This window comes from Paraburkholderia terricola (genome assembly GCF_900142195.1).
GTDB lineage: Bacteria > Pseudomonadota > Gammaproteobacteria > Burkholderiales > Burkholderiaceae > Paraburkholderia > Paraburkholderia terricola.
The window spans coordinates 1-57,671 of sequence record NZ_FRAB01000001.1; the positions used below are offsets into that span (position 1 = coordinate 1).

Annotated in this window: 46 protein-coding genes and 1 pseudogene (1 of these 47 running past the window's edge); 16 read left to right on the forward strand and 31 right to left on the reverse strand. The window is 65.0% G+C overall.

Features of this window, described 5'->3' with window-relative positions; all coding sequences use genetic code 11:
- A pseudogene (locus BUE39_RS00005) lies at nt 1-258 on the reverse strand (nitrite reductase (NAD(P)H)); the annotation flags it as partial.
- A 722-nt stretch (nt 259-980) separates the two neighbouring features.
- On the opposite strand from BUE39_RS00005, the gene cobA reads away from it, so the two are divergent.
- Both cobA and BUE39_RS00020 read left to right on the forward strand, forming a co-directional pair.
- Nucleotides 981-1,796 carry a uroporphyrinogen-III C-methyltransferase gene (gene cobA / locus BUE39_RS00015; protein ID WP_073426620.1) on the forward strand — a complete coding sequence of 272 codons (816 nt, stop codon included), beginning with the start codon at nt 981-983 and terminating at the stop codon, nt 1,794-1,796.
- A gap of 275 nt (nt 1,797-2,071) precedes the next feature.
- Nucleotides 2,072-2,458: a response regulator gene (locus BUE39_RS00020; protein ID WP_073426621.1), complete on the forward strand. Its 387-nt coding sequence runs from the start codon at nt 2,072-2,074 to the stop codon at nt 2,456-2,458.
- A gap of 89 nt (nt 2,459-2,547) precedes the next feature.
- Here the strand turns inward: BUE39_RS00020 and BUE39_RS00025 are convergent, their stop codons facing one another.
- Both BUE39_RS00025 and glcC read right to left on the reverse strand, forming a co-directional pair.
- Entirely contained in the window at nt 2,548-3,432 is an 885-nt protein-coding gene (locus BUE39_RS00025; RefSeq protein ID WP_073426622.1) for an MOSC domain-containing protein, read from the reverse strand.
- A 484-nt stretch (nt 3,433-3,916) separates the two neighbouring features.
- Nucleotides 3,917-4,684 carry a transcriptional regulator GlcC gene (gene glcC / locus BUE39_RS00035; protein WP_073426624.1) on the reverse strand — a complete coding sequence of 256 codons (768 nt, stop codon included), beginning with the start codon at nt 4,682-4,684 and terminating at the stop codon, nt 3,917-3,919.
- A gap of 253 nt (nt 4,685-4,937) precedes the next feature.
- On the opposite strand from glcC, the gene glcD reads away from it, so the two are divergent.
- The 5 genes from glcD (at nt 4,938) to BUE39_RS00060 (ending at nt 11,505) form a co-directional block, all read left to right on the forward strand.
- Nucleotides 4,938-6,437 carry a glycolate oxidase subunit GlcD gene (gene glcD / locus BUE39_RS00040; protein WP_073426625.1) on the forward strand — a complete coding sequence of 500 codons (1,500 nt, stop codon included), beginning with the start codon at nt 4,938-4,940 and terminating at the stop codon, nt 6,435-6,437.
- Complete coding sequence (glcE, locus tag BUE39_RS00045) at nt 6,437-7,501, forward strand: glycolate oxidase subunit GlcE (RefSeq protein WP_073426626.1); 1,065 nt, start codon at nt 6,437-6,439, stop codon at nt 7,499-7,501. Before glcD ends, glcE begins: the two co-directional genes overlap by 1 nt.
- 56 nt (nt 7,502-7,557) lie before the next feature.
- Nucleotides 7,558-8,826 (forward strand): glycolate oxidase subunit GlcF, encoded by a 1,269-nt coding sequence (gene glcF / locus BUE39_RS00050; RefSeq protein WP_073426627.1) that lies wholly within the window; start codon nt 7,558-7,560, stop codon nt 8,824-8,826.
- A gap of 19 nt (nt 8,827-8,845) precedes the next feature.
- Complete coding sequence (locus tag BUE39_RS00055) at nt 8,846-9,250, forward strand: heme-binding protein (protein WP_073426628.1); 405 nt, start codon at nt 8,846-8,848, stop codon at nt 9,248-9,250.
- Between the two features lie 83 nt (nt 9,251-9,333).
- On the forward strand, nt 9,334-11,505 hold the full coding sequence (locus BUE39_RS00060; RefSeq protein WP_073426629.1) for a malate synthase G: 2,172 nt from the start codon (nt 9,334-9,336) through the stop codon (nt 11,503-11,505).
- A 177-nt stretch (nt 11,506-11,682) separates the two neighbouring features.
- Here the strand turns inward: BUE39_RS00060 and galU are convergent, their stop codons facing one another.
- Both galU and BUE39_RS35070 read right to left on the reverse strand, forming a co-directional pair.
- Nucleotides 11,683-12,588 carry a UTP--glucose-1-phosphate uridylyltransferase GalU gene (gene galU, locus BUE39_RS00065; RefSeq protein ID WP_073426630.1) on the reverse strand — a complete coding sequence of 302 codons (906 nt, stop codon included), beginning with the start codon at nt 12,586-12,588 and terminating at the stop codon, nt 11,683-11,685.
- A 329-nt stretch (nt 12,589-12,917) separates the two neighbouring features.
- On the reverse strand, nt 12,918-13,061 hold the full coding sequence (locus BUE39_RS35070; protein ID WP_167363261.1) for a hypothetical protein: 144 nt from the start codon (nt 13,059-13,061) through the stop codon (nt 12,918-12,920).
- Between the two features lie 255 nt (nt 13,062-13,316).
- Between BUE39_RS35070 and BUE39_RS00070 the strand changes: the two genes are divergently transcribed.
- Nucleotides 13,317-14,519, forward strand: a complete 1,203-nt coding sequence (locus tag BUE39_RS00070; RefSeq protein WP_073426631.1) for an acyltransferase family protein — start codon at nt 13,317-13,319, stop codon at nt 14,517-14,519.
- 145 nt (nt 14,520-14,664) lie between these two features.
- On the opposite strand, the gene BUE39_RS00075 is transcribed toward BUE39_RS00070, so the two are convergent.
- The 3 genes from BUE39_RS00075 to BUE39_RS00085 are packed head-to-tail and all read right to left on the reverse strand — an operon-like array spanning nt 14,665 to nt 20,829.
- Nucleotides 14,665-17,112 carry a glycosyltransferase family 4 protein gene (locus BUE39_RS00075; protein WP_073426632.1) on the reverse strand — a complete coding sequence of 816 codons (2,448 nt, stop codon included), beginning with the start codon at nt 17,110-17,112 and terminating at the stop codon, nt 14,665-14,667.
- Entirely contained in the window at nt 17,109-18,575 is a 1,467-nt protein-coding gene (locus tag BUE39_RS00080; RefSeq protein WP_073426633.1) for a flippase, read from the reverse strand. The genes BUE39_RS00075 and BUE39_RS00080 overlap by 4 nt, the downstream gene beginning before the upstream one ends.
- 52 nt (nt 18,576-18,627) lie before the next feature.
- A complete protein-coding gene (locus BUE39_RS00085) occupies nt 18,628-20,829 on the reverse strand; it encodes an NHL repeat-containing protein (RefSeq protein WP_073426634.1) in 2,202 nt (733 codons plus the stop codon).
- A 690-nt stretch (nt 20,830-21,519) separates the two neighbouring features.
- On the opposite strand from BUE39_RS00085, the gene BUE39_RS00090 reads away from it, so the two are divergent.
- From BUE39_RS00090 to gmd, 3 genes are all read left to right on the forward strand, one after another.
- The gene (locus tag BUE39_RS00090) at nt 21,520-22,653 is read left to right on the forward strand and encodes an acyltransferase family protein (protein ID WP_073426635.1); all 1,134 of its coding nucleotides are present in this window, start codon (nt 21,520-21,522) and stop codon (nt 22,651-22,653) included.
- A 26-nt stretch (nt 22,654-22,679) separates the two neighbouring features.
- The gene (locus BUE39_RS00095; RefSeq protein WP_090518679.1) at nt 22,680-23,501 is read left to right on the forward strand and encodes an SGNH/GDSL hydrolase family protein; all 822 of its coding nucleotides are present in this window, start codon (nt 22,680-22,682) and stop codon (nt 23,499-23,501) included.
- Between the two features lie 226 nt (nt 23,502-23,727).
- Entirely contained in the window at nt 23,728-24,771 is a 1,044-nt protein-coding gene (gmd, locus tag BUE39_RS00100) for a GDP-mannose 4,6-dehydratase (RefSeq protein ID WP_073426636.1), read from the forward strand.
- 271 nt (nt 24,772-25,042) lie between these two features.
- Here gmd and BUE39_RS00105 read toward each other — a convergent pair whose 3' ends face one another.
- From BUE39_RS00105 to BUE39_RS00150, 10 genes are all read right to left on the reverse strand, one after another.
- Nucleotides 25,043-26,209 carry a glycosyltransferase family 4 protein gene (locus BUE39_RS00105; RefSeq protein WP_073426637.1) on the reverse strand — a complete coding sequence of 389 codons (1,167 nt, stop codon included), beginning with the start codon at nt 26,207-26,209 and terminating at the stop codon, nt 25,043-25,045.
- 79 nt (nt 26,210-26,288) lie between these two features.
- Nucleotides 26,289-27,518, reverse strand: coding sequence for a glycosyltransferase family 4 protein (locus BUE39_RS00110; protein ID WP_073426638.1), 1,230 nt, complete (start codon nt 27,516-27,518; stop codon nt 26,289-26,291).
- Nucleotides 27,515-28,978 carry a glucose-6-phosphate isomerase gene (locus BUE39_RS00115; protein WP_073426639.1) on the reverse strand — a complete coding sequence of 488 codons (1,464 nt, stop codon included), beginning with the start codon at nt 28,976-28,978 and terminating at the stop codon, nt 27,515-27,517. Before BUE39_RS00115 ends, BUE39_RS00110 begins: the two co-directional genes overlap by 4 nt.
- Nucleotides 28,979-28,981: 3 nt before the next feature.
- Nucleotides 28,982-30,157 carry a glycosyltransferase gene (locus BUE39_RS00120; RefSeq protein ID WP_073426640.1) on the reverse strand — a complete coding sequence of 392 codons (1,176 nt, stop codon included), beginning with the start codon at nt 30,155-30,157 and terminating at the stop codon, nt 28,982-28,984.
- Between the two features lie 97 nt (nt 30,158-30,254).
- Nucleotides 30,255-31,187 (reverse strand): glycosyltransferase family 2 protein, encoded by a 933-nt coding sequence (locus BUE39_RS00125; RefSeq protein WP_073426928.1) that lies wholly within the window; start codon nt 31,185-31,187, stop codon nt 30,255-30,257.
- Nucleotides 31,188-31,265: 78 nt separating this feature from the next.
- Nucleotides 31,266-33,464 (reverse strand): polysaccharide biosynthesis tyrosine autokinase, encoded by a 2,199-nt coding sequence (locus tag BUE39_RS00130; protein WP_073426641.1) that lies wholly within the window; start codon nt 33,462-33,464, stop codon nt 31,266-31,268.
- 167 nt (nt 33,465-33,631) lie between these two features.
- Nucleotides 33,632-34,876 carry a polysaccharide biosynthesis/export family protein gene (locus BUE39_RS00135; RefSeq protein WP_374709878.1) on the reverse strand — a complete coding sequence of 415 codons (1,245 nt, stop codon included), beginning with the start codon at nt 34,874-34,876 and terminating at the stop codon, nt 33,632-33,634.
- On the reverse strand, nt 34,870-35,325 hold the full coding sequence (locus BUE39_RS00140) for an arsenate reductase/protein-tyrosine-phosphatase family protein (RefSeq protein WP_073426642.1): 456 nt from the start codon (nt 35,323-35,325) through the stop codon (nt 34,870-34,872). The genes BUE39_RS00135 and BUE39_RS00140 overlap by 7 nt, the downstream gene beginning before the upstream one ends.
- A gap of 53 nt (nt 35,326-35,378) precedes the next feature.
- A complete protein-coding gene (locus BUE39_RS00145) occupies nt 35,379-36,821 on the reverse strand; it encodes a UDP-glucose dehydrogenase family protein (RefSeq protein WP_073426643.1) in 1,443 nt (480 codons plus the stop codon).
- A 147-nt stretch (nt 36,822-36,968) separates the two neighbouring features.
- The gene (locus BUE39_RS00150) at nt 36,969-38,366 is read right to left on the reverse strand and encodes an undecaprenyl-phosphate glucose phosphotransferase (protein WP_073426644.1); all 1,398 of its coding nucleotides are present in this window, start codon (nt 38,364-38,366) and stop codon (nt 36,969-36,971) included.
- Between the two features lie 649 nt (nt 38,367-39,015).
- Here BUE39_RS00150 and BUE39_RS00155 point away from each other — a divergent pair.
- On the forward strand, nt 39,016-40,563 hold the full coding sequence (locus BUE39_RS00155) for a mannose-1-phosphate guanylyltransferase/mannose-6-phosphate isomerase (protein ID WP_073426645.1): 1,548 nt from the start codon (nt 39,016-39,018) through the stop codon (nt 40,561-40,563).
- A gap of 104 nt (nt 40,564-40,667) precedes the next feature.
- Here the strand turns inward: BUE39_RS00155 and BUE39_RS00160 are convergent, their stop codons facing one another.
- Both BUE39_RS00160 and BUE39_RS00165 read right to left on the reverse strand, forming a co-directional pair.
- Nucleotides 40,668-41,912 (reverse strand): DUF6566 family protein, encoded by a 1,245-nt coding sequence (locus tag BUE39_RS00160; RefSeq protein ID WP_073426646.1) that lies wholly within the window; start codon nt 41,910-41,912, stop codon nt 40,668-40,670.
- Between the two features lie 577 nt (nt 41,913-42,489).
- Nucleotides 42,490-42,786, reverse strand: a complete 297-nt coding sequence (locus tag BUE39_RS00165; protein ID WP_073426647.1) for a YciI-like protein — start codon at nt 42,784-42,786, stop codon at nt 42,490-42,492.
- Between the two features lie 454 nt (nt 42,787-43,240).
- Here BUE39_RS00165 and BUE39_RS00170 point away from each other — a divergent pair, with 454 nt between their 5' ends.
- The 3 genes from BUE39_RS00170 to BUE39_RS00180 all read left to right on the forward strand — a co-directional run bounded on the left by BUE39_RS00170 (nt 43,241) and on the right by BUE39_RS00180 (nt 45,319).
- Nucleotides 43,241-43,546 carry a PsiF family protein gene (locus BUE39_RS00170; protein WP_073426648.1) on the forward strand — a complete coding sequence of 102 codons (306 nt, stop codon included), beginning with the start codon at nt 43,241-43,243 and terminating at the stop codon, nt 43,544-43,546.
- Between the two features lie 298 nt (nt 43,547-43,844).
- Entirely contained in the window at nt 43,845-44,294 is a 450-nt protein-coding gene (locus BUE39_RS00175; RefSeq protein WP_073426649.1) for a hypothetical protein, read from the forward strand.
- Between the two features lie 434 nt (nt 44,295-44,728).
- Nucleotides 44,729-45,319, forward strand: a complete 591-nt coding sequence (locus BUE39_RS00180; RefSeq protein WP_073426650.1) for a BPSL1445 family SYLF domain-containing lipoprotein — start codon at nt 44,729-44,731, stop codon at nt 45,317-45,319.
- A gap of 309 nt (nt 45,320-45,628) precedes the next feature.
- On the opposite strand, the gene BUE39_RS00185 is transcribed toward BUE39_RS00180, so the two are convergent.
- The 11 genes from BUE39_RS00185 to mltG all read right to left on the reverse strand — a co-directional run bounded on the left by BUE39_RS00185 (nt 45,629) and on the right by mltG (nt 56,851).
- Nucleotides 45,629-46,696 (reverse strand): glycosyltransferase family 4 protein, encoded by a 1,068-nt coding sequence (locus BUE39_RS00185; RefSeq protein WP_073426651.1) that lies wholly within the window; start codon nt 46,694-46,696, stop codon nt 45,629-45,631.
- Nucleotides 46,697-46,947: 251 nt separating this feature from the next.
- Nucleotides 46,948-48,114 (reverse strand): AAA family ATPase, encoded by a 1,167-nt coding sequence (locus BUE39_RS00190; RefSeq protein ID WP_073426652.1) that lies wholly within the window; start codon nt 48,112-48,114, stop codon nt 46,948-46,950.
- 67 nt (nt 48,115-48,181) lie between these two features.
- Nucleotides 48,182-49,594, reverse strand: a complete 1,413-nt coding sequence (gene otsA, locus BUE39_RS00195; RefSeq protein WP_073426653.1) for an alpha,alpha-trehalose-phosphate synthase (UDP-forming) — start codon at nt 49,592-49,594, stop codon at nt 48,182-48,184.
- A 177-nt stretch (nt 49,595-49,771) separates the two neighbouring features.
- Nucleotides 49,772-51,004, reverse strand: coding sequence for a mechanosensitive ion channel family protein (locus tag BUE39_RS00200; protein ID WP_176035733.1), 1,233 nt, complete (start codon nt 51,002-51,004; stop codon nt 49,772-49,774).
- Nucleotides 51,005-51,257: 253 nt separating this feature from the next.
- Nucleotides 51,258-51,614 (reverse strand): Rap1a/Tai family immunity protein, encoded by a 357-nt coding sequence (locus BUE39_RS00205; protein WP_073426654.1) that lies wholly within the window; start codon nt 51,612-51,614, stop codon nt 51,258-51,260.
- Between the two features lie 221 nt (nt 51,615-51,835).
- On the reverse strand, nt 51,836-52,561 hold the full coding sequence (locus tag BUE39_RS00210) for an ankyrin repeat domain-containing protein (protein ID WP_235004778.1): 726 nt from the start codon (nt 52,559-52,561) through the stop codon (nt 51,836-51,838).
- A gap of 66 nt (nt 52,562-52,627) precedes the next feature.
- Nucleotides 52,628-53,419 carry a TatD family hydrolase gene (locus BUE39_RS00215; protein WP_073426656.1) on the reverse strand — a complete coding sequence of 264 codons (792 nt, stop codon included), beginning with the start codon at nt 53,417-53,419 and terminating at the stop codon, nt 52,628-52,630.
- A 70-nt stretch (nt 53,420-53,489) separates the two neighbouring features.
- Nucleotides 53,490-54,011, reverse strand: a complete 522-nt coding sequence (locus BUE39_RS00220) for a GNAT family N-acetyltransferase (RefSeq protein WP_073426657.1) — start codon at nt 54,009-54,011, stop codon at nt 53,490-53,492.
- Nucleotides 54,012-54,091: 80 nt separating this feature from the next.
- Nucleotides 54,092-55,126 carry a DNA polymerase III subunit delta' gene (locus tag BUE39_RS00225; RefSeq protein WP_073426658.1) on the reverse strand — a complete coding sequence of 345 codons (1,035 nt, stop codon included), beginning with the start codon at nt 55,124-55,126 and terminating at the stop codon, nt 54,092-54,094.
- Nucleotides 55,127-55,220: 94 nt separating this feature from the next.
- Nucleotides 55,221-55,841, reverse strand: coding sequence for a dTMP kinase (tmk, locus tag BUE39_RS00230; protein WP_073426659.1), 621 nt, complete (start codon nt 55,839-55,841; stop codon nt 55,221-55,223).
- A complete protein-coding gene (gene mltG / locus BUE39_RS00235; RefSeq protein ID WP_073426931.1) occupies nt 55,841-56,851 on the reverse strand; it encodes an endolytic transglycosylase MltG in 1,011 nt (336 codons plus the stop codon). Before mltG ends, tmk begins: the two co-directional genes overlap by 1 nt.
- Nucleotides 56,852-56,929: 78 nt before the next feature.
- On the opposite strand from mltG, the gene ygfZ reads away from it, so the two are divergent.
- Nucleotides 56,930-57,671, forward strand: partial view of a CAF17-like 4Fe-4S cluster assembly/insertion protein YgfZ gene (ygfZ, locus tag BUE39_RS00240; protein WP_073426660.1) — the 5' portion only. Its footprint extends 359 nt past the window's final position; 742 of the gene's 1,101 nt are visible here — the first part of the coding sequence; its start codon is at nt 56,930-56,932; its stop codon lies beyond the right edge, outside the window.

The following is a 57,671-nucleotide window of genomic DNA, read 5'->3' on the forward strand; positions in this document are numbered from 1 at the left end:
GCGCGCGGCGCGGTCGATCGAGACGGCCTTCGCGTTCAGCTTCAGCAGCACGTTCTGGCGCTCGAAGAAACCGGGCTCGACCAGCGACAGGTCGTCCGCGCTCTTGCCCGAGAAGAATTCGGACAGATGCACGCGGTCGTAGGCGGGACGCGGTTCCTCGCACAGCACCGTGATGTCGAGGCCGTGCGCCGCGTCCTGCGCGAGGCATTCGACCAGTTTGTGACCGACCATCCCGTGACCGATAACGATGATTTTCATGACCGCGCTTTCCTCAATGTGCTGGGCTGGGTTCGCCGCCGCGTGGCAGATGGCGAAAGTGATTCGGAAAATAAAAAAGCGTCCCGCGAACCCAGTCGATGACTGAATTCGGGGGACGCCGTTGTCCTGACCTGTACTGCGGCGAGCGCCTTGTTGTTGCGCTCGCGCCGGACCCTCGTTGGTCCGATGGCAGGGCTTAATGCAAAGGCTGTGCCAATTGCGTGGAAAGGCCGCGCGAGCGCTGTGCGGCGGGACTTGGCGGCGAATCGCACAGACGTGCGGCGCAGCGGTCTGACGATTGGTTTTGAGGCAGGCAAGCACACGCTTGGTGCGACGCAGCACCCGGCGCGTGCGGGAAGCGGGCACGCATGGGGGCGCGGCGGGTGGGTGGACGGCGTGTTTTCCGGCCCTGCGGCCACGGCGCGGCAAGCGCTCGGCAAACAGCGCGGCAAGCCAGGCCGCGCGGGTGGCGTGGTATTTGCATGAGCGAATGCCGGCGTCATCGGCAACGCAGCCGATGACGGAGCGAACGCGGCCCACACGGTCGACAGGCGAGACACAGCGCAGTGCCTCGCCCCGCTCCGCAGGAATACCGCAAGCAGCAGGAACACGGACAACGGCGTCCCCTCGTGACCAGTCACGGGCGGACGCCGTTTTTTTATTCGACGCCGACGCGACGGCTGCCGTCGGCAAGGACAGACACACAGGCTAAGGACACCGCGATGAACACCCAACCCGGCAAGGTCACGTTATTGAGCGCCGGCCCAGGCGATCTCGACCTTCTCACCCTCAAGGCCGCGAAAGCGCTGGCGGCCGCCGACGTCGTGCTGCTCGACGACCTCGCCAATCCCGAGATCGTGACGCTCGCGCCGCAAGCGCGCGTGATTCGCGTCGGCAAGCGCGGCGGCTGCCGCTCCACGCCGCAAGCGTTCATCGAACGGCTGATGCAGCGTTATGCGCTCAAGGGCTTGCACGTGGTCCGCGTGAAAGGCGGCGAGGCGCTGCTGTTCGGACGCGCCGGCGAGGAACTCGCGGCGTTGCGCGGCGCGGGCATCACGGTGGAGATCGTCAACGGCATCTCGTCGGGCTTCGCCGCCGCGGCGGGGCTCGGCGTCTCGCTGACGCACCGGCGCCATTGCCACGGCGTGAGCTTCGTCACCGCCCACACCGAGGACCACGGCGAGCCGGACTGGGCCGCGCTCGCCGCGACCCGCACCACGCTGGCGATCTACATGGGGATGCGGCGCATCGAGAGCCTCGCCGGCGTGCTGCTCGCGAGCCTGCCGGCCGACACGCCGGCCGCCGTCGTGCAGTGGGCGGGCGGGGCCGACGAGCGGCGTCTGCTCACGCGCCTCGACCGGCTGGCCGCCGACGCCGCGAGCGCGGGCTTCGGCAGTCCGGCGGTGATTCTGGTGGGGGATGCGATCGGCGAGAGCGTCGAACCGAGGGCGCAGGACGCCGACGCGTCGCGCGAGGGCGTCACCGCCGCGGATGCGGGCGAGTCGCGTGGGCGGGAGGCGACCGCGAGGGCCGCCTGACGCGGGACGAACCCCGCCAGGCGCACGAGCGGCACGAGGCGCACCTGCCACATGAGCCACAAGAGGCGCACAAGCAGCACAAGCCGCATGAGGCACGAGAGCCGCACGATGCAACCATATGGCCGTCTTTCATCGCCAATGGCAATTTCTTCACCGGGCGGTGGCCGCTGCCTCGCGAAAGCCGCGTCAATGCGCGGCCCCGGCGACGCCTGAATCGGGACTTCAAATTGCTCGCTCTGTTGTTCTACACAGGGAATGCAATCCGAGGAAGCCCGATGTCGAGTCACTTAGCTTCGAGTCCCCTGGCTGCGCGGCTGCTGATCGCGGACGACGATGCGAACCTGCTGGCCGCCTACGCCCTTTTCTTCGTCGCTCATGGTTTCGACGTTCGGACCGCGGAGAACGGGCTCGACGCGCTCGCGCAGTATTGCGCGTGGCACCCGGCCGCCGCCTTGCTCGACGTGGAGATGCCGCGCCTCGACGGACGCTCGGTGGCGCGGTGCATCCGCAACGTGGGCGACACGCCCGCGCCGACGCTGGTGGCCGTGACCGGCCTCGCTTGTCCCGACGACAGGAACGACTCGCTGCGCTCGGGCTTCGATCACCATTTCGTCAAGCCGACGCCGATGCCGGTCATCCTCGCCGCGCTGACGGGCACATGAACGGCACATGATTGGCGCATGACGCCGCCGGCTGATCCGGCGGCCTGCTTCGACTCCCGGTCCCCACGCCCGATCTGTCGCCTGATCGGCTAATCGCCGAAACCGATTTCCGCTTCCACCGCCTGGCCGACCCGCAGCCACGCGCCGGCGCCGCGCGCGACGAGCGCATTGTTGCCGAACGTCACCTTGCCGCCGCGCTGCGGGTTCGCCCGGTAGACGCTCAGCGTGTCGGTCGGCTCGTTCGGCCAATCGGGATCGGGCGCGCCCTTCGCCTGGTCGATGGTCGGCATCGGACAGCGCGCGCACAGCTTGACCAGTTGCAATTGCACGCCCTGCTCCTGCTGCCCTTCGGCATGCTCGATGCTCAGGCTTTCGACGTAATCCTCCTCGTACGCATCCAGTCCGGTCAGCACGATGTTGGGACGGAACCGGCTCATCGGAATCGACGGCGCGCCCTTGCTGTTCAGACGCACGTTCAGATCGTCGAGCGAAGCCTGACCGATCAACAGCAGCGGAAAGCCGTCGGCGAAATGCGTGGTCGCGCCGCCGGTGCTGCCGGTGTACTCGGGATCGACGGTGCGTTCGCGCTCGGGATCGAAGCGTAACAGTCGCGCCGGCAAGCCGAGAAAGTTCGAGAACCACGCGGCGCTCGCGGCGCCTGTGTCGAGTCCGTAGGCCGCGTCGCGCCACACGACGGTTTGCACTTTTTGCGGCGCATGCAATTGCGCGGCGTCGAGCGGCGTGCGCAGTTCGCTCATGCCGGGCGCGCGGATCACCAGTTCCCGTTCGCCGAACTCCACCTTGATCAGCGCCATGCGCGGATACGCGCGCTGCGTGAGCATCGCGCCGCTCGCGTCGACCACCATCCAGCCGCGGTCGTATTCGAGGCCGGTGGCGTGAAGGCGCGCTTCATTCAACGCAATGCCCGCGCAGGATTTGATCGGATAGACGAAAAGCTCGCTGATGGTCGGCATGATGTGGGGGGCGTGCGGGACACGCGATTTTTTTGTCGAGGCTCGATTGTAAAGTGCCTACGCGCTTTGTCGTAGCGTCTCGCGGAGGTGTATGGACGGGGCCGCCCGCATTCGAGTCGAAGCGAAGGTGACGCCGCTTGCGCTTCGATCCTGCCGCGCCTGTGCCACCTTCGTGCCTCATCGTGCGGCGCTTGCGCTGCATTCGCGCCGCGCTTGCGCTGCCCTTGTACCGCGAACGTGCTCTTCGTGCCATGCTTGCGCCGCATTCGTGCCGTGCTTGTGCCGTGCTTGTGCCGTGCTTGCGCCGCGCTTGCGCTGCCCTTGTGCCGCGAACGTGTCATCTTCGTGCCGCGCTTGCGCCGCGCCTGTGCTGCCCTCGCGCCGCGAACGTGCCATCTTCGTGCCGCGCCTGTGCTGCCCTTGTGCCGCGAACGTGCCATCTTCGTGCTACCCCCGTGCCGCTAGCGCGCCATCTTCGCGCCGCTCACTCCCACCCTTCCAGCCGCAACGTGGCGCGCACGAGCCGCTGTTCCTCCTGCTCGATTTCACGCAGATTCGCGCACACGCTCTTGATGTGATCGGCCGCGGCCCGGCGCGCCTGTTCCGGCAGCTTGCCGGTCACGGCGTTATAGAGCCGCGCATGCTGCCGGTCGATCACGCGCTTGTGCGGCTCGCGATGATAGAGATTGTTCACCGATGCGAACACCGAGCTCAGCAGCAAGTCGGTCAGCGAACTCAAGGTATGCACCAGCACCGGGTTATGCGAGGCCTCGCAGATCGCGAGATGAAACGCGTGATCGAGCCGCGCGTGCGTGGAGGCGCTCGTCTCCTTGCCGTGCGCCGCGAGCATTTCCTCATAGCGGCGCGTGATCAGCACGAAGTCGGCGGGCGTGCCGCGCAGCGCCGCGAGCCGCGCGGACTCCGCCTCGAGCATGCCGCGCACCTCGAACAGATCGTAGAGCGTGCGCGGCTGCGAGCCGAGCAGATGCATCATCGGCGTGAGCGCGGGCTGCGCGGTGAGACTCGCGACGAACGAACCCCTGCCGTGCGAAGTCTCGATGATGCCGCGCGCCCGCAGCAGCTTGAGCCCTTCGCGCAGCGCCGTGCGCGAGACGCCCAGCTTGTCGGTCAAGCGCCGTTCGGAGGGCAGCGCCTGCCCGGTTTTCAGCACGCCGTCGACGATCAGGCGTTCGATACGCTCGGCCACCACGTCCGCCACTTGCCTTGCGCTCTCAAGATCCGCTGTCTGCATGGTTTCAATCTCACTGGTACGACCAATTTCAAATGCTAGCACGCGATGTGTGCATATCCTCTCGCAAGCGCCTCAATTCAGGCACTTTAAGGAGAAATGCCCGCCAAACGCCCAATCAAAAACTGGTACGACCACTTCGGCGCCCCATCGACACAGGCCGGCATAGCCGCAACAATCCCGCCAGAGACACGTTCGCGCGCCGTTGCCCACGGGCATTCCGCCAGCTTGAAGCGCCGCGCCAGGAGACCCCCACATGAGCTATCACTACGACGAGCGCGTCGACGGCCCGCTTGCGACGCACGACAAAGCCACCGTCGTCGCGCGGCTGCACGCGCTGATTCCCGGCATGGAACTGCTGCACGAGCAGGAAGACCTGCGGCCGTTCGAATGCGACGGCCTCGCCGCCTATCGCGCGACGCCGATGCTGGTCGCGTTGCCCGACAAGGTGGAACACGTCGAGGCGCTGCTGAAATTCGCCAGCGAGCATGAGATTCCGGTGGTCGCGCGCGGCGCCGGCACCGGCTTGTCGGGCGGCGCATTGCCGCTGGACAAAGGCATTCTGCTGGTGATGGCGCGCTTTAATCGCATTCTCGAAGTCGATCCCGACGCATGCGTGGCCCGCGTGCAACCCGGCGTGCGCAATCTCGCGATCTCGCAGGCCGCCGCGCCGCATGGCCTCTACTACGCGCCGGACCCGTCGTCGCAGATCGCCTGTTCGATCGGCGGCAATGTCGCGGAGAACGCGGGCGGCGTGCACTGCCTGAAATACGGGCTGACGGTGAACAACATCCTCAAGCTGGAGATTCTCACCATCGACGGCGAGCGCATCACGCTCGGCTCCGAAGCGCTCGACGCCCCCGGCTTCGACTACCTCGCACTCTTCACCGGCTCGGAAGGCATGCTCGGCATCGTCACGGAAGTGACCGTGAAGCTGCTCACCAGGCCGCAAAGCGCGAAAGTGCTGCTCGCGAGTTTCGACGACGTGGAAAAGGCCGGCGCGGCGGTCGCGCGGATCATCGGCGCGGGCGTGATTCCGGGCGGCCTCGAAATGATGGACAACCTCGCGATCCGCGCGGCGGAAGATTTCATCCACGCGGGCTATCCAGTCGATGCCGAAGCGATCCTGCTGTGCGAAGTCGACGGCGTGGAAAGCGACGTGCAGGAAGACGTGGCATGCGTGGAAGCGCTGCTGCGCGCGGCGGGCGCGACGGATATCCGCGTCGCCAAAGACGAAGCCGAGCGCCAGCGTTTCTGGGCGGGCCGCAAGAATGCGTTCCCCGCCGTGGGCCGCATCTCGCCCGACTACTACTGCATGGACGGCACGATCCCGCGCCGCGAATTGCCGCGCGTGCTCAAGGGCATCGAAGATCTGTCGACGCAATACGGTCTGCGCGTTGCCAACGTGTTCCATGCCGGCGACGGCAACATGCATCCGCTGATCCTGTTCGATGCGAACGCGCCCGGCGAAACCGAACGCGCCGAAGCGCTCGGCGCGAAGATCCTCGAACTGTGCGTGGCGGTAGGCGGCAGCATCACCGGCGAGCATGGCGTGGGCCGCGAAAAAATCAACCAGATGTGCGCGCAGTTCAACAGCGACGAACTGTCGTTCTTCCACGCGCTGAAAGCCGCATTCGACCCGAGCGGCCTGCTGAACCCCGGCAAGAACGTACCGACGCTGCACCGCTGCGCCGAATTCGGCTCGATGCACGTGCATCACGGCGCACTGCCCTTTCCCGAACTGGAGCGTTTCTGATGCTGATCGAAGCAGTCTCGATGGACGATAGCGAACGGCTCGTCGCCGAAGTCGCGCAAGCGTTCGAACGCGGCACGCCGCTGGCGATTCGCGGCGGCAACAGCAAGGCGCTGCTCGGCCGGCCCGTCGAAGGCACGCCGATCGACACGCGCCCGCATCGCGGCGTGGTCGGCTACGACCCGACCGAACTCGTCATCATCGCGCGCGCCGGCACGCCGCTCGCGGAGTTGAACGCCGCGCTCGACGCCGCCGGCCAGATGCTGCCGTGCGAGCCGCCCGCATTCGGCGCGGCCACCGTCGGCGGGATGGTGGCCGCGGGTCTTGCCGGGCCGCGCCGTCCGTGGTCGGGCTCGGTGCGCGATTTCGTGCTGGGCTGCCGCGTGATCACCGGTCACGCGAAGCATCTGCGCTTCGGCGGCGAAGTCATGAAGAACGTGGCGGGCTATGACGTGTCGCGGCTGCTGGCCGGCAGCTTCGGCTGTCTTGGCCTCATCACCGAAGTCTCGCTGAAGGTGCTGCCGAAACCGCGCGCATCCGGCAGCCTCACGCTCGATCTCGACGCGGGCGAAGCGCTGCGCGAGCTGTCGGCATGGCGCCGCGCGGCGTTGCCGGTAAGCGGCGCATGTCACGTCGACGGCCGCTTGCATGTGCGGCTCGAAGGCGGTGCGGGGTCGGTGGCGTCGGCAAGAGATCGCATCGGCGGCGACGAACTCGATCCACGCTTCTGGGACGCATTGCGCGAGCATCGTCTGGGTTTTTTCGACGACCCGCGTCCGCTGTGGCGCCTCTCATTGCCGAACGCGTCGCCGCTCGTGCCGCTGCCGGGCGACACATTGCTCGACTGGGCCGGCGCGCAACGCTGGCTGAAAAGCGATGCGCCGGCCGCAACGATCCGCCAGATCGCGCATGCCGCCGGCGGTCATGCCACCTGCTTCACACCGCACGCGCACGCCGAACCGTTCGCGCCGCTGCCCGCGGCGCTGCTGCGTTTTCATCGGCAACTCAAACAGCAACTCGACCCGCGCGGCCTGTTCAATCCGGGCCGTCTGTATGCCGGCCTGTGACCATGCGCGCCGCTCGATGAGCGCGGCTCTGTGAATACCGAAGGCGAACCCACACCATGCAAACCAATCTCAGCGACGCCGCCCAAACCCTGGCGCGCGCGGACGAAGCCGAACAGATTCTGCGCTCCTGCGTGCATTGCGGCTTCTGCAACGCGACCTGCCCGACCTATCAGCTACTCGGCAACGAACTCGACGGCCCGCGCGGACGCATCTATCTGATCAAACAGATGCTCGAAGGCGAGCCGGTCACGCGCAAAACCCAGTTGCACCTCGACCGCTGCCTGACTTGCCGCAACTGCGAAACCACCTGCCCGTCGGGCGTCACGTATCACGCGCTGCTCGATATCGGCCGCGCGGAACTGGAACGGCGGATTCGCCGGCCCGCGTCCGAACGCCTGCTGCGCGAGGGTTTGCGCCGCGTGATCCCGCATCCGGCGGTGTTCGACGCGCTGCTCAGGACCGGCCGCACGCTGCGGCCATTTCTTCCCGCTGCGCTTGGACGTAAAATCCCCAGGCGTGGCGCGCGGGCCAAGACGAGGCCCGCGCCGCGGCATCCGCGCAACATGCTGATGCTGGAAGGCTGCGTGCAACCCGCGCTGTCGCCGAACACCAACGCGGCCGCCGCCCGCGTGCTCGACCGGCTCGGCATCGGCATCGTGAATGCCGGGCGGGCCGGCTGCTGCGGGGCGACCGATTATCATCTGAATGCGCAAGAGGCCGGGCTTGCGCGGGCGCGGCGCAATATCGACGCGTGGTGGCCCGCCATCGAAGCCGGCGCCGAGGCGATCGTGCAAACCGCGAGCGGCTGCGGCGCGTTCGTCAAGGAATACGGGAAGCTGCTGCGCGACGACCCGCGCTATGCGTCAAAAGCGCAGCGGGTCAGCGAACTGGCGCGGGACCTCGTCGAGATCCTGGCGGAGGAACCGCTCGAGCGCTTGCAGGCGGAACCCTCGCAGGCGACGCTGCAAGCGGCGTTGCCGGCAACGTCGCCCGGACACGCGCAGCGGAAGATCGCGTTTCACTGCCCCTGCACGTTGCAGCATGCGCAAAAGCTGGGCGGCGCGGTGGAGTCGGTCCTGCAACGGCTCGGCTTCGATCTCGCCGCGGTGCCCGACGCGCATCTGTGCTGCGGTTCGGCGGGCACGTATTCGATCACCCAGCCCGAGCTGGCCGAGCGCTTGCGCGACAACCGGCTCGACGCGCTGGAAAGCGGCCGGCCGGCGCTGATCGTCACGGCCAACATCGGCTGCCAGGCGCACCTGGACGGCGCGGGGCGCACGCCGGTGCGTCATTGGATAGAACTTGTAGAAGCCTCCTTACCTTAAACGAAACAGGACATCGATCATGCTGAGCAAACCCGTGTTGACCGTCGCCGAAACGACCCAGATCCTCGAAGCCGCGCGCGCGGAAGCCGAGAAGAACAAGTGGGCCGTCGCGATCGTGGTGGTCGACGACGGCGGCCACCCGCTCGGAATGCTGCGTCTGGACGGCAGCGCGCCGTCCAGCTCGTACATCGCGACGGAAAAGGCCCGTACTTCGGCGATCGGCCGCCGTGAAACCAAGGTATACGAAGACATGATCAACAACGGCCGCACCGCATTCCTGAGCGCGCCGCTGCAAGGCACGCTGGAAGGCGGCGTGCCGGTGATCGTCGAGGGCCAGGTGGTCGGCGCGGTCGGCGTGTCGGGCGTGAAGTCGGACCAGGACGCGCAGATCGCCCGCGCGGGCATTGCGGCGATCGCCGCCTGAGTCGCGGCAAGCGGAAGAACGCAGCACAACGCGGGCCGATGCCCCCACATCGGCCCCATTCATTCAGATAGATGGAGCAGTCGATGACTCAGATGAACCCGCGCGGCGGACTGCAAGTCGCCGCCAATCTCGACCAGTTCGTCGAAACCGAAGCCCTGCCCGGCACCGGAATCGACAGCGCCGCGTTCTGGTCCGGCTTCGACGCCCTCGTGCACGAGCTGGCGCCCAAAAACCGCGCGCTGCTCGCCGAGCGCGACCGTCTGCAAACCGAACTGGACAACTGGCATCGCGCCAATCCGGGCCCGGTGCGCGATCCGCGCGCCTTTCGCGCGTTTCTCGAAGACATCGGCTACATCGTGCCGGCGCCAGCCGCCGTCAAGGCCACGACCGACCACGTGGACACCGAAATCGCCGAGCAGGCCGGCCCGCAACTGGTCGTGCCGCTGTCGAATCAGCGCTATGCGCTGAACGCGGCGAACGCGCGCTGGGGCAGCCTGTACGACGCGCTGTACGGCACCGACGCGATTCCCGAGAGCAACGGCGCCGACCGGCAGAAAACCTTCAACCCGGTGCGCGGCGCGGCGGTGATCGCGTATGCGCGCAAGTTTCTCGATCAGGCCGCGCCGCTCGCGAACGGCTCGCACGCGGACGCGACGGCTTATAAGGTGGAAGGCGGCAAGCTGCTCGTCACGCTGAAGAGCGGCGCGAGCGAACTCAAGACGCCCGCGCAGTTCATCGGCTATCAGGGCGAAGCGGGTGCGCCGTCGGCGGTGCTGCTCAAGCACAACGGCCTGCACCTCGAAATCCAGATCGACGCGAACGATCCGATCGGCAAGACCGACGCGGCTCACGTGAAGGACGTGGTGGTCGAGGCGGCGGTGAGCACGATCATCGACTGCGAGGACTCGGTGGCCGCCGTCGACGCCGACGACAAGGTCCAGCTCTATCGCAACTGGCTCGGCCTGATGAACGGCGATCTGACCGAACAGGTCACGAAGGGCGGCAAGACCTTTACGCGCCGTCTGAATGCCGATCGCGACTACACCGGCGCGGACGGCAAGACGCCGGTGAAGCTGCACGGCCGCTCGCTGCTTTTCATCCGCAACGTCGGCCATTTGATGACCAACCCGGCGGTGCTGACTCAAGACGGCCACGAGATTCCCGAAGGCATTCTCGACGCGGTGATCACCTCGCTGTGCGCGCTGCACGACCGCAAGCACAAGCTGAATTCGCGCACCGGCTCGATCTATATCGTGAAGCCGAAAATGCACGGCCCGGCCGAAGTCGCGTTCGCGAGCGAACTGTTCGCGCGCGTCGAAGTTTTACTGAAGCTGCCGCGCAACACGATCAAGATGGGCATCATGGACGAGGAGCGCCGCACCAGCGTCAACCTGCTCGCCTGCATCGGCGAGGCGTCCGAGCGCGTCGCGTTCATCAACACGGGCTTTCTCGACCGCACCGGCGACGAAATGCACACGGCGATGGAAGCCGGCCCGATGATGCGCAAGGGCGACATGAAGTCGAGCACGTGGATTGCCGCCTACGAGCGCAGCAACGTGCTGGTCGGTCTGAGCGCGGGCCTGCGCGGCCGCTCGCAGATCGGCAAGGGCATGTGGGCGATGCCCGATCTGATGCACGCGATGCTCGAACAGAAGATCGCGCATCCGAAGGCCGGCGCGAATACCGCCTGGGTGCCCTCGCCCACCGCCGCGACGCTGCACGCGCTGCACTATCACCAGATCGACGTGCAAGCGGTTCAGCAGGAACTGGAGCGCACCGACTTTGCGAAGGTGCGTGACGAACTGCTCGACGGTCTGTTGACGATTCCGGTCGTCGAATCGGCGCAGTGGAGCGCGGACGAGATTCGCAGCGAAATCGACAACAACGTGCAGGGCATTCTCGGCTACGTGGTGCGCTGGATCGACCAGGGCGTCGGCTGCTCGAAGGTGCCCGACATTCATAACGTCGGCCTCATGGAAGACCGCGCGACGCTGCGCATTTCCAGCCAGCACATCGCCAACTGGCTGCGTCACGGCGTGGTGACGCGCGAGCTGGTCGAAGAGACGTTCAAGCGCATGGCGAAGGTGGTGGACGAACAGAACGCGGGCGACCCGTTCTACAAGCCGATGGCGCCGGGCTTCGACACGGTGGCGTTCAAGGCCGCGCAGGCGCTGGTGTTCGAAGGGCGCGAGCAGCCGAGCGGCTACACCGAACCGCTGCTGCACAAGTTCCGGCTTGAAATGAAGCAAGGCTGAGGGTGATACGCCGCGGCTCGAATACGTTTTGAGCGCGGCAGAAAAAAAGGACGGGCGCCGCGTGATGCGGCGCCCGTTTTAATGTGCGCGGTGCTGCTGCGCGTTGCTTCTGCGTGATGCGTTGCGGGCTCGGCCCTAAAGGACGGCGTTATGGACGTTAGGGACGGCCCTTGAACTTTAAGCCGCTTCAGCCGTGTATTGCGCCGGCATGTTGGCCTGCATGAACGTTTGCAGATACGCCTCGAATTCCGCCTTCACTTCCGGATGGCGCAGCGCGAATTCCACTGTCGCCTTCAAATAGCCGAGCTTGCTGCCGCAATCGAAGCGCGTGCCGAAGTAGCGATACGCGAGCACCTGCTCTTCCGTCAGCAGCGACTGCACCGCGTCGGTCAATTGCAGTTCGCCGCCCGCGCCGGGCTTGATCGAGCGAATATGCTTGAAGATGGTCGGCATCAGCACATAGCGGCCGACCACGCCGAGATTCGACGGCGCCTTGTCCGGGGCCGGCTTTTCGACGATGCCCGACAGCTTGATCACGTTGTCTTCCCACTCGCGGCCGTCCACCACGCCATACGAGCGGCTGTCTTCACGGTCGATGGTTTCGACGCCGATCACCGAGCTGTGATAGTGATTGAAGGTGTCCACCAGTTGGCTCATCACCGGCTTCGAGCTATGCAGCAAGTCGTCGGCGAGTATCACGGCGAACGGGCTGTCGCCCACCAGTTTCTCGGCGCACAGCACCGCATGGCCCAGACCGAGCGCCTCGGCCTGGCGCACGTAAAAACAGTCGACGTTGGCCGGTTTGATGCTGCGCACGAGGTCGAGCAGCTTCTGCTTGTTGCGCGCTTCGAGCTCGGCCTCGATTTCATACGATTTATCGAAGTGGTCTTCGATGGCGCGCTTGCTGCGGCCCGTCACGAAGATCATTTCGGTGATGCCGGCGGCGATCGCTTCCTCAACCGCGTATTGAATCAGCGGCTTGTCGACGATCGGCAGCATTTCCTTGGGACTTGCTTTGGTAGCCGGCAGGAATCGTGTCCCGAGGCCCGCTACGGGAAACACGGCTTTGGTGACTTTCAGCATGGTAGGCATTCCCACATCGGTTAGAGATTAGTGTGTTCGCGGACCTTTCGGCCAATCGATGTCGTCGAAAAGACTAACAAAAAAATTAACTCAGTTCACGCGTGAATTTTTCCATCCGGAATATTTAATTCAATTCGCTTTCGCTATATCGCATCGTGACAAGGAACAGGAAACAATTACGTGGCGAGAGCGAATTGTTTTCGGAAATGCCGAAAATTTTACGTATCCGGCCAAACGGAGTTGCGGTGGACGGTACGCGCCCCGACGAACGGAGGTCGCGGGCGCGTCATTGCTTTTGCTGCGGCTAGCCGCGCGCGTTATTCGGCGCGTTATTCGTTCTCGTCGATCTGCGGGAGCTTGCCCGAATTCATCCGGAAGCGGCGGATCGGCTCATTGCGCAGCGCCTCCCGGTAAGCGGAGGCGGCGACGAGGATCAGCAGCACGGCGATGCCGGCGAGTAGATGCAGGTTCATGACTTCACCTCTGGTCAGTAGAATCCCCAAGTCAAAAATTAACACGACAAAAGCGGTAAATAATTCGCCGCCGCATTTGATAAGACTTAATTACAATTCGTCACAAAATTGCGCGCTTATGGCATTCGTCATGCGATTCGCCATGTCATTTTTTATCCGATTTTTTGCCCGCCTCGTTGCACTAGGATGTCATGCATCGCGGGCGCGCATGCGCCCGGGAATCAGCTTTTCCCTTCTCCAGAATAAGGACCGCGCATGAGCGACTCAGCACTGGATGCCGCCGGCTCATCCCTGCCCCTTTCCCCCGCCCGCTCCGGCGCCGCGCCGCGCGCGCAGAGCGAGGCGCGCGCCGACAGCGCCGGCAAGGAGCATGTCATCGACGCGCTGCGGGGCTTCGCCGCGCTGCTGGTCGCCTATTTCCATTGCCGGCAGATCGAATGGGTCGGCATGCAGGCGTTTCATCAAAGCGCCGGTCATTCATTCAATCTGAATGCGATTGCCGCATATTTGACCTTCCCGATTGCATGGGGCTCGGCGGGCGTGCCGATTTTCTTCGTCATCAGCGGATACTGCATTCATCGCAGCGCCGCGCTGCGGCTCGCGAAAAATCCCGCTTACCGGCTCGATACCGGCAATTTCTGGGTGCGCCGCTTCGCGCGTATCTATCCGGTGCTGCTGGCGGCGCTCGTGCTGACCTTCGCGCTCGACTGGTTCAGCCTGCAACTGCCGCCCATCAGCCACAAGATCCGCGAGATCGGCCTGCAGGCTTTCCTCGTCAATCTGTTTTCGCTGCAAGGCGTGGCCGGCAAGACGTTCGGCTCGAACGGCGCGCTCTGGACGCTCTCGCTCGAAGTGCAGTTCTATGCGGTGTATCCGCTGCTGTTCGCGCTGCGCCGGCGCATCGGCATGACCTCCGTGCTGGCGATCGTCGCGGTGGTCAACGTGGCGTCCGCCTATCTGCTGGAGCGCAACGACCTGCAGTTTTTCACGTCGTACTGGTTTTCGTGGACGCTCGGCGCGTGGATCGCGGACGCCAAGGCCCGCACCGCGCCGCAGGCGCGCTCGTCGATCTGGCTCTACGTGCTGGCCGCGGGGTTCATCGCGCTCGGCTGCGCGGCGTTCCGTTTCGGCCAGTACGGCGCCTTCCAGTTGTGGGCGATCGGCTTCGCCTTCTATCTGTACAAGGCGCTGGAACGCCGCAACGCCGACACGCCGGGTCTGCGTGTGTTGTCGCGCTTCGGCGACTTCAGCTTCTCGCTGTATCTGATCCATCTGCCGATCTTCGTGCTGCTGTCGTCGCTGCTGTTCCGCTCGTCGCTGCAGATGTCGATCTGGCCGTCGTTCGGCTACATGCTGGTGGCCGTGCCGGTCGCTTATGTGTTCTACCGGCTGGTCGAACTGCCGGCCATGAAGTGGTCCGCCAGTTTCAAACCGAAAGCCGCGCTGAAACAAGCTTGAAACGCGGGCTTGAAATCCAGGCTTGAAATCCACGCGATAAAAAAACGGAGCGAAGTCCCTGGGACTTTCGCTCCGTTGCGCTAACGGCGGGGACTGGCCAAGTCCCTGCCCCTACCCCGCACAAAGCCATTCACTCGCAACGCGCTCAGCGCGCCACCACGCGCTTCAGAATCCGCTCGACGCCCTCGACATAAGTGGCGGTGCCGAACCGGCGCAGCGCCGTTTGATAGCCGTTGCTGACGAGCTTGTTGCGCAACGCGTCGTTCGATTGCAATTCGCTCAGCGCGTCGGCGAGTCCTTGCGCATCGCCCGGCGTGCACAGCACGCCGTTCTCGTGGTCGTCGATGATCTCCAGCACGCCGCCCGCGCGAGCCGCCACCACCGGCCGCTGCGCCAGCATGCCTTCGACGATCACGCGGCCGAACGGCTCCGGCGTGATCGACGTGTGAACGACCGCGTCGACCGCGCACATGCAGGCCGGAATGTCGTGCTGGAAGCCGAGGAAATGCACGCGGTCGCCCAGCTTGTGCGCGGCGACGAACGCATGCAGTTCGATCTCGTACTGGTCCTCGCCGAACAGCGGCGCGCCCACCAGCACCGCGTGCATGCGCGGATTGAGGACCATCGCCTCGAGCAGCACGTGCTGGCCTTTCCAGCGCGCGAGGCGGCTGAACGAGCCCACCAGGAAGGCGTCGCGCGGCAGGTTCAGGCGCTCGCGCAGCGCCGCTTGCGGCACCGTGCGCAACGCGTCGAACGGCGCGGCGGAAATGCCGTTGAACACCACGTCGACACGTTTTTCGTCGAACTGCGTGAGTTCGGTGAACGCTCGCGCCGAAGCGGCGGAATTGGCGATCACGTGCGTGAGACCGAGGCGCGCGCACCACTTGATGATCGCCAACTGCTTGCCGCCGAAATGCTCGGGGCTCACGATATCGCGCAGATGCCAGACCACCGGCCGCCTCGCCAGCTTGCCGGCAATCGCGCCGATCACCATCGCGCGCTGCGTGTTCGCGTAGATCACGTCGGCATTGCGCGCGCGTTTCGCGGTGGCGCGCACGAGCGAGAGCAGGCCCTTGAGCGCCTGGCCCTTCGGCAGCGAGCCGCCTTGCTTGCGAACGTGGCGCAAGGCGCCGGCGTCCAGCACGTCGACGCTCACGCCGGCCCTGGCCAATGCGGTGTGAAACGGGCCGTCGTCGAACAGCACGACCTCGATGCGCGAGCGCAGCGCCTTGACGATTTCCAGCAGCGACAGCTCGGCGCCGCCCAGCACGCCGCTCTGATCGACGGCGAGAATGCGCGGCGCGTCGGCGCCCGCTTCGGCCTTGTAGGGCACGTAAGGCGGCAGCGTGGCCGAACGCAACGCCGGCACCGAAGCGCGCACATGCGCGAAGAAGCGCTCGCGAAAATTCGCGGCGGAAAACTGCTCCGCGTTCGCGCGGCAATCCACCGGCGAAAAACGCTTCACGTGCTCGTCGAAACGCTCGACCGCGGCGATGATCGACTCGGCGTTCTGGTCGTCGAAGAACATGCCGGTCGGCCGCGGCTCGGACAGATCGCGCACGGTTTCGAGCGCGCCGCCCTTGCCGTAGGCGATCACCGGCGTGCCGCATGCCTGCGCCTCGACCACCGAAATGCCGAAGTCCTCCTCGGCGGCGAAGACGAAAGCCTTCGCGCGGCTCATCTTCTCCTTCAACACCTTGAACGGCTGATAGCCCAGGATCTCGACGTTCGGCCCCGCCTTCGCGCGGATCTTCTGCATGTCGGGGCCGTCGCCGATCACCACGAGCTTGCGCTCGGGCATCCGCGCGAACGCCTCGACGATCAGATCGATCTTCTTGTACGGCACCATCCGCGAGGCCGTGAGATAAAAATCGTCCTTGTCGGTGCACAGCGAAAACGCCTCGACGTCGACCGGCGGAAAGATCACCTGCGCCTCGCGCTGATAGACCTTCTTGATGCGCCGCGCGATGAACTCCGAATTCGCCACGAATCCATCCACCGAATTCGAGGTGCGGATATCCCAGTTGCGGATGTAGTGCAGAATCAGCCGCGCCATCGCCGACTTCGGGCCGTTGGTGAGCTTCGACTGCTGCAGGTACTGGTGCTGCAAATCCCACGCGTAGCGGATCGGCGAATGCACGTAGCTGATATGCACCTGGTCGGGGCCGGTGAGAATGCCCTTGGCGACCGCGTGGCTGCTCGAAATCACCACGTCGTAGGCCGACACGTCGAGCTGTTCGATCGCGAGCGGCATCAGCGGCAGATACGTGCGGTACTTGGTGCGCGCGAGCGGCAGCGTCTGGATGAACGAAGTCGTCACCGGCTTGCCGCGCAGAAAGCTGCGGTCGTCGAGAAAATCGACGAGGCTGAACAGGTCCGCGTCGGGAAAGCACGCGACGATCTGCTCCAGCACCTTCTCCGCGCCCGCATACGTGACGAGCCAGTCATGCACGATCGCGACGCGCACCGTCTTGTCGCCGCGCAACGCGCTGCGGCGCGACTGCGTCTCAGCGCCGGGAACGGTGGTGAGTTCGGCCAGTGCGCTGCGCGTCGCGGGTTGCAGCACGGCTTCTTCAAGGATGTCCTGGTTCATGCGCTTTTCCTCAAATTCAGTCGCAACAGCAGTGAACGCGCAAGATCGCGCAAGGCGGGTGTCATCGTGATCGACCAGGCGACGTTGGCCGCCACCATCAATGCACCGGCGACGATCGCCATTGCGAGACCCGGCAGGAAGCCGGCAAGCCAGAGGCTCGCCAGCAGGAAAGCGAGGTGGGCGAGCATGTCGAGCGCGATCTGCCGCGCGTGAATCGCGGACAGACGCAGCAGCACCGCGTAGTCGAACAGCGCCCGGCCGGCCACGGCGAACGCCGCGCCGGTCAAACCGAAATGCGTGATGCCGAACCACAATGCCCCTGCAAACAAGGGCAATTCGAACAAGCCGACGCGCGCGGCGGTGGCCGGGTGGACCTGCGACTGGATCAGAATGCGCGTGACGTTCGCCTGACCGACGAGCCACACGGCGACGATCATCACGCGGCCCACCGGCGCGGCGACGGTGGCGATTTCATTGCCGACCCACAGATGCAGGAACGGTTCGAGCACCAGCATCGCGACCAGCGCGACCGGCGTGAACACGCCGTTGAGAAATTCGAGCGACTGCCGCGTGATGGTGTCGGCATCGGCCCGGCTCACCGCCGAGAGGCGCGGAAACAGCGTACGCACCATCGCCGTCGGCACGATGTTCAAACGCGTGACGAGGTTTTGCGGCACCGTGTAGTACGTGACGAAGCGCGCGCCGAGACTCGTGCCGAGCATCACGCGGTCGAGCGATTCGGCGATCATGTTGGTGACGCTCGCGATCAGCATCCAGCCGCCGAAGTTGAAGAGCCCCTTCGCGACGCCCAGTTGCGGCGGCAGGATGCTGCGGATTTCCAGCACCTTCAGCGCGGAGCGGCCCAGCAGGAGCGCCGCGAGAATGCGCGCGAACACGGCGGCGGCCAGCACGTTCTGCAAGGTCGCGCCCAGCCAGAGCGCGGCGCCGAGCGGCAGCAACTGGAACAGAAACGTGCCGATGGTCTGATTGGTGTTGTAGACGCCGAAACGCTCGGCGCCGTTGATCGCGCCCGCGAACACCCACGACACGTTGGCGATCGGAATCGCCACCGCGAGCCACGGCAGCGCCATGTACACCTCGTGCTGCAACTCCGGCGACACCTTGGTGAAATACGCGGTGTACAGAAACGCGCCGAAGTAAATCATCAGCCCGCCGATCACGCCGGTCGCGAGATTGAGCCACGTCGCGCTCCAGAACACGCGCGCGCTCTCGGTCTTGTCGCCGGAGGCGCGCGCCTTCGAGATGTGGTTCTGCGCGGCCATGCTCATGCCGAGATCCAGAATCCCGAAGTAGCCGATCAGGGTCCACACGAGACTGATCACGCCGTAGCGCTCGACGCCGAGCAGCCTGATATACGACGGCACGGTCACGAGCGAGACGAAGGTGGGCAGCACCAACCCGAAAAAATTGATCGCTACGTTCTTGAGAATGCCTTTGTCCATCGGATGCCCTGGGTTTGAATACGGTTGACTGCCTGTTGTTCTGTGCGCTTCATCAAGGTTTCCAGCGGTACATCATCACTTTGCCGCGCGCGTCTTCCTCGACGAACACGAGGTATTCGCCGTTGCTTCGCTTCGCGGCGCTGATGCCGTTGGGCACGTCGACCCAGCCCGACGCGCGGCCCACTTCCGGGCCCGGCCGGATCACGCCGAGTTCCTTGCCGCTGTCCTTGTCCCACACGTGCACCGCGCCGACCGGCTCCACGCCGAACACGTATTGCCCCTCGACGGTGAGCCCGATGATCGTGGCGATGGGCTTGCTCTGCGTGGTCCACGGCAGCGTGATCGAATAGCGTTGCACGGGGTTGCCGCTCGACCATTTGTCGTAGCGCACCAGCACGCGGCCCACTTCCTTCCAGAAGCCGCGATCGGTCGGCGTGTCGGCCGTATAGCCGGCCGCGTACATCGTGTCGGTGTCGGGTTCGTAGATCGCGCGGTGCAGTTCGGTGAAGGGCTTGGGCACCGGGTATTGCGTCAGGTCCGAATACGAGTAGACGGGGTTGCCCTTCGCATCGAGCCCGCCGAAGCGGAAGCGATAGATGCCCTTGGTGTCGCGCGTGCGCCAGATGTCGCCCGCGCTATCGACCCACCAGCCCCAGCCGCCCGCGAGCTTGGTGCCGCTCGTGTTCGGCGTGAATTCGTCGGTATTGAATTTGCCGTCGCCGTTCGCGTCGCGCCAGATCCAGTCGCCGCCCGGCGGCGCGTTCGGCACCTTCGCCACCGCGCGCTCGCGCCCGGCGATGAAGCCCGAGGGCGCGGCCACCTCGCCGTCGCGCTGCGGATCGAAGCGGTAGATCTTCAGGTGATCCGCGTACATGTCGGTGAGATACAGGAAGGTCTTGCCCTTGAGCTTGCGGGCGATCGGCAGCCCCGGATATTGGTCGGTGTGAAACACGGGGTCGTCGGGATACTTGAAGCGGTTCGACAGGAAGCCCACGTATTTCCAGTCCTGCCCCGCGGGCTTCGACAGATCGAGTTCGAAGCGCTTGTTGCCGGTGTAGACGCTGTCGGGCCGCGCCGGATCGATCCATGCGCCGTCGACGAACAGCAGCCCTTGCACCTGCCAGTTCTGCCGGCCGTCCGGCGCATAGCTTTCGAGCGTGGCGCCGAGGCCCGCGCCGATCGGCTCATAGCGCAGACCGATGCCGTTGGTCGACACATACACGTTGCCGCGCGCATCCACGCCCACGCCGGTCAGCCCGTTGAAACGCCGCGGTCCCGGCCTGCCCGCCACGCCGCTGAAAATGCCGCCGCGCTCGCCGAGCGAGCCCGACTCCGCATAGCGGCCATTGCTCCTGCTGAAGAACAGCACCTGCTGACGCGGACCGTTGTCGGCGATCAGGATGCGTCCTTGCGCGTCCACCGCGATATCGACCGCGAGCGTGTCCGCGGGCAGCGTGAAGTTTTCGTCGATGCGCTTGCCCGCGACCGTGTAGTGCTCGACGTGCGGCGCCGGGTCGTTGCGCGTGCCGGCCAGCACCCACAGCGTGCCGTCGGGCGCCAGCGCGAGACGGCCCGGCTCGTGCACGGTCCAGGTGGTTTTCTGTTGCATCGATTCGGCGTCGTAGACCTCGATGCGATCGCGCGCCGTGTTGGCCGCGAACAGCGTGGTGTCGTTCGCCGCGAGGCCGCCGATTTCGGCGCTCGTGCCGGTGGGCACTTCGTTCATCATCAGGAAGCCCGCGGCGAGCTGCGCATGCGGGTCGCCGCTTCTGGCGGCCGGCTGAAACGGCGCAGCGCGCTTCGGATCGGCGATCAGCCGGCGCGAGATACCGAACCATTGCTTGCCCTTCTGCGGCCATACGCCCTGCTCGACGAGCCGCCCCTTCTCGTTGCCGACCGCGATCGCCACGAACGCGTATTGGCGATTCAGCGCGATCGCGTTGCCGCCGCTATTGCCCCATCCGTGCGTGCCGCCCGCGAAGCCGAGCATCTTGCCGTCCTGGTAGACGCTGGCTTCCGCGCCGCTCTCATCCCACGGCGCGTTCGTATAGACCTTGCCATCGGGCGCGACCGCGATCGCGGTGATGTTGATTTGCGCCCACGTGCCGTCGCCGAAACCGAACGTGTTGCCGATCCATGAGGTTTTCGCGTTCAACGCGGTTTCCGCGCGAGCCGTGACGCCGACCGATCCCGCGACCAGTCCCGCCGCACATGCCAGCACGGCACACCAGCTTTTGAACGCGAAACGGGGCAAAGTATTTTCTCCAATCAGCGGCGCGCCGCGCTCAGGCAAACGACCCGCGCGGATAAAAAAATCCGGTGAGGTCACGGTAAGAACGCTTGCGAACGAATACGAACGGGTACAAAAAAGCCAGAAGCAACACAAGAACATCAGACCGGTTCGCGCAGGACACGAGGTCGGGTAACGACGGCGAGGCGGCATGCAGGCAACGGGAAGCGGCAGCGCCGCGGGCTCGCGAGCGGGACAACCGGGTGCGGCCCACGCGCCGTCCTTGGCCACCCAATTCACACGGCTCACATTACGCGGAAAAAACACCGCGACGAAAATCGAAAATAATTCAAAAATATTCGCCGCTTTAAGCGCAATGAAAGAAACTGATTTAAAAATCGATTAAAACGGAATGGACGCCGGGCTGGCCGGCGCGAGGCCGTTGCAGCCAAGCTTACCGACCCGGCCAGGCTCACGGCGCAGTTCTTACGCGTCGCGTCAAGCCTTCGGCACAAGCATGAAAACCCATTGGAAATGAATAACGAAACACCCTGTTGCAATCTGATTCATTTATCCAATTCATTCCCGTTTTTTCACGATTTTCTTTTGCCTAGAATCGATTGCACTTCCGTTGCGACGCGAAGCGAGCGCGCCTGTCGTTGCCGAACGCGCGTTGCTTCGCCCGGCCCATCCGCTTCACACCATGGACGGTTCATGACTGCCAGCGCCCTGCCCTTAGCGCCTTCCCACTCCCGCCGCATCGTGCAGCTCGACGGCTTGCGCGCGATCGCCGTGCTCGCGGTGTTCGCGCAGCACGCGCTCAAGGCGCCGCTGTGGATGGGCGTCGATCTGTTCTTCGTGCTGAGCGGCTTTCTGATTACCGGCATCCTGCTCGAACGCAAGTCGCGCGAGCAGTCGTATTTCGCTTACTTCTACGCGCGCCGCGCGCGGCGCATCCTGCCGCCGTATCTGCTGCTGATGGTGGTGTCGTCGCTGCTGTTCGGTCTCGGCTGGGCGCAACACTGGCAGTGGTACGCGTTCTTCGCGACGAATATCGGCGACGCGCTCAACCAGAGCGGCCACGACAGCCTGAACGTGCTGTGGTCGCTGGCCGTCGAGGAGCAGTTTTATATTTTCTGGCCGTTCGTGATCCTGCTCGTGCCCGAGCGCGTGCTCGGCTACGTCGCGGCCGCGTTGATCCTGCTCGTGCCGGTGCTGCGCGCGGTCGCCACGCCCTGGTTCGATTCGTTCTGGCCGATCTATTACCTGACGCCGTTTCGCATGGACCTGCTCGCGGCCGGCGCGCTGCTCGCGGTCGCCGTGCGGCGCGATCGCGACGCGCTCGAACCGTTCAAGGGCGTCGCGGTGCTCGGCGTATTCGCCGCGCTCGCCGTGCTGGCGTGGCTGCATCTGCATTACCCGCGTTTTCGCGCGGCCAATACGCCGCTTTCCAACGCGGGGCTCTACAGCGTTTCGTTGGTGCTTTGCACGTCCGTCGTGGTCATCGCCCTGCAAAGCAAGGGCATCGTCAAGCGGCTGCTGTGCAATCCGGTGCTGGTCTATATCGGCACCATCAGCTACACGGTTTATCTGATTCACCTGAGCGTGCTTTACGCGCTGTGGCCGCTGCATCTGAACCGCTACATGACCGCGGCGCTCGCGCTAGCGATCACGCTCGCCTACGCGAGCATCACGTGGTTCGCGTTCGAGAAGCGGCTGATTTTCGGCGCGGGCGGCAAAGCGGCGCAAGCGCCGGTGCCGGGCGCGGGCGTCACGTGGGCGGCGCCGCAAGCGCCGGCCACGGGCCGTGGCGGGGCCGCGTCGCAAGCGCCGCGCAGCCGTGCATGAGGCGCGGCGGATGGCGCAGAGCGAGCTTGAGGACTACCGCGGCGCTGGCTTCGCTCGCGCTGCTGTCGTTTGCGCTGCTTTCGTTGCCGGCCGGCGCGCATGCGGCCAGCGTGGACGCAAGCCAGGCGAAGCCGACGAATTTGACGCAAACCCAGGCGACGCAAATCCGGGCCACGCAAATTCAGCCGACGCAGGCGCGTGCAAAACCGGCCCAGGTGCTGATCGACGCCTATGGCGATTCGACCACGCTCGGCATCACATGCAGCGACGGTCATTGCGGCCCGCAGGCGCAAAACGCCGTGGCCTTTTTGCAGGATGAATTGCAGGCGCGGCACGGCGAACGCGTGCGCGTCACGAACTACGGCGTGGGCGGCACGATGGCGACGCAACTGCGCGACGGCACCGGCAACCGCCGCGCCGGCCCGAGCGCCGGGCTGCCGTGGCAGGAGCGGCTCGCCGCGTCGCCCGCGCAGATCGTGCTGATCAATTACGGCATCAACGAAGTCATGCAGAACCAGACGCCCGAGGCGTTCTACGCGGCCGAAACGGCGCTCGTGAAAACCGCCCGCGCGCTCGGCAAGGAGCCGGTTCTGCAGACCTCGAATCCGATGCCCGACGGCCGGCTCAACGCGCGGCTCGCCGCGATGGTGGCGATGACGCGCCGCGTGGCCGCCGAACAGCAGGTGCCGCTCGTCGACCAGTTCGCCTACATCAGCAATTTGCCCGACTGGAAGACGCTGATGTCCGACGGCGCGCATCCGAAGCCGGGCTTGTACCGGCTCAAGGCCGAGGAAGATTTTCAAATCGTCGATCCGCTGGTGCGGCGACTGCTGGACGGCGCGCTTTGAAGCTTTTTTCGGGTGCGCCTGGGGTGCGCCTGGGGTGCGCCTTGTGAGTGGCTCGCGAAGAAGCGTGCTTCCGACAGGCGCTTTTCGAGTGTTGCCGCGGGGTGTGCCGCTTGATGTGCCAATGACCGTGCCGCTGTGTTCGTCGACAAAAGTGTGCCAATGACATGCGCCGTAGCCGGCGCGACTGCTTCTTCTCTTTCTCTTTTACCAATATCGAAGGCAAGCTATGAGCCAACCACGCAAAGCGATCATCACCGGCGTATCCGGGCAGGACGGCGCCTATCTGACCAAACTGCTGCTCGACAAGGGCTATCACGTGACCGGCACGTACCGGCGCACCAGTTCCGTCAACTTCTGGCGCATGCGTGAGCTCGGCGTGCTCGATCATCCGAATCTGCGTCTGGTCGAACACGATCTGACCGACCTCGGCTCCACGCTGCGCCTGCTCGAAGGCGCGCAGGCCGACGAACTCTATAACCTCGCCGCGCAAAGCTTCGTGGGCGTCTCGTTCGACCAGCCTGTGACCACCGCGGAAGTGACCGGCATCGGCGCACTGAATCTGCTCGAAGGCATCCGCATTCTGAATCCGAAGACCCGTTACTACCAGGCGTCGACCTCGGAAATGTTCGGCCTCGTGCAAGCGGTGCCGCAACGCGAGGACACGCCCTTCTATCCGCGCAGCCCGTATGGCGTGGCCAAGCTGTTCGCGCACTGGTCGACCATCAACTACCGCGAATCGTATGGCCTCTTCGCGAGCAGCGGGATTCTGTTCAATCACGAATCGCCGCTACGTGGCCGCGAATTCGTCACGCGCAAGATCACCGACACCGTCGCCAAGATCAAGCTCGGCAAGCAGGACGTGCTGGAACTCGGCAACCTGAGCGCGAAGCGCGACTGGGGTTTCGCGCTCGAATACGTGGAAGGCATGTGGCGCATGCTGCAAGCCGATGAACCGGATACCTTCGTGCTCGCCACCGGCCGCACCGAAACGGTCCGCGACTTCGTGCTCATGGCGTTTGCCGCGGCGGGTTATCAGATCGAGTGGTCGGGCAAGGAGGAACGCGAGATCGGTATCGACGTCGCCACCGGCAAGACCCTGGTGCGCGTGAATCCGAAGTTCTACCGCCCGGCCGAAGTGGATCTGCTGATCGGCTGCGCCGACAAGGCGCATGAGAAGCTCGGCTGGAAGCCGGAAACCACGCTCGAACAGCTATGCCACATGATGGTTCATGCGGATATCGGGCGCAACGAGCATCACGAGACGTTTTGATCTGAGCGCGTTTGCCGCGTCACGGCTCCGGACACTACGGTCTATACCGTAGTGTCAGGAGCCGTGAATGATTTCGCGGAGTGGGATTGCTTTCCGGGAAAAAGCTGGATAGCGACAAACCGGTCTATTGCTTAGCTGGAAAACGACAAACGCAGCGCTTGCCGACCGCTAACTTAGCGCTTTAACGACAACGCTTCAACGGCCACGATAATGAGCGGCCGAAGCCGCCCCATCCATGCACCCTCCGCGCGGAGCAGCGCGTGGCCTTGCTTCAATGCACCCCACCCGCCGCGATCGCCTCGCCATACACCGCGGCGACCCGCTTCGCGATCACCGAGTTATCGAAGTTCTCACGCGCGTAGCGGCGGCACGCATCCGAATCCGGCATCTTGAGCGAGCCGTTCAACGCGCCCGCCAGGCCTTCGGCGATTGCCTTCGCGCCCGTCTCCGGCAGCACCAGGTTCGGCGACAGACCCGCCACCGCTTCGGGCAAACCGCCCACCGGGGTCACCAATACCGGCGTGCCCGACGCCAGCGATTCGACGGTGATCAGCCCAAAGCCTTCCAGCGCCACCGTCGGCACCACGCTGATATTCGCCGCGCGGTACAACGCCGCCAGATGCTGATCGGGCACGAAGCCCAGCAGCTTGACGTTGTTCTCCAGCCCAGCCTCGCTGATGCGCGCCTGCAACTCGCCTTCGAGCCGCCCCTTGCCCGCGATCAACAGCAGCACGTCGGGCTCGCTGCGCTTGAGCAGCTTCACCGCGTCGATCAGATCCTCCAGACCCATGCGGCGCACCAGACGCCGCACCGCCAGCACGATCGGCCGGTCTTGCGGCAATTGCAGTTTGAGGCGCGCCTCGGCCGGCGTGATCGGCAGATTGAACTGCTCGACGTCGACGCAGCCGGGCACCACGCGCACCCGATCCGGCGCGATGCGATAGCGCGAAGTCAGAATCTTGCCGAACGCCTCGGACAGCACGATCAGCCGCGACGAGCGCGCATACACCGATTGCTCCAGATAGCGCTTCGCGCGCTGGCCGAGCGAATCGGCGCCTTCCACATGACTCTCGTCGGCCCACGGTCCCTGGAAATGCGAGACCTGCGGAATGCCGCGCGTCACGTCGAGCCCCGGAAACGTGTACAGCGCGAAGTGCGACGAGATCACGTCGGGGCGCGACCGGCTGATTTCCTGACGCAGCGCGCGGCGCGCGGCCATCAGCCGCAGCGGCAGCGATTGCGCGGCGGAGCCGAAGCCGTTGATCGCGCCGCCGGTGTCCGCGGCCACCTTGGGCGAGCCGGCCACCACGCCGCGCACCGCGACGCCCGCGCCCGGCAGCGCGCCGACCAGCGAGTAGTACATGCGGTCGAGGCCGCCCGCGCGCTCGGGGAACCAGTGCATCCCGATCTGCAGCGATTTGATTGAGCTCGTCGTCATGGTTGTTGCCCCTGTGCGTTCTGAGAGTTGTGTGAGTCAAGCGATGCGGCGCGCGATCGTGCAAGCGAGGTCCGCGCGATCATTCGGCGCTCTTCTGTCCGGCCAGCGTGTTCAGCGTCAACGCGTCGGTCTTGGCGACCACCGCCGCTTCCGCGTCGCTGCGCCGGCGGTTTTTCTGCTGCCCTTCCAGTTGCCGGTACAGCGCGATGTATTGCGCGGCCATCCGGGCCCAGCCGAAGCCGGTGGCGAGTTCGTTGGCGGCGACACCCATCGCGCGCCGCGCGCCGTCGTTGTCGGCGAGACGCGCGACCGCGCCGGCCAGCGCCTTGGGATCGTCCGGGTCGTCGAGCACGATGCCGCATTCCGGCGTGATGATCTCGGCGCCGCCCGCCGTGCGCGCGGTGACGACGGGCAGACCCGCCGCCATCGCCTCGAGCAGCGACAGGCTCATCGCTTCATAGCGCGAGGGAAACACGAAGGCGTCGACCGAATGCATCAGCACCGGCATCTCCTTCACGAGCCCCAGAAAATGCACGCGATGCGCGATGCCGAGCGCCTTCGCTTCTTCAGGATAGGGACTGCCCGGCAGAAAACCGGCCACCGCCATCTGCACGTGCCCGGGCAGATGCTTGAGCGCGGCGAGCACCGTGCCGAGGTTCTTGCGCGGCGTGCGCAAGTCGCCGACGAACAGCAGCAGGAACGCGTCCTTCGGCAAACCGAATTTCTCGCGGTCGCCGGTGGCCGCGGCGAAGCCTTGCGTGTCGACGCCGTTGTAAATCACATCGACGCGGTTATCCGGCGTGAGGCCGATCGCGCGAATTTCGTCGGCGACCTTCTGCGACACCGCCGTGATGACCTTCGAGCGGCGGTAGGCCCAGCGTTCGAGCAGCGCGTTGCAGCGCGTATAGATCGACTGATACGCGGACCACACGCCCTTGGTAAGCCCGAACGGATAGTACTTGCTGCCGAACCAGCCGCTATGCACGAAGTGCGAGGTGTTGACGTCGGCGGGCATCCACGTGATGAAGCCGTTCACGTGCAGCACGTCGTATTCGCTGCGATGCGCGCGCAGCCACATCGCGCTCTTGAACGCGAACACCTGCTGGCGCAGCAGATTGGTGGGCCACCAGCGGCCGATTTTCATCGGCACCCAGCGGACGTTGGGGTGGGCGAGCAGATCGGGCGCGACGTGCGAGGCGACCAGCGTGACGCCGATGTTCTCGTCGAGCGCGGCGCGCGCGATCTCGTGGTTGACGCGCCCCTGGCCGTCGTTATGGCGCACGACGTGCGTGACAATGGCGACTCTCACTCAGTGCCTCCGTGGACAAATAGCGTGCGTCTGCGGTTCATTTTTTCGTAGTGCACCGCAGAAAGGATCGAAAAAACACTCATGAAAAGCAGCAGTCCGCCTGTGCCGACCAGCGAATTGGTGAACACCAGCATCGCGAAGGTCGCGAGACTCAGGCTCAGGCAGGCGGATACGAACTTGTCGTTGCGCATCCTGAACGACGCGAGCACCGCGCGCACCACCAGCCAGACGATGCCGGACATGTACAGCAGCGTGCCGGGCCAGCCGAGCACGAACGGAATGTTCATCACGCCGCTGTCGAAGTTGCCGTACTGGCCGAGCTGGCCGCCGTCGTTCGAGAGCTTGGTGGAGGTGCCGGTCGCGCCCATGCCCTCGCCGGCCACGTCGGTAAACGCGGTTTTCGCGAAGGTCGCGTAGAACTCGTTACGCGCGGCGTAGCTCTGGTCGTCGTTCAGGTTGACGATGGTGGAGAGCCGCGCCTGCATCCGCTCGGCCACCGGGCCGACCGCGAGCAACGGCACGCACAGGCCCGCGAGCAGCACCGCGCTCGCGATGATGCGCACGCGCACCTTGTTGTTCGATTTGACCAGTTGAATCAGGAGCGCGACGATCCAGCCGCCCCACGTCGAACGCACGAGGCTCAGCGCGAACGAGAAGAAACCGAGCGCCGCGGCGATCCAGCGCACGCGGTGCGTGGCCGCCATCACGAAGACCATCGCGCCCATCATCGCGAAGGCGAACGGGCCCGACGAATTCATCGTGCTGAACACGCGCACGCCCATCGGCACGGCGTCGCCTTGCGAGTTCATCTGCGAGCCGAGCATCCACAGCGCGTCCCACTGCGGCATGATGAAGAACTGGATCAGCCCGTAGCCGCCCATCACCAGCATGCCCCAGATGAAGGTGTTGACGATGGTGTCGCGGTACTGCGGATACTGGCGCGTGTGCGCCATGATGTGAAAGCCGATCAGGATCGGATAGAGCCAGTTCGCGAGGTCGTAGGTGGCGGCGAGCGGCCCGCTCGACATCACGCCGATCATGAACGCGTAGGCGAGCCCGAGCAGCACCAGCAGCACCGGCAAGCCGCGCCGCTGCGACAGCAGCCGGTAGTAGCGCAGCAACGAGAACGCGCTGATCATCGTCACCGCGAGCGGCGCGACCTGGATCAGGCTGGTGGGCGTGAACGAGCCCTTGGACCAGTCGGCGAGACGCCGCACTTCCGGGCTCAGGAACCACAGCCACCACATGAAGCCGATGTAGCGCGCCGGATTCCTGAAATACAGCCACAGGCCCGTGAGGATCGCGAGCAGCGGAAACGCGAGCGTGAGCACCGTGCCCTGACGCGCGCCGATCATGAGCGCCGTGATCAGCCACAGCAGCGCCTCCGGCATCCACTCCTTGCGGCCGTTGGAGACGGCTCGCGGTGCGCCGTCGGCGCCGGCTCGCGTGATCGTCGACATCGTTTAGAAGCCTCCGCGCGATTCGCGCGCGCGCTGTCCGGCGGAACCGCTTGCGCCTGCGCCCGCGCCCGCACCCGCCATGCGCCCGCGCAACGCCGCGCGCGCCCGCAGCATGTCCTGCGTGATCCGCACGTGCTGCATCGCGTAGCTTTGGGTGGTCAGATCGCGCGAGAGCAAACCGGCCGCCGCCGCCTGGGCCTGCTGCAACGCTTCGGCCGGCGACGCGACGAGCCGGTCCACCGCTTCGCGCAACGCCTGCGGATTGAACGGCGGGATATACGCGGCCTCGCCCGCCGGGAAATAATCCTGCAACGCGCCGACGTTGGTGACCACCATCGGCTTGCCGACGGCGGCCGCCTCCAGCATCACGGTGATGCCCGAAGCGTGCGTATTGGGCCGCAACGGCACGACGATCACGTCGGCCCAGTCGTACAGTTCGTGTTGCTTTTTGATGCCCGAGAACAGCGCGATCTCGACGTTCGGCGCGCGCAGCGAGGCGGGAATCCGGCGGCGCGTCGCGAGTTTCACCGTGTAGCGGTCGTCGTTGCCGAGCGCCTTGATGAGCGTCTCCCAATCGCGGTCGCGGTCGTTGCCGATCGCGGCGATGCGCAGCGGCGTGTGCGGCTTCCATTCGCTCGGCGCGCGCACCGGAAAGTCCTGCGTATTCAGGCCGTAGAGCAGCGGCTTCGCATCGCGGTCGAAATAGCGCCGGCACAGCTCGGCGTTTTCGCTGGCGAGCGTGGTCAACTGATCGGCGCGCGTCATCAGCTTGCGATACAGCCAGCTACGCAGCATCCCGTACGAAGGCCACTTGTCGAGCAGCCACACGCTTTGCGCGAGCAGCAAGGGCGAGGACTCGGCGCCCGCCTTGCGGCCGGAGAGCAGCAGCATCAGCGCGGCGGAGAGCCATTCCTGTTCGGTATGCGTCCAGATCACGTCGGCGCGCAGCATGTCGGCGCGGTTGCGCCACGTGTGGATGAAGTCGAAGCCGAGCGCCGCCTTCAGCGCGCGGCGCAAGAGGCGCGCGGCCTTGCCTTCGCGCGCGTCCTGCGAATAGGTCAGCGCGAACGCGTCGGATTCCGCGTGGTGATAGCCATACAGGCAGCCGATGTTGTCGCCCGGTCGATAAAAACGCGGGTCGGCGCCATAAAACAGGTGAACGTGAACTTTCGTACTCATGCAGTCACTCCGGTCTGCCGGTGGAAAGGGGCATCGCCGCGCGCATGCCCGCGCGCCGGCCGATGCACGAACGTGCCGGACATGTCGCTGGTTTCGCTCACGCGGCGCGTGACAGCGCGCGGCGCGCCTCGTGCGCGCCGGTGCGCACCGCCCGCCAGCGCGACAGCTTCAGGGCCGCCTGCCTCGACACGAGTGCGAGCGCCGCGTGCGTGAGTCCCGGATAGACCCGCGTGCCGACCAGCGTCCACCACCACCACGCGGTTTCGCGGCGCAGCGGCGGCAACTGATCGCGCAGGATCAGATGGAAGTTGAAGGCGGCGTTGCGCAACGCGGTCATGGTCTGCGCGTCGCGCCGGTCGTCGTCGAAACGTTCGGCGGGGAAGTGATCGACCGCCACGCGCGGGTCGTACATCAGCTTCCAGCCGGCGTTCTTCACGGCGAGGCTGAAGGCCATGTCGTTGTGGACCTGCGCGCCGGCGCCGCGCAAACGCGCGTCGAAGCGGATGGTGCGCACCGCGTCGCGCCGGTAGCTCATGTTGGCGCCCTTCAGGATGTCGACTTCGCGCGCGCCGCCCACGCCGAGATGATGATTGCCTATGATCTTGCCGTGCGCGGTGACCTTGCCCACCAGCGGCCGCTGGCCGTCGAGCACGCGGCCTTTTTCATGCACCCAGTCGCGTCCGCCGAGCGCGCCGAGGCGCGCATCGTTTTCGAACGCGGCCGCGATGCGTTCGACCCAGTCGGCGTGCGGCGCGGCGTCGTCGTCGGTGATCGCGATCACGTCGCCCGTGGCGGCGTCCAGTCCGCGATTGAGCGCCGCGACCTGGCCCGGCACGTCGACCAGCGCCACGGCGAGCGGCAGCTTGCCCGGCACCGCCGGATCGCGCAGACAGGCATGGGTCGCTTCGTCGTCGGCGCGCGCCACCACCACCACTTCGTCCGGCGCGCGCGATTGCCGTTGCAGCGCCGCGAGGCAGCGCGCCAGATCGGCCGGGCGGCGGTAAGTCGGAACCAGTACCGTCACTTTCATCGTGATGTCCTTTGTTATCGTCATTGCGACAGCTTTCGAATGCGCGCGAAGTTCAGGGGCTCGTCAACGCGCCTCAACTCAGGTGCTCAGATATTCCTGAACCGCGGCATAGCTGCGGTCGTAGCCGCCGCGCGCGCGCGCCGGCATGCCGTTGAAAATGCCGCCCTGCACGTGCACGCCGGCGGCCCGCAAACGCTTGAGCGCGTCGGCGATCTCGCCCTCGCTGTGCACGCCCGAGCGCATCACGAAGAAGGTCGAGCCGGCATACGCGCCGATGATCGACGCATCGGTCACCGCCAGCACCGGCGGCGTGTCGATCAGGATCACGTCGTAGCGCTTGGCGAGGCCGTCGAGGTATTGCGGCAGACGCGGCGACATCAGCAGCTCCGACGGATTCGGCGGACGGCGGCCGCACGAAATGAAGCTCAAGCCTTCCACGGGCGCGTTGCGGATCGCTTCCTCCAGCGAGATCTGGCCGCTCAGCAATTCGGACAGGCCATTGTCCTGGGCGCCGCCCAGATAGCGTTCGAGCACGCCGCGGCGCATGTCGCCGTCGATCAGCAGCACGCGCTTGCCCGAATTCGCCAGCAGCACCGCGAGATTGACCGTCAGGAAGCTCTTGCCGACGCCGGCCATCGGGCCCGTCAGCATGACGATGCGATTCTTCGCGTCGAGCATCGTGAACTGCATGGAGGTGCGCAGGCTGCGCAGGCTTTCGATCGTGACGTCCTTCGGCCGCGCGTTCGCCAGCACCGAGCGCAGGCGTTCGCCGCCGCGCTCGAAACTGCTTTCGAGCAGCGCCTGCTCGGGGCTCAACGGCACGAGGCCGAACACCGGCAGATGGAAAGCGCGCTCGATGTGGTCGGGGTCGTCGATGCCCTTGAACATATTGCGGCGCAGGAACACGAAACCCGTACCCGCGATCAGCCCGAGAATCACCGCCGCCGACAGGATCAGCACCTTCTTCGGCTTGACCGGCACGCCGGGGCGCAACGCGGCGTCGACGATATGCACGTTGCCGCCGGTGCCGGCCTTCTGCACCGAGAGCTCCTGCACGCGGTTGAGCAGCAGCACGTAGATGTCCTCGGCGACCTTGGCGTCGCGCTGCAACTGCACGGCCTTCACTTCGGTGGCGGGCAGATCGCGGAAGCGGTCGGCGTACTTGGCGCGCTGCGCCTGCAATTCGGCCATCTGTTCGCGCGCGGCCTTGAGCGTCGGGTGGTCGTCGCCGTAACGCTCGGTGAGCTGCGCCATCTGCAGACGCAAGCCGGCGATCTGCTGCTCGTACTGCACGCTGCCTTCCAGGTAGACCTTGGCTTCCTCGCTCGCGTTGATCGAGCCGGATTGACGCTGATACGCGGTCAGCGCGGCCTCGGCGCGTTCGAGATCGGACTTCAGGCGCGGCTCCTCGCTCTTCAGGAAGTCGAGCATCTTGCTCGCGTCGGCCTGCTTGTTCAGCACGTGCTGGCGCACATACGACTGCGCGAGCGCGTTGGCGACCTCGGCCGCGTGCGCCGGGTCCTTGTCCTCCAGCGAGATCTGGATCACGCCGGTCTGCTTGCCCTGCTCCTGCACGCTGATCGCCGACTGGAACGCGGTGATCGCGTCGAGATCGTTCGCGCGCATCACGGTGAACTGCTCGCCCGGACGCGCCACCAGTTTGTTTACGAGCATCGTCACGCCGCCGCCCTGCTCCTGCTGGCCGACCTGGCCGCGCAGCAGCAGCGTGCCGTTCGGCGCGTAGAGCTCGTAGTGCTGGTCGTCGATGGCCTTCATCGTGAGCTTCTGGCCTTCCAGCGCGGGCACCACGTCGATCGAATCGACGTCGGCCACCTCGCCGCCCCATGCGTACGACGACAGACCGAGCCACGGCCGCGCCGGCTGGCCGGGGCTCGCCATGCGCGCGGCGATGCTGCCGAGCAAGGGGAACATCTTCGGCGTGACGCTGAAGTTCAGCTTCAACTGCTGCACCACGGGCGCGACCACGCCGCGGCTCTTGATGATTTCGATTTCGGCGTCGGTCGGCAGCGAGGTGGAGCCGGTGGTGATCGCCGCGCCCGTCTGCGTCTGCGTGAGCGCCTGCGAGGTGTTGTCGGACTGCTCGACGCGCACGTGCGCGTCGGCCGAATACACCGGCTTGGCAAGGTAGCAGTACGCGCCCGCCATGCCGACGATCACCGCGGCAATGGCGATCAGCCACCAGATGTCGTCGAGGATCACCTGCACCAGTTGCCCGAGGACGACGTCCTCTTCTTCGGTCCGAACCGGACCGGCCATGTATGGAGAGATTTGATTGCTCACAATTCGATCCCGTATCGGTTGCTGCGGCGTGTGTCTGGGCTTCTTGCTTCTTTCATCCTGCTTCCCGGCTGGCTTGCCTGTCTTTCCGTGTCGAGGGCCCGCGCCCCGTGAAGGCGGCGCGGACCCGTCGACGCCGTCGCGGCTTAGCGCGTCAACTGCTTCAGGTAGAACAACGTCTGCACGCTCGGCAAGACCTGCTGCAACACACGGTTGAAGGTGGTCGAGGCGGCGGTGCCCACATACACGACATCCATCGGCTGCAACTGGAACTGCGACGACAGCATGATCGCGTCCGGCTGCGTCATGTCGAGGCGGTACACGTCCGGCGTGGTCGGCTTCTCGCGCATGCCGCGCATCACGAAGATCTGCCGCGGATTGGCGTCGGTGTCGAGAATGCCGCCCGCCTGCGTGAGCGCGTCGGCGATCGTCAGACGGCCCTTCAACATCGGCACCTGGATCGGCGTCTTCACTTCACCCATCACGAAGATGCGGCTGTCGCTGCGGTCCGGCACGTTGATCACGTCGCCGCCTTGCAGCATCACGTTCTGCGTGGTGTCGCCCTTGTCGAGCATGCGGTTGGCGTCGAGCACATAGAGCTTGTTGTTGCGCGTGAGACGCACGCGCTGGATGTCCGCGTCGCCGGTCGAACCGCCCGAGCGCGTGATCGCGTCGACCAGCGTGAGCGGCACGTCGCTGACGGCGAGCGGCCCCGGCGTCTTCACCTCGCCGGTGACTTGCACTTTCTGGCCGCGGTACGACAGCACGCGCACGTCGACCTGCGGATTGCGGATATAGCGCACGAGGCCCGATGCGAGCTGATCGCGCAGTTCGCCCGGCGTCTTGCCGGCGGCCTTGATGCGGCCGACGAACGGGAAAAAGATCGTGCCGTCGGCGGCGATGGTCTGGCCGTACGGATCGGCCTGGCCCGGCAGCGCGGCCGTATAGGGCTGCTGCAACGCGCCGGCGACGCTTTGCGTGGTGTTGCCGCCGGAGGACAGCGTGCTGCCCTGCGGGGTGGTCAATTCGGGGTGATCCCACACGGTGATGCCGAGAATGTCCTGCGGCGACAGACGGTACACGTACTGCGACGGATCGCTGAAACGCGAGGTCGGCAGCACCTGGGTCGCGGCGGCGGCGGCTTGCGCCTGCGCGGCGACCAGCGGGCCGTCGATCAGATGGACCGGATAGGTTTCCGCGGCCTGGCTCTGGTGCTGGCCGTCGTCTTTGAGACGGGAGGTGTCGAGATAATTGCCAGGTGCGGTGGCGCAGGCCGACAGAAAGGACGTCAGCAAAAGCGAGGCGGCAACGCTCGACTTGAAGCGCGTCGAGTCGAAGCCCGTCGATGTGAAGTTCGCAAGCGAGCTTGCAGCGGTTTTTTTCATCAGCATATTTTCTTCAGCCATCCCATGACCAGATGTTCGATGAGCACGAGACTCTCCCTATAAGTGGTTTCCGCGCCGCCATGCGGATCGGCGACGTCGGAATCGGCCTCCCACTTGCCGAGCGGATAAACCTTGCCGCGCGAGGCCGGATCGAGCGCCTCGACCGCGCTCACCTGCGCGCGCTCGCTGACCAGCACCAGATCGGCGGCGCGCACGAGCTGCCGGTCGAGACGTCTCGAGTAGTGGATCCCGGAGGCGACGCCCCGCTCCGCGAGCAGGCGCTGCATCACCGGGTCCATGCCGTGGCCGTTCACGGCACGGATGCCCGCCGAATGAAACGCGATCGGCGCTGATGACGTGCGCGACGTCAATCGCTGCCGGGCCTTGAACAGCATTTCGGCGGCAGGCGAACGGCACACGTTGGCGTGGCAGACGATCAGAACGTTGGCGAACATAGCGGACTCCCTTCGGGTGAGACGCTTCGTGACGGCGCGTTGGCGTGGACGGCCTAGCGGCCGGTCTCGGCCGTGGCGGCCTCGGCGACGAGCGGCAAGCCGTTCGCGCCGACCTTCGCCGGCGCGTTGCGCAGCGCATGCTGACGGCCGATCGCGTGATACTCGATACCGAGTTCCAGCAGCGCGTCCGGTTCGTACAGATTGCGGCCGTCGAAAATCAGCGGCGTCTTGAGGATCTGCTTGAGCGCGTCGAAATCCGGGCTCTTGAAGACCTTCCATTCGGTGAGGATCACCAGCGCGTCGGCGCCCTCGGCCGCCTCCATCTCCTCCGTCGTGAACGTGAGGCGCGCGTGCTGCTGCGGCACGTCCTTCAGGTCGAGCGCGAACACGCGCTTCGATTCGTCGATCGCGACCGGGTCGTAGGCCTTCACGCGCGCGCCGCGACGCAGCAGTTCGGCGATCAGCGGACGGCTCGGCGCTTCGCGCATGTCGTCGGTGTTCGGCTTGAACGCGAGACCCCAGATCGCGAACGTGCGATCCGACAGGTCCTCGCCCAGACGCGCGACGATCTTGTGCGCGAGCACTTTCTTCTGCGTGTCGTTGACGGCTTCCACCGCTTCGAGAATGCGCAGGTTCGCCTTGTGATCGGCGGCCGTGCGGATCAGCGCCTGCACGTCCTTCGGGAAGCACGAGCCGCCGTAGCCGCAGCCGGCGTACAGGAAGTCGTAGCCGATGCGCGGATCGGAGCCGATGCCGCGGCGCACGGCCTCGATGTCGGCGCCGACGCGGTCGGCCAGATTGGCGAGTTCGTTCATGTACGAAATGCGCGTGGCGAGCATCGCGTTGGCCGCGTACTTGGTGAATTCGGCGGAGCGCACGTCCATGTACAGCGTGCGTTCGCGATTGCGGTTGAACGGCGCGTAGAGGCGCTTCATCAGTTCGCGTGCTTTTTCGCCGGGCACGTCCTCGTCGCAGCCGAGCACGATGCGATCGGGCCGCGTGAAGTCCTCCACCGCCGCGCCTTCCTTCAGGAACTCGGGATTGGAGACCACCGAGAACATGTGGCTCGCATTGCGCGCGGCCAGTTCTTCCGCGATCGCTTCGCGCACGCGCGAGGCGGTGCCCACCGGCACCGTCGATTTGTCGACGATCACCTTGAAGCCGGTCATGTGGCGGCCGATGTTGCGCGCGGCGGCCAGCACGTATTGCAGGTCGGCCGAACCGTCCTCGTCCGACGGCGTGCCCACCGCGATGAACTGAATGTCGCCGTGCGCGACCGCGGCTTCGACGTTGGTCGAGAACTTCAGACGCCCGGCCTTGCGATTACGTGCGATGACCTCCTGCAGACCCGGTTCATGGATCGGCACGCCGCCGTTGTTGAGCACGTCGATCTTGCGCTGATCGACGTCGAGACAGAACACGTCGTGGCCGATGTCGGCCAGACAGGCGCCCGTCACGAGGCCTACGTAGCCGCTACCGATGATCGTCAGGTTCATGTGTTACCTCGGAGGTTGGGTTGGTTCACAAATAAAGTTCGGGGCCACCGCAAGAAAACGCCGGGCCGGCAAGAAAACGCCGGGCCGCCCCAGGTTTTCTCGCACCCCCTCGGGGGGCTGGCGCGCAGCGACAGTTGGGGGCCGACATCAGTACGCATTGCTGCCCACGAAGCCCTTCCACAGCGTCAGCACGACGATCTTGATGTCGAGCCAGAAGGTCCAGTGCTGCATGTAGTACAGATCGAGCTTGACGCGGCCCATCATCTTTTCGATGCGGTCGGTTTCGCCGCGATAGCCGTTGATCTGCGCCCACCCGGTGATGCCCGGCTTGATCCGGTAGCGGTGCATGTAGCCCTTCACCAGATCCTTGTAGATGTCGTCGTGTTCGAGCGCATGCGGACGCGGGCCGACCACCGACATCTCGCCGCGCAGCACGTTGATGAATTGCGGCAGCTCGTCGAGGCTCGTGCGCCGCAGGAACGCGCCGACCGCGGTGATGCGCGGGTCGCGGCGCGTGGCCTGGGTGATCTTGCCGGCCTCTTCCTGATGGATGCGCATCGAGCGGAACTTGTAGATCTCGAACTGATGGCCGTCGATGCCTTTTCTCTTCTGGCGGAAAAACACCGGGCCCGGCGAACTGAGCTTCACCATCACCGCGATCACGATCATCAGCGGCGACAGCGCGGTCAACGCGGCGAGCGCGAACAGGCGATCGAAAATGCGCTTGGGCAGCACGCGCAGATCGGTGATCGGCGAGGCGGCCAGGTTGATCGCCGGCACGCCGAGCAGATCGACCATCGGCTGGTTGAACAGCGTGAGGCTGCGCACGTCGGGAATGAAGCGGATATTCACGAAGTCGTTGCGCAGGTCCATCACGAAGCGGTGAATCGCCTTCTCCTTCGAGATCGGCAGCGCGAGCCACAACTCGCGAATCGCGCGCCGGCGCACCAGTTCGAGCATGCGCTGATAGTCGCGCTCGACCGGCACGCCGTCGATCGCGTCGCCCGCGTCGGGGTCTTCGTAATGGTTGATCGTGCCGTCCTCGTCGAACACCACCACGGGGCTAAAGCCCGCATCGGGGCGGCTGCGCATCTGCTCGATCAGAAACCGCCCATACGGCGCGCCGCCGACGATCGCCACCGCGCGCTGATTGAAGCCCTCGCGGCGCAGACCGCGCAGGATCGAATACACGATCACCTTGGTGACGATCAGCAGCACGATGGTGGCCAGCGCCCAGTACGCGAGCCACAGCCGCGACAAGCTGTCCGAGCGGTGCAGGCTGAAGCTGATCAGAATGCCGGTGACCTCCACCAGCACCCAGCCGCCGGCGACGCGGCACAGCAGGTCGTACAGCGGCTTGCCGCGCCATGACTGATAGATGCCGAGCGCGGGGAAAAACACCACCACCAGCAGGCAATCGAACGCGAGCGACACGCTTTGCATATCGTCCAGCCACACGAACTTCCCGCTGTGCGCGGCCGCCGCGAGGGCGGCGCCCAGCGCGACCATGGCGATGTCGATGATTCTCGATAGAACGCTCAGCATGCGTGGCCCCTCAGTTCGTCAGTCAAGTGCCATCCGTTGTGGTTGATTAATTCCGTCATGCACTTCGGTCCGCCGCGCGACGCACAACGCCGGTATCCGCGTCCGGCCAGATAAATGCGCGACGCGAAATGAATTGAACCGGTGCTAATTGCTCCGCCGTTTTCCTTTCCAGAGAATGACTGGAACGGCCGGCTGGAAAATGCGTGTCGGAATGAGTGAATACCCTTGTACAGGTATAGATAAAGCGGTATTAAAATTCGCGCCGCAAGCCTGCAAAAAATCTCAAATTGTATCGGTCAAAGTTTCGGTATTTTTTCCGACTTTTGTTCGGCAATTGTTACCGGATTTAGCGTTGGAACGGCGTATTGCGCGCCTTTCCGTCGGCCTATGCGGTGGCTGCCGAGCGTTTCCTACGAAGCTTACAGCGGCGCCTTTCGTGGTTATTCTGCCGCATTGTCGGGCGTAAAAAAATGGCCCATGATTTTTTTCGGGTAATTTTTATTTTTTAAAAGTTAAGCCGACATTTTTTCTTCACGAAACAGACGATTTTTATTAGCGGATTTATATAGTTTCTATTTAACGCGCTTTTATTGATTCCAGAGTTCATGATAAAACTCGACGCATTCACCCCAGCCTCGAGGAGTCCATCATGACAGCTCCGGTCACGGCCATCCCCGCCGACACCCGGTCCACGCAAGCTACGCCCCTGAACGTCAAGCTCAAGGTTCATCCCGTGATTCTGGCGGGCGGCTCCGGCACGCGCTTGTGGCCGATGTCGCGCGAACAGCATCCGAAGCAGTTGATCGGCCTGCTCGGCGAGGATTCATTGCTGCAATCCACCACGCGCCGCCTCGACGGACTTGAGGCCGGCTATCCCGTCACCGGACAACTCGTCGTGGTGGCCAACGAAGAGCAGCGCTTCACCACCGCCGAGCAATTGCGCACGAGCGGCAAGCCGGCCCGGCTGATTCTCGAACCCGTCGGGCGCGACACGGCGCCGGCGCTCACGGTGGCCGCGCTGTCGGTCGCCGCGCAGGACGAGGACGGCATCATGGTCGTGATGCCCGCCGATCACGCGGTCACCGACCTCGACGGCTTTCATGCGGCGGTGGCCGTCGGCGTGAAGCACGCGGCAGCCGGTCATATCGTGACGATGGGCATCGTGCCGACCCGCGCGGAAACCGGCTATGGCTACATTCGCATCGGCGCGGCGCTTGCCGGTGCAGCCGACGAAGCTCAGGAAGAAAGCACCGGCAAGATCGAGGTGCATCAGCTCGATCGCTTCGTCGAGAAGCCGCATCTGGAACTCGCGCAGCGCTACATCGAATCGCAGGAATACTGGTGGAACAGCGGCATTTTCATCATGCGCGCGTCGACGTGGCTGAAGGCGATCCGCCACTTCCAGCCGGCGATTTTCGAAGCATGCGAAGCGGCCTTCGCGGGCGGCAAGGCGGACGGCGACTTCTTCCGTCTGCAACGCGATGCGTTCAGCGCATCGCCGTCGAATTCGATCGACTACGCGGTGATGGAGCAGCTCGGCAACGATCAGACCGCCGCCTCGGGCGTGGTCGTGCCGTTGCAGGCGGGCTGGTCGGACGTGGGTTCGTGGGACGCGATCTGGGACATCTCCGACAAGGACGCGAGTCAGAACGTAGGCCGCGGGCGCGTGATGTTCGAAGGCGCGAACTCCACGTTCGCGCATTCCGAGGGACGGCTGATTGCCTGCGTGGGTACGCAGGATCTGGTGGTGGTCGAAACGGCCGACGCGATTCTGGTCGCCGATAAATCGCGCGTGCAGGACGTCAAGAAAATCGTCGGCCGGATTCGCGAGGACGGCGGGCTCGAAGCGGCCAACCATCGCAAGGTGCATCGCCCGTGGGGCAACTACGATTCCGTCGACACGGGCGAGCGTTTCCAGGTCAAGCGCATCGTCGTGAAACCGGGTGCGCGGCTTTCGCTGCAAATGCATCATCACCGCGCCGAACATTGGATCGTCGTGCGCGGCACGGCGCTCGTCACGCGCGGCGAAGAGCGCTTCATCGTCTCCGAAAACGAATCGGCTTATATTCCGCTGGGCGTCACGCATCGTCTCGAGAACCCCGGCAAGATGCCGCTCGAAATGATCGAGGTGCAGTCCGGTTCGTATCTCGGCGAAGACGATATCGTGCGCTTTGACGACACTTATGGACGTCAATGAGGGACGCCGGTCAGGGACGTCGATGAATCAATGCCAGTGACGAGTCACAACGGATGAAGCGGGAACCTGCGGCGGTTGCTCCTACCGGCCGCGGGGTGCTGCGCTCATCCCGCGTGGGAGATGAGTTCTGGGTACGACGAAAAACGATCTGACGCACTGTTCTCGCTGCTTGCGTTCGTGCTGGCCGGTTCGCCGGGATAGCGACGCAAGGGTCCGCGGAACGCATTGAGCGGACCGTGCAAAGGCGCGCCGTGATTCACCGCGACAGGCTCCGGCACATGACGCATGGGCGGCAAGGGACGCGCGGGCGCCGGCACCGTTGAACTCACCGCAGGCGCGGGCACCACATTCACCGTCGATGCCGGCTCCGGTGCCGCTTGGGTCGCTTGTGTCTGGGCCGCCGCGAGCGTGCCGCATTCACGGTCGATCCACTGACGCGCCCATTCGAACGCGTACTGCTCCGCTTCTTCGGCATGCGCGAAGCGTGGGCCCACGAGACCGGAGCGCTCGATGCGCTTGCCGTCCTTCATGATTTCCGCCCATGCGCGATACATCTCATTGGGCACCCGCTCGGCCGCGATGTAGATCTGATAGCCGCGCCGGTCGGCGATCTCGGTGCCGCGTGGCGCGAGACTCATCGACAGCGGCGTGCGTTGATCCGCCTGTTCATGCGCGTGGCGTGCCGACACAACGGCCGAATTCAAACCGTTCATGGCCGCGCCCACCGCGCCCGCTTCGTCCATGCGCGGCAGACCGGCTCGCCACACGGGCCGTGCCGCCGCTGCCGACGCGCCGTTGGACGCCGCCTGCATGCGCGACGGCGCGGCCGGCGGCACCACGGCTGGCGCGGTATCGAGCCCCGCCAGTTGGCGCGTGATGTCCGCGATCGGATCGGCCGAACGCCAGTTACCCGCATGATGCGACGTGCCATTGGACGAGCCCGGCGCTTGCCACGACTCGGGACTCTTCCAGGACACGCCACGCATGTTTTCGTCACGCGTGCTGGGGGTTTCCGTGACCGGTGCCGCGGGTTTGGCCGCGACGGGCGGCGCCGGTTGGGGGACGTACGCGAAGGTGCGCCCGGTTTGGGATAACAGCCGAACCATCTCGAGCAGCGTGCCGTTCAATTGCCATTCTTCAAAACGGCGCCGGCAGGTAGGACCCGACGGATAGCGGCCTGGCAGTTTCGACCAGGGCTCACCGGTTGTCAAAATCCACAGGACGGCATTCGCCACGATGCGTGGTTCGGCGCGGGGCCGGCCGCGTCGGTTTAGACGGACGGCCGGCTCATCGGAGACGAGCGCTGCCAGCAGCGCCCATTCGTCATTGCTTAGCTCATCAAAAAACATTTGGATTTTCTCCACGCAGCCTGGCCAGGCCGCGGCTTTGGATCAGCCACGGATTCAACTTTCACGATCCATGTGCGACCCTCGGTTGCACAAATATGTCTTGGACGTTTTGCTGGCTGGTCAATACCGCCCTGTCTTAGTGCGGTTTGTCCCTATTGCGAAGCACAAAACGTGGTCTCACTCGTGCATGGGAGAATTGTGCACGAAGCATACCATCCCCAGGGTTTGCGTGAATATGACTGAGACAAGTGTTACGGATGGAAACAAACTTGTCCTTTTTGCTGCGTCATTCCACGCATTGCCGTAACAGAACTACTGTCCATTCCGGCGACGGAAAGGGTTGCTGCGCAGCACAACGTTACGACTATCTAAACGAGTTGCCTTGGTAAATCCGTTGCCCGGACGGCACGCGATTTCAATACATTTTGAGTGAATGTCGAAGAGGCGCGCAACACCTCGGGCGCATCTTTTCGACAGCGCTCGAACAGCCGCCTGTACGCCGCCGCGCGCGCGAGCAACGCCCACGCAAAGCGCCGGCTTCGCGTTCGACGACACCCGCGCGGGCCGGCGCAGGTTTCTAGCGCACTGGCTTGGCGGCGCCCTCGCCCACCACGGTCGTCCATTCGCGCACGCGCCATTGCGCGACCAGACCCGCGCGAACATACGGATCGGCCTCGGCAAAGGCTCTCGCGGCAGCGGGCGAGTCGCCCTGGAAGAGCAGCAAGGCGGTGTCCGCGGGTTCGGTCAACGCACCGCCCAACAGCAGCTCGCCGCGTTCGACTGCCGCCCATGCGAGCTTCAGATGTTCGTCGCGATACGTGCCACGCCGTTCGAGATAGTCGGGCACGAGGTCATACATCAAGAGGTAGTGCATGAGAGTCTCCCAAGGCTTGCTTGCAAGAATGGATCGGTGACGCACCGGGCACATGTCGAGTCTAATAGACGCCAATGATCACCAATGGATTTTCTTCCGATTTACTATTCACGTGCGCCCGCAGCAATCTGAAATGCATACTTACGCGTTTCATCATTCGGCGTGAATGCCGTTGATGTAATTCATGCGAATTCGCCGCGACAATTCCTCTGCGTCGCATGACATGATTCGGCGCTGTCGCGCTTGCTCAAATCATGGGACGCACGCGGCCTCCGCCATGGCAGGCGTAAGGGAATACCACGGCGCGCGCGTGTCAACCAGAACGCGCCGTCCGCCGTTGTGGCAGACAGTATTTGCCATAATGAACGTGCCGAGCGGCTCTGTTGCGGGCTGTTGCGTTTGTGCCCGCGCGCCTGAACAACCACAAAATGTCTCACCACCCATGGAGTGTCACATGAAGATCCAATCCGCTATCGCTACGCTGGTGCTGGGCGCGGTGCTCGTTTCGCCGGTGTTCGCACAGAACAGCCAACAGACCAAAATGGCCGACTGTAACAAGCAGGCAGCCGACAAGAAAGGCGACGAACGCAAGGCCTTCATGAAGAGTTGCCTGTCCGCCAAGCCCGCGGCCGCGCCGATGACCCAGCAGGAAAAGATGAAAGTGTGCAACACGCAAGCCACCGGCAAGAAAGGCGACGACCGCAAGGCGTTCATGAAGAGTTGCCTGTCGTCCGCGCCGGCCAACCAGGCCGTGCAATGAGCGGTGCGCAATGAATGCGACGGAATGAATCCGGCGCGAACGTCCGGCATTGAGTCGCTCATCGATCGATAAGGGCCGCGCCTTTCTCTGGCGCGGCCCTTTGCTTTGTGCGCCCTTCTTGCAACGCTCCGTGCGCATCAACGCACGCATCAACGCACGCATCAACGCGCGCACCAACGCACGCACGAACGTGCCGTTTTTCTTCTATGATGGCTGCGGAGACGGCCCACCCTCAATACAACATCAGACGGGCCGCCATCTTGTCGTTGGTGCTGCAGGGCATCGATCGGAGGCAAGGATGGTATCGAAGCATAAAAACCGCTGGTTAAGGCGGTGGCTGGTCGTCATCATCTTCTGGGCGGTGCCCGTGGCGATCGTTGCGGTGAACGAGATCAGGGAGGAAATGGCGTACAACGCCGTCGACCTCGATCGCGCGCTCACCACCTGGAATCTCACCGACGCGCAACGCGCCGCAGGCGTAGCCGCGCGCTGCCACGGCAAGCCCGACGAAGCGCAAGCCGCCGGCTGCCCGGCCGAGGTGCTGGCCGCCAATGCGCCGCGTCAGCAGGACGCCCGCAATGAATACAGCGTGCGCCGCACTACCCTGATGGCTTATCTCTGGCATGCGTTCGTCGGCTACTGGGTCGTGCCGGCTATCGCACTGTTCCTGCTCGGCGTACTGATCGGCATGATTCGCCGAGCGCTGCGGCGGCCGCCGGCGGTGAAAAGCCCGGCGAATCACGGATGACGGCGACTGCGTCGATAGTCGCTGCGCGCTGGCGTCGTTGCATTCGCGCGGGCGCCGGATCAGTGTCACGAAACACCGATTCGCGGCGCAGAAGCAACACTTTCAATTGAATTGCAACGGGAATCGCCGGCGCGAAAAATCGGTAAAAACGGGCATTCGGTTCGGTCAGGTCCTTTCGAGCGTGGAGCGGATCGAGTCTCGACGGCCGCCCCGGAAAGCCCATTCGAACTCGCTGCCGGAGCGCTTCGAACGGTGTTTTCGATGCAGGTCAAATTTACATCACAATGCCTTGCGATTAGCCGCAAAGCCCCGCCACACAAGGCTCTCCGCCTGCCGGCGAGGCGTCTTTCCAGGTCCGCATGTGATATAACTCAAAGGGCAACCCCGGCAACATCCAACGAGGTTGCGCCCCGGAACCATGACGGAGAAAAACGATGCAAAGACGAAACTTCATGTTGAAGACTACCGCTGCGCTCGCTTTCGGAGGCCTTGCACTCGCCGGCTGTACGACCACCGGCGGCGGCAAGCAGGGCACGTCCTCCACCGATACCTCCAAACGCCAGTCGATCGACGCCAGCGTCGACGGCACCATGTCGCGCCTCTATACGACGGTGAAGGGTTCGCGCGAACTCGTCGCCAAGGCGCGCGGCGTTCTCGTGTTCCCGTCGGTCCTGCAAGCGGGCTTCATTGTCGGCGGCCAGTACGGCGAAGGCGCGTTGCGCGTGGGCGGCAGCACGGTCGGCTACTACAGCACGGCCACGGGATCGTTCGGTCTGCAGGCAGGCGCGCAATCGAAGGCCATCGTCTTCCTGTTCATGACGCAAGACGCGCTCGACAAATTCCGCAACGCCGACGGCTGGTCCGTGGGCGGCGACGCGTCCGTCGCACTGGTGAAGATGGGCGCCAACGGCGCGATCGACACGAACACGGCCACGGCGCCGGTCGAGGTATTCGTGATGACCAATGCCGGCCTGATGGCCGACCTGTCGCTCCAGGGCACCAAGGTGTCGCGCCTGAAGATCTGAGCGCGCGGTGAATTTGCCGGTCCGCGGGCTGCGGCGGATCCGCCGGTTCCGTTAGCGGCGGCAGCGGTTCAGACGCAGCCCGCGGACGCGACCATTGCACGTTGCATCCCGCGCACGCGGTGCCTGCGGGTCATGGAGCTTTGTGTTCGGCTCCCGATGCATGCCCTCGTGCCGGCGATGCGACTATCCCCAGCGAAGCGGCAATAAAAACGGCGATGCGCCTTGCACATCGCCGTTCTTTTTATCGTGCCGCGCGAGGCGGTGGCCGCTTTATCAACCGGGCTCACCCCTGCGCCATGTCCGCTCGCCTCAACTTCCCGACGTATCGATCACCTTGAAGCGCGAACGCTTCTGCGCACGAATCACCGACTGATACGCGTCCACATATTGCTGCGCCATTCGGTGCGACGTGAAGCGCTCCTCGAAGCGTTGCCGCACGCCGGCGCGCGGCATCTTATGCAGGCGATTGACCGCCGCGACCGCGCCGATCTCGTCCTCGACGATAAAGCCGGTCACGCCGTCTTCCAGCACTTCGGGCACCGAGCCGCGATTGAACGCGATCACCGGCGTGCCGCACGCCATCGCCTCGATCATGACGAGCCCGAACGGCTCCGGCCAGTCGATCGGGAACAGCAGCGCATGCGCGCCGGAAAGAAACTCGGCCTTCTGGTGATCCGCGATCTCGCCGATGAACTCGACATAGGGCAAGTCCAGCAACGGCCGGATATCGCGTTCGAAGTACTCGCGATCGGCGGCGTCCACTTTCGCGGCGATGCGAATCGGCATGCCGCAACGTCCGGCAATGCGAATCGCCGTGTCGACACGTTTTTCCGGCGAGATGCGGCCGAGAAACGCGAGGTACTTCTGCTCGACGGGTTGCGGCGTGTAGAGCTGCTCGGGCAAACCGTGATAGACGGTCGTGAGCCACCTGGCCTGCGGCAGCGGATGACGCTGCGCATTCGAAATCGAAATCACCGGCGCGGTGTTGAACGTGTCGAACACCGGCTGCTGCTCGGGCAAGTCGAGACGGCCATGCATCGTCGTGACGAAGGGCGTCTCCTGGCGCTTGAACACCGAAAACGAGTAGTAGTCGAGGTGGAAATGCAGAACGTCGAAGTTCTCGGCCTGGCGGCGCACCAGTTCCATCAGCAACATATGGGGCGCCACGCGGTCGCGGATGCCGGGGTCCAGACGCAAGGCGCGAGGCCAGACCGCTTCGAGTTTTGCGTTCGTGACGGAGTCGCCGCTCGCGAACAGCGTCACGTCATGGCCGAGATCGACGAGCGCCTCGGTAATGTACGACACGACGCGCTCCGTGCCGCCATATAACTTGGGCGGCACCGATTCGGTCAAGGGGGCGATCTGCGCAATCTTCATATTGTGTCTCCGTGAACTGACGGCTTGCGCGTGCGGCGGTGCGCGTCAGCGGCGCCGGGATGCCGGCGCCAGGTGCTTCCCGATCAATGCCGATCAATGCCGATCAGTGCGATCGCCCGCCGCGCGAGCGCGTGCATCACCGGCATCGAAGCATTATTCATCAAGGCGCAACAAAAAGCCCCTGGTCTTGCATTTCCTCGGTGCTGTTACATTCAGCTTACATCCGCCCAGGCACCGAACGGCGACGCTCTCTAGCGAGCCGGCCATTTCCACGCCGGTAAGTCGCGATCGTCCGCGTCCGCGATACGCGTCGCGCCGAAGTGCTTCTCCAGCACGATCGAGCGGCTGTCGTTCTCGCGCTCGAGCGCCGCGATCAGCCGCGCCGCGTGCGACACCACCAGCACCTGCGAATGCGTTGAAGCGCGCGCGATCAGGCGCGCGAGCGCCGGCAACAGATCCGGATGCAAGCTCGTCTCCGGTTCGTTCAACACCAGCAGCGCCGGCGGACGCGGCGTCAATAACGCGGCCACCAGCAGCAGATAGCGCAAGGTGCCGTCCGATAGCTCCGCGCCCTTTAACGGTCGCAGCAGGCCGTGTTGCTGCATCGTCACTTCGAAGCGGCCGTCCTGCGTCGCGATGTCGAGGCGCGAGCCGGGAAAGGCGTCGTCGATTGCCGCATCGAGCGCGAGCGGGTCGCCGATTTCACGGATGGTTTGCAACGCGGCGGCGAGGTCGGCGCCGTCGTTGGAAAGCACCGGCGTATGCGTGCCGATTTGCGGCAGACGCGCGGCCGCTTCGGCGTCGGTGCGGAAGTGGTCGTAGAAGCGCCACGAGCGGATCTGTTCGCGAACCGTGATCATCTCCGGCGCAGTGCGCGGGTCGGAGAACTCCGTCATCATGCTGTCGAAGCTGGCGACGGGTTGCGGAACGGCTTGCCAGTCGCGACCGTCGCGCGTGTGGATCGCGGGGCCGCGCCGATCGACCAGCATTGCGGCCGGGCGCAGCACCGGGCCGCTCCAGATGCATTCGCGTTTGATGATCGGGTCGAGCTGGAAGCGGCTCGGCGGTTTTTCAGGCTGCGGCAGCCCCAGGTCGATCGCATAACCGAAACTGTCGCCGGAAAAGCCGAGCCGCAGACTCACCGGCTCCTTGCGGCGCGTGCCTTCAACCGCAAATTCCCCATCCAGCACCGCACGCGAAAAACGCTCGGGCCCAGCCCACAAGGTGGACTGCAAACCGCCCTCACGCGCGAGCGACGTGATCACTCCGCCGCGCGCGGTCTCGGCGAGCAGACGCAGCGAGCGATACACGCTCGACTTGCCGCTGCCGTTCGCGCCCGTGATCACGTTCAGCCGGCCGAGCGGCACGATCAATTCGCGCAGCGACCGGTAACCCGCGATGGCCAGGGTCGTCAGCATGCGCGCCGCCTTCGGTCAAACGCGAGCCGCGACGCGCCCGCGACGCGCACCCCGTATCCATGCGTCATCATCCATGCCCGCCGCCCTTGCCCGGCGTCTGCACCGGCACACTGCGTAAATCGCGCAGGAACGTATCGCGCCACACGCCGAGATCGTTCTTGCGCAGCGCCGCCATGTTGATCTCGTGACGCCGCTGACGTGCATCGAGCGGCATTTGCAGCGCGCGCTGCAAGGCTTCGCACATGCCGATCGCATCGTGCGGATTGACGAGCAGCGCGCCGCTCAACTCGGCCGCCGCGCCCGCGAAAATCGACAGCACCAGCACGCCGGGGTCGTCGGGATTCTGCGCGGCCACATACTCCTTGGCGACGAGGTTCATGCCGTCATGCAAGGGCGTGACGAAGCCGATCTGCGACTCGCGAAACAGCGACATCAGTTTCCAGCGGTCGTACTGCTGGTTCAGATAGCGGATCGGCGTGTAGTCGAGGCCCGAATAGCGCCCGTTGATGCGCCCTGCCTCGTACTCCAGGTCCTGGCGGATCTTCTGATAGGTGGCGACGTCCGAGCGCGTGGGCGGCGCGATCTGCACCAGCGTGACGTTGCCGCGCCACTCGGGCGAGCGCTCCAGCAGATGCTCGAACGCGCGGAACCGCTCGACCAGTCCCTTCGAATAATCGAGCCGGTCCACGCTCATGATCAGCTTGCGGCCCTCCAGACTCTGCTTCAGATCGAGCACGTGCTGGCGGCTTTCGTAGCGCTTGGCCTGTTCGGCGATTTCGTCGGGAAACACGCCGATCCGGTAGACGCCCGTGCGCAGCTTGCGGCCGAATGCTTCGACGAGGCCGTCCGCGCTGACCGTGCCGCGCGCATGACGCGTCACGTAATCGTGAAAGGCGAGTTCATCGGTCGCGGTCTGAAAGCCGAGCAGGTCGTAGCACGACAGCGACTTCACCAGTTCTTCGTGCGGCGGAATGTTGAGCAGGATCTGCGGCGCGGGAAACGGAATGTGCAGGAAGAAACCGATGCGGTTCGTGATGCCTTCGGAACGCAGCGCTTCGGCGAACGGGATCAGATGATAGTCGTGAACCCAGATGATGTCGTCCGGTTCGAGCAGCTTGATCAGCTTGTGCGCGAGCCATGCGTTGACGCGCCGGTAGCCCGCGTATTCCTCCCGCTCGTAGCGCGCGAGGTCGTTGCGGTAGTGGAACACCGGCCACAGCGTCGCGTTCGAAAAGCCGCGGTAGTACTGGTCGTAGTCCTTGCGCGTGAGGCCGACGGTCGCGAACGTCACCGCGCCGTCCTGTTCGAGCGTGGGACCGGCGTTGGCGACGGTTTCGCTGACCACGTCGCCGCTCCAGCCGAACCACACGCCTCCCGCGTCCTTCAGCGCGCCGAATACGCCGACCGCGAGGCCGCCCGCCGACCCCTTGGTTTCCGTCGGCGTTGCGACGCGATTCGACACGACGATCAGTCGGCCCATGTTCGTTGCCCTCCTTGGTTCGCACGGCTTTGAGCGCGGCCTCGCTTCGACGGCAGGAAGCGAAGCGAGTGAAGCGTGGCGCGCCATGCCGCGTCAGGTTCGTCAATCAGTGGGCGGTTCGACCACAGGGCGCCCGATCAGTTGCACGCAGTTGCGCGCACGCGCCGCCCGGCCGCGCTAGGCGTTCTCCTTCACCTTGCGCGACGGCTCGGGCACCGCCGGACGGCTGCCACGACTTGCGACCGGATCGGCTTCGGTGTGCGCGGCGGTGCTGCCGGCCGGCGTGCGCGCACCGCGCGGCACCCAGTCGAGCGGCTCGCCCTTGCCGTTTTCGAGCTCCGCCGACACTTCGGCACGCGCGCGCGGCAGGTACTGCGGATAGTGCTTCTGAATGAAGTCGAGGAGCCCCTCGCGAACCCGGCAGCGCAGGTCCCAGTTCAGGCCGGAATCGAGCGAGCTGACGAGCGCGCGCAATTGCATCGAGCGCTCCGTGCCGTCGGTGACTTGCAGCACCTGCACGCGGCGGTCCCACTCGGGCGCGCTCTCGACGATGCGCGCGAGTTCCTCGCGCAGCGGCGCGAGCGGCATCCGGTAATCGACGTAAAGAAACACGGTGCCGATGATCTGCGAACTGCTGCGCGTCCAGTTCGAAAACGGATTTTCGATGAACCATTGCAGCGGCACGATCAACCGCCGCTGATCCCACAGACGCACCGACACATACGTACCGGTGATTTCCTCGATGCGCCCCCACTCGCCCTCGATCACGACGACGTCGTCCAGACGAATCGGCTGCGACAAGGCGATCTGCAAACCGGCGATCAGATTGCCGAGCACCGGCCGGGCGGCAATACCGGCGACCAGACCAGCCACGCCCGCCGACGCCAGCAGGCTCGCGCCGATCTGCCGGACATTCGGAAACGTCATCAGCGCGCCGCCCACCCCGACGATCACGATCACCAGCATCACCGTGCGCGCCAACACCCTCGCCTGCGTATGGATGCGGCGCGCGTGCAGATTGTCGGCGGTGTCGAGCGGATGCGCCTGGATGATCGCCTCGCCGATGGCCGCCGCCGAGCGCACGGACAGCCACGTGAGCGCGCCGATCAGCGCCATCGCGGCGGCGTCGCGCAACGGTGCGATGAAGCGCAGCGTATCGGGCGCTTCCCACCACACCGCCTCCAGCGCGAGGATCACGAGGACGAACAGCGACGGCTTGTCGATGTAGCGCAGCACCACGCTGGTGAGCGGATAAGGCCGCGCGATGCGCGTCACTATGCGCGCGCCGACCCGATGAATGCCGATGCCCAGCAGCACCGCGACGCCCGAGACGATCAACGCGCCGAGCCACGTATGCAGCGGCGCTTCGGCGATACGGCTGAGTTCGTCGAGAGTAGGCAGGTAGCGCATGTTCCTCCTGACTTGGATATCGGACCACGGAATCGCCGGACCGCGACGCGAGAACGCGGCGCGTGCGGCTCGCCGCGCACGGCGAAAGAGGCGGCAAGGCGCCGGCGACGCGGGCGCGAGCCCGAAAGCCCCGTCCCGCTGATGATACTGACACGCCTGAAATAAACGCGGCGCGCCGTCTATGTTTCGATTGCCCGGGCCGCGCCCGGCGGCCCGCTAACCCCGGCGTGCGAGGCGTCGACCGTCGTTTGGATCAGCTTCCGCTCTTGCAAGGAAACGCCTTGCCGAGTCCCAACGAGATCGCCGTGCTGGCGTTGTAGCCCGCGACGATCGGATTTTCCGCGATGTACTTGCGCACCGCGTCGGTCAGTTGCGCCGAGCGCGCGTCTTGCGGCAGGCAGAAGTACTGGCCGACGCGCGGCCCGGTGGTGCCGCCGATCGCGTCGATGGTATTGAAGATGCCGTCGGCGGCGCCTTCGATATAAGCGGCGCACGCGCTACGCGACGCCACGTCCGTCTTGGTGCACAGCTTGTTGAGGTCGCCTCCCGTAAACGCGAATGCCGATAGCGGTGCGGCAAGCGCGCTGGCGAAAATCAAAGCCCGCAGCATGGTGTTCCTTTCCAGTCGTTTATCACGCGGTCTGCTGCCGCGTCCCGAGGGCGCGCCACGCGGCGCGCCAAAGTCGTCATTCTGCACTGTTTTGCGAAGCGGCAGCAGGCAACAGCGGCTAGCTTCAGGCGCTTTTACGTGCGCGGTGTTCGCGGCTTGCCGGCGGACCCGGCGTCGGCGCACCGGAGCGCGGCGGCTCGGACACCGCCTCGCCGCGCCCTTCACTTCTGTTGCATTTGCTGCAGGCGCGCCGTCAGTCCCTCGACGACGTCCGGCTCTTTGTAGGTCTTCGCGAAATCGAGCGCGGTCAGGCCGATCTGGTTCTTCACCGTGAGGTCCGCGCCATTGTCGAGCAGCAGTTTCACCGTCGACACATGGCCGCCGCGCGCGGCCATCATCAGCGGCGTCGTGCCGTTGGGCGAACCGGCGTCCACATAGGCCGAATGGTCGAGCAGCAGCTTGACGACGTCGTCGTGGCCGTTCGCGGCTGCGTAGTGCAGCGGCGCCCAGCCCTTCTTGTTGACTTCGGCATCCTTCGCGATCAACTGTTTGACGAACTCGATGTCGCCGTTCAGCGCGGCCATCATCATCGCGTTTTCGCCGGCCTTGTCCTGGATCTCGACATCAGTTTTCGGATTCGCGAGCAAGGCAGCGCCCACCTTGTCCGACTTCTCGCGCGCGGCCAATACCAGCAGCGGATAGCCCTGGTTGTCGACGCTGTTCGGGTCCATGCCCTTGGCGAGAAGCTTGTTCACGCCGTCGACGTCGTCGAATTTGACCGACTTGATCAGCGAGTCGATCGGCGCGGCCTGAACCGGCGCGGCAAAGAGCGCAGTGAACGCCGCGCAGGCCAGCGTGGCCGCGAGCGCCATGCGGGCCGCACCGCGCCGCGCCAAGGCGGGAGCGGTTCGCGTGACTGGAATCAGGGGAAACGCTGCGTTCGACATCGGATTAGTTCTCATATTTTGCTTTAGGAAACTTTCCTATCCACTTGATATTTATGATTTTTAGACTCAAACCCCGGCAGGCGCCGGAATCTTGAAGAGCCGGAAGAAATTCTGCGTGGTCGCGGCGGCAAGCGCGGCATCCGGCATCTCGCGCTGTTGCGCGATGAAGCGTCCGACATAACTGACGTACGCAGGTTCATTCGGCTTGCCGCGATACGGCACCGGCGCGAGGTACGGCGAATCGGTTTCGATCAGCAAGCGCTCGAGCGGCACGCGGCGCGCGACGTCCTGCACGTCGGTCGCGCTCTTGAACGTGACGATGCCCGACAGCGAGATATAAAAATTCTGTGCCAGCGCCTGCTCCGCGACCGCCCACGGTTCGGTGAAGCAATGCATCACGCCGCCCGGCTCGCCCGCGCGCTCCTCGGCCATGATGCGCAGCGTGTCTTCCGCCGACGAACGCGTGTGGATGATCAGCGGCTTTTGCGTGGCATGCGCCGCGCGGATATGCGTGCGAAAGCGCTCGCGCTGCCATTCCATGTCGGCGATGGTGCGGCCTTCCAGACGGTAGTAGTCGAGGCCGGTCTCGCCGATCGCCACCACCTTCGGATGGTCGGCCAGCTCGACCAGTTCGGCGAGGCTCGGCTCGCGCATGTCCTCGTGATCGGGATGCACGCCGACCGACGCGTAGACGTTCTCATACCGGCTGGCGATGTCCAGCACGGACGGCAGCGTTTCCAGATCGACCGACACGCACAGCGCATGCGTGACCGAATGGCTGCGCATGTTGTCGAGCACCTGCGGCAGGCGGTCGGCGAGTCCTTCGAAGTTGATATGGCAGTGCGAGTCGACAAACATGGGGATGATGTCCTGCTAACTAATGATCAAAATGCGCCGGCGCGAATCAGGTGGCGAATCAGGTGGCGAATCAGGTGGCAAACCCGGTGTCGAGGCGCTTGCCGAGAATCACCAGGTCGCGCTCCACGCCGTCGAGCACCGCGACGCGCGGCAGCGAGCCCCAGGTGTCGAAACCGAAGCCGCGAAACAGGCGCAGGCTCGCTTCATTGTGGCCGAAGATAAAACCCAGCACCGTATCGATGCCGAGCGCCGGCGCCACCGCGAGCGAGGCCGCCAGCAGTTGCTTGCCGAGGCCCTTGCCGCGCGCGCGCTCGTCCAGATAGATGCTGACCTCGGCCGTGCGCTGGTAAGCCGGACGGCCATAAAAGTCCGAAAAGCTCAGCCACCCGATCACGCGGCCCGGCTGCCGCGGATCGTCGACGACCCACAGCGGACGCTTTTGCGGACCGTGCGCGTGGAACCACGCATGCCGGCTTGCCACGCTGACCGGTTCCAGGTCGGCGGTGACTTGCCGCGACGGCACGGTCGAGTTGTAAATGGCAACGATCGCGGGCAGATCGTCGAGCGTCGCATCGCGGTAGACAAGGCTCATGGTGTTTTGAGTGAGATCGAATTGGAAACAGCGTGGAAACGCCGTGCGAGCTGCCGGCCAAAGGGCGCCCAGTGACCAACCTAAGCGAACAACTCGCGATAACCGAGGAACAATTCCTCGAACACCAGCCGCGCATTCAACGGATGGTTCTCGACGGCGCGCTGGCGCGTCACCGTGCGCATGAAGCGCGCGAACGCTCCAGCGTCGGCCTGCGATGCGCAGCGCGTCAGCGCCGCCGAGGCTTGCGGAAAATAACGCGGCGCGCCGGCGGTACGCTGCACCAGCAAATCGTACATCCAGCGTTGCAGCCAGCCGAGCACCAGCGGCACCGGCAGCTTCTGCAGCGCCTCGCCGCAGGCGAAGGCGTCACACTCCGAACCGGCGGCCAATTGCTTCAGGGTCCAGTCGCGCAGCGCGCGGTTTTCGTCGCTCGCGAGCGCCAGCGCCGTGAGCGGCGCGCCGCCGGCTTCCGCCAGCAGCGCGGGTGCCTCGGCGATGCCTTGCGCGGTCAGCCACTGCGTTGCCGCTTGCTGCGCCGGCAGGCTCATCGGCCATTGGCGGCAACGGCTGATGATGGTGGGCAGCAGCCGGTCGACGCGCGCCGACACCATCAGGAACACGACGCCCGCGGGCGGCTCCTCGAGCGTTTTCAGGAGCGCGTTGGCCGCCGCGATATTCAGCGCTTCGGCCGGATACAGCACGACCACGCGCGCGCCGCCGCGATGCGAGCCGACGCCGACGAAGTCCAGCAGACCGCGAACCTGCTCGATCTTGATTTCCTTGCTGGGCGCGCGAGTCTTCTTGCCCTCGTCGGCGTCGGCCTTGTCGGCTTTTTCCTCGGCGGCGTTGCCGGCGCCGGCTTCAGCGGCCAGCGCCTCGGGCACGACGATCCGGTAGTCGGGATGATTGCCTTGCGCGAACCAGTTGCAGGCGACGCACGCGCCGCACGGCTCGCCGTTGGCCTGCTGCGCCTCGCATAGCAAGCCCTGCGCGAGATGCTGCGCAAAGCGCAGTTTGCCGATGCCGGCCTGCCCATGAAGCAGCAACGCATGCGGCCAGTGGCCGCGCAACTGCTGCAGGCGGTTCCAGTCATCGGCTTGCCACGGATAAATCATCGTTTCTCTTTGAATTCAATCAGTTGACGGCGTTTCACGAGAGGTCACAAGAACTTCGTAGGTCGCTATAATGGCGGCTTATATTTTTTAAAAATCAAAGGCTTGCAATCAATTCTTCGAGTTGCTTCTGAATTCGCGTGATGCTTTGCGACGAGTCGATGATAGCGAACCGGTACGGCGCTTCTTCCGCGCGGCGCAAATACTCGGCGCGCGTGCGGTTGAAAAACGCCACCGACTCGCTCTCGAAGCGGTCCGGGTCGCGTACCGCGCTGCGCCGTTCGCTGGCGACTTCGGGCGCGAGGTCGAACAGCACCGTCAGGTCCGGCTGAAACCCGCCCTGCACCCAGCGTTCCAGCGTTTCCAGCTTGTCGCGCGGCAGTCCGCGCCCGCCGCCCTGGTAGGCGAAAGTCGCGTCGGTGAAACGGTCCGACAGCACCCAGTCGCCGCGCGCGAGCGCCGGCTCGATGACCTCGGCCAGATGCTGGCGGCGCAGCGCGAACATCAGCAAGGCCTCGGTTTCGAGGTCCATTTTCTGATGCAGCACAATCTCGCGGATCTGCTCGCCGAGCGGCGTGCCGCCCGGCTCGCGCGTCATGACGACCGAACGGCCGGTGCTCGCGACCTTCGTTTCGAGGCGCTCGCGGAACCAGCCGAGATGGGTGGTCTTGCCGGCCCCGTCGATGCCCTCGAATGTGATGAATTTGCCCCGCGCCATCATTGCCCTCGAATGTATTTGTCCACGGCCTTGTTGTGATCGCCGAGGGTGTCAGAAAAGATGCTGCTGCCGTCGCCGCGCGACACGAAGTACAGCGCGGTGGTTTGCGCCGGGTTCATCGCCGCTTGCAGCGACGCGACACCGGGCAACGAGATGGGCGTAGGCGGCAAACCCATCCGGGTGTAGGTATTGTAGGGAGTGTCAGTCTGCAGGTCTTTCTTCCTGATGCGGCCGGCGTAGTTTTCGCCCATGCCGTAAATCACGGTCGGATCGGTTTGCAGCGGCATGCCCACGCGCAGCCGGTTCGCGAACACGGCCGCCACCATCGGGCGGTCGGACTTCCTGCCGGTTTCCTTTTCGATGATCGAGGCCATGATCAGCGCGTCGTACGGCGTCTTGTACGGCAGGTCCGCCGCGCGCGCGACCCACGCTTCGTCCAGACGCAGGCGCATCAGCCGGTATGCGCGGCGGTACACGTCGAGGTCGCTCGTGTTCTTGTCGAACAGATACGTGTCCGGAAAAAACAGCCCCTCGCCGTTGCCGATCGGCGCTTCCGGCGCGTTGATCGCGTTCATCAGCGCGGCGTCGCTCATGCCGAGCGTGTCGTGCCTGAGCGCCGGATTGGCGTCCAGTTCGGCGCGCATGCGCTTGAAGGTCCAGCCTTCGATAATGGTCGCCACGTATTCGTTGACGTCGCCGCGCGCGATTTTCTGCAGCACCTCATACGGCGTCACACCCGTCTTGAACTCGTAGTTGCCCGATTTCAGCGCGCTTTGCAACCCGAGCAGCCGCGTCATGATGATGAACAGTTCGGGCTCGACCGGCACGCCGCCGCGATTGAGCTGCAACGTGACGCTGCGCAGGCTGCTGTGCGGTTTGACGGTGACGTCGAGCTGCGCGGGGGTCAACTCGAGCGGGCGGTTGGCCCAATAATACCCGCCGGCAACGGCGGCGCCGGCCAGCACGACGACGATCGAGCCGGCGACGAGACATTTCTTCAGGAGGGACATGCGAAACATGGCTGGGTTGGACCTCATATAATACTTGTTTGCCTTAGCCAAAGTCAGAATTGACTGTTCCGGGAATCCATGAACACACCGCTCGCTAATGCTGCTTCAGGCGCTTCAGGCACGACTGCTTCAGGCACGACTTCGGCTCCCGCCGCCGCGGTCCCTTCGGCCGCGTCCGCCGGACTTCCCACGCTGCCGCGCCCGGCGTCCGATGAATTCGAGGCCGTGGTCGAGCACGGCGCCTACATGCCGCTCACGCAGTTCGGCGTGATCGACGCCACCGGTGACGACGCGGCGAGCTTCCTGCACGGCCAGTTGACCAACGACACCCAGCATCTCGATGCCGCCAATGCGCGGCTCGCCGGCTACTGCTCGGCCAAGGGGCGTCTGCTGGCGTCGTTCCTCACGTGGCGCAGCGGCGACACGATCCGCCTGCTGGTGTCGAAAGACGTGCAGGCCGCGGCGCAGAAACGGCTGTCGATGTTCGTGCTGCGCGCGAAGGCCAAACTCGTGGACGCAAGCGGCGAACTGGCGGTGATCGGCCTCGCGGGCGACGTGCGCCGCGCGCTCTCCGGTGTCTTCGACGCGCTGCCCGACGGCGTGCACGTCAAGGTGGACGGCGCCGCCGGTTCGCTGATCCGCGTGCCGGACGCGCTCGGCCGCCTGCGTTATCTGTGGGTCGGCCCGAAGGCGCAAGTCGAGGCGCACCTGCCCTCGCTCGACGAAAAGCTCAAGCGCGTGTCGCCGGCCGTCTGGGACTGGCTCGACATTCGCGCGGGCGAACCGCGCATCACGCAGCCGGTGGTCGAGCAGTTCGTGC

Coding starts and splice junctions, on each gene's coding strand:
- cobA (WP_073426620.1), top strand. CDS start 981: ATGAACACCCAACCCGGCAAGGTCACGTTATTGAGCGCCGGCCCAGGC.
- BUE39_RS00020 (WP_073426621.1), top strand. CDS start 2,072: ATGTCGAGTCACTTAGCTTCGAGTCCCCTGGCTGCGCGGCTGCTGATC.
- BUE39_RS00025 (WP_073426622.1), bottom strand. CDS start 3,432: ATGCCGACCATCAGCGAGCTTTTCGTCTATCCGATCAAATCCTGCGCG.
- glcC (WP_073426624.1), bottom strand. CDS start 4,684: ATGCAGACAGCGGATCTTGAGAGCGCAAGGCAAGTGGCGGACGTGGTG.
- glcD (WP_073426625.1), top strand. CDS start 4,938: ATGAGCTATCACTACGACGAGCGCGTCGACGGCCCGCTTGCGACGCAC.
- glcE (WP_073426626.1), top strand. CDS start 6,437: ATGCTGATCGAAGCAGTCTCGATGGACGATAGCGAACGGCTCGTCGCC.
- glcF (WP_073426627.1), top strand. CDS start 7,558: ATGCAAACCAATCTCAGCGACGCCGCCCAAACCCTGGCGCGCGCGGAC.
- BUE39_RS00055 (WP_073426628.1), top strand. CDS start 8,846: ATGCTGAGCAAACCCGTGTTGACCGTCGCCGAAACGACCCAGATCCTC.
- BUE39_RS00060 (WP_073426629.1), top strand. CDS start 9,334: ATGACTCAGATGAACCCGCGCGGCGGACTGCAAGTCGCCGCCAATCTC.
- galU (WP_073426630.1), bottom strand. CDS start 12,588: ATGCTGAAAGTCACCAAAGCCGTGTTTCCCGTAGCGGGCCTCGGGACA.
- BUE39_RS35070 (WP_167363261.1), bottom strand. CDS start 13,061: ATGAACCTGCATCTACTCGCCGGCATCGCCGTGCTGCTGATCCTCGTC.
- BUE39_RS00070 (WP_073426631.1), top strand. CDS start 13,317: ATGAGCGACTCAGCACTGGATGCCGCCGGCTCATCCCTGCCCCTTTCC.
- BUE39_RS00075 (WP_073426632.1), bottom strand. CDS start 17,112: ATGAACCAGGACATCCTTGAAGAAGCCGTGCTGCAACCCGCGACGCGC.
- BUE39_RS00080 (WP_073426633.1), bottom strand. CDS start 18,575: ATGGACAAAGGCATTCTCAAGAACGTAGCGATCAATTTTTTCGGGTTG.
- BUE39_RS00090 (WP_073426635.1), top strand. CDS start 21,520: ATGACTGCCAGCGCCCTGCCCTTAGCGCCTTCCCACTCCCGCCGCATC.
- gmd (WP_073426636.1), top strand. CDS start 23,728: ATGAGCCAACCACGCAAAGCGATCATCACCGGCGTATCCGGGCAGGAC.
- BUE39_RS00105 (WP_073426637.1), bottom strand. CDS start 26,209: ATGACGACGAGCTCAATCAAATCGCTGCAGATCGGGATGCACTGGTTC.
- BUE39_RS00115 (WP_073426639.1), bottom strand. CDS start 28,978: ATGTCGACGATCACGCGAGCCGGCGCCGACGGCGCACCGCGAGCCGTC.
- BUE39_RS00120 (WP_073426640.1), bottom strand. CDS start 30,157: ATGAGTACGAAAGTTCACGTTCACCTGTTTTATGGCGCCGACCCGCGT.
- BUE39_RS00125 (WP_073426928.1), bottom strand. CDS start 31,187: ATGAAAGTGACGGTACTGGTTCCGACTTACCGCCGCCCGGCCGATCTG.
- BUE39_RS00130 (WP_073426641.1), bottom strand. CDS start 33,464: ATGGCCGGTCCGGTTCGGACCGAAGAAGAGGACGTCGTCCTCGGGCAA.
- BUE39_RS00135 (WP_374709878.1), bottom strand. CDS start 34,876: ATGCTGATGAAAAAAACCGCTGCAAGCTCGCTTGCGAACTTCACATCG.
- BUE39_RS00140 (WP_073426642.1), bottom strand. CDS start 35,325: ATGTTCGCCAACGTTCTGATCGTCTGCCACGCCAACGTGTGCCGTTCG.
- BUE39_RS00145 (WP_073426643.1), bottom strand. CDS start 36,821: ATGAACCTGACGATCATCGGTAGCGGCTACGTAGGCCTCGTGACGGGC.
- BUE39_RS00150 (WP_073426644.1), bottom strand. CDS start 38,366: ATGCTGAGCGTTCTATCGAGAATCATCGACATCGCCATGGTCGCGCTG.
- BUE39_RS00155 (WP_073426645.1), top strand. CDS start 39,016: ATGACAGCTCCGGTCACGGCCATCCCCGCCGACACCCGGTCCACGCAA.
- BUE39_RS00160 (WP_073426646.1), bottom strand. CDS start 41,912: ATGTTTTTTGATGAGCTAAGCAATGACGAATGGGCGCTGCTGGCAGCG.
- BUE39_RS00165 (WP_073426647.1), bottom strand. CDS start 42,786: ATGCACTACCTCTTGATGTATGACCTCGTGCCCGACTATCTCGAACGG.
- BUE39_RS00170 (WP_073426648.1), top strand. CDS start 43,241: ATGAAGATCCAATCCGCTATCGCTACGCTGGTGCTGGGCGCGGTGCTC.
- BUE39_RS00175 (WP_073426649.1), top strand. CDS start 43,845: ATGGTATCGAAGCATAAAAACCGCTGGTTAAGGCGGTGGCTGGTCGTC.
- BUE39_RS00180 (WP_073426650.1), top strand. CDS start 44,729: ATGCAAAGACGAAACTTCATGTTGAAGACTACCGCTGCGCTCGCTTTC.
- BUE39_RS00185 (WP_073426651.1), bottom strand. CDS start 46,696: ATGAAGATTGCGCAGATCGCCCCCTTGACCGAATCGGTGCCGCCCAAG.
- BUE39_RS00190 (WP_073426652.1), bottom strand. CDS start 48,114: ATGCTGACGACCCTGGCCATCGCGGGTTACCGGTCGCTGCGCGAATTG.
- otsA (WP_073426653.1), bottom strand. CDS start 49,594: ATGGGCCGACTGATCGTCGTGTCGAATCGCGTCGCAACGCCGACGGAA.
- BUE39_RS00200 (WP_176035733.1), bottom strand. CDS start 51,004: ATGCGCTACCTGCCTACTCTCGACGAACTCAGCCGTATCGCCGAAGCG.
- BUE39_RS00205 (WP_073426654.1), bottom strand. CDS start 51,614: ATGCTGCGGGCTTTGATTTTCGCCAGCGCGCTTGCCGCACCGCTATCG.
- BUE39_RS00210 (WP_235004778.1), bottom strand. CDS start 52,561: ATGTCGAACGCAGCGTTTCCCCTGATTCCAGTCACGCGAACCGCTCCC.
- BUE39_RS00215 (WP_073426656.1), bottom strand. CDS start 53,419: ATGTTTGTCGACTCGCACTGCCATATCAACTTCGAAGGACTCGCCGAC.
- BUE39_RS00220 (WP_073426657.1), bottom strand. CDS start 54,011: ATGAGCCTTGTCTACCGCGATGCGACGCTCGACGATCTGCCCGCGATC.
- BUE39_RS00225 (WP_073426658.1), bottom strand. CDS start 55,126: ATGATTTATCCGTGGCAAGCCGATGACTGGAACCGCCTGCAGCAGTTG.
- tmk (WP_073426659.1), bottom strand. CDS start 55,841: ATGGCGCGGGGCAAATTCATCACATTCGAGGGCATCGACGGGGCCGGC.
- mltG (WP_073426931.1), bottom strand. CDS start 56,851: ATGTCCCTCCTGAAGAAATGTCTCGTCGCCGGCTCGATCGTCGTCGTG.